At 72.7% G+C, this 54,669-nt stretch carries 55 protein-coding genes and 3 pseudogenes (2 of these 58 cut by a window edge); 33 read left to right on the forward strand and 25 right to left on the reverse strand.

Features of this window, described 5'->3' with window-relative positions:
• Together ACWC97_RS09525 and ACWC97_RS09530 are read left to right on the forward strand one after the other, a co-directional pair.
• Positions 1-506, forward strand: the 3' portion of a protein-coding gene (locus ACWC97_RS09525; RefSeq protein ID WP_352272969.1) for a 3-hydroxyacyl-CoA dehydrogenase. Its footprint begins 1,033 nt before the window's first position; the window shows 506 of its 1,539 coding nt (coding positions 1,034-1,539); its start codon lies beyond the left edge, outside the window; it ends in the stop codon at positions 504-506.
• A 60-nt stretch (positions 507-566) separates the two neighbouring features.
• Complete coding sequence (locus tag ACWC97_RS09530) at positions 567-959, forward strand: VOC family protein (protein WP_352273259.1); 393 nt, start codon at positions 567-569, stop codon at positions 957-959.
• Here the strand turns inward: ACWC97_RS09530 and ACWC97_RS09535 are convergent.
• Positions 902-1,673: pseudogene (locus ACWC97_RS09535) on the reverse strand (DUF6597 domain-containing transcriptional factor); the annotation flags it as partial. The gene ACWC97_RS09530 and the pseudogene ACWC97_RS09535 sit on opposite strands and share 58 nt — an antisense overlap.
• Positions 1,674-1,688: 15 nt before the next feature.
• Positions 1,689-2,879 carry a YhjD/YihY/BrkB family envelope integrity protein gene (locus ACWC97_RS09540; RefSeq protein ID WP_450648796.1) on the reverse strand — a complete coding sequence of 397 codons (1,191 nt, stop codon included), beginning with the start codon at positions 2,877-2,879 and terminating at the stop codon, positions 1,689-1,691.
• Between the two features lie 105 nt (positions 2,880-2,984).
• On the opposite strand from ACWC97_RS09540, the gene ACWC97_RS09545 reads away from it, so the two are divergent.
• The 14 genes from ACWC97_RS09545 (at position 2,985) to ACWC97_RS09610 (ending at position 16,584) form a co-directional block, all read left to right on the forward strand.
• Positions 2,985-4,613, forward strand: coding sequence for an acyl-CoA dehydrogenase family protein (locus ACWC97_RS09545; RefSeq protein WP_450648427.1), 1,629 nt, complete (start codon positions 2,985-2,987; stop codon positions 4,611-4,613).
• A gap of 275 nt (positions 4,614-4,888) precedes the next feature.
• Positions 4,889-6,145 carry a GAF domain-containing protein gene (locus ACWC97_RS09550; protein ID WP_352272972.1) on the forward strand — a complete coding sequence of 419 codons (1,257 nt, stop codon included), beginning with the start codon at positions 4,889-4,891 and terminating at the stop codon, positions 6,143-6,145.
• 65 nt (positions 6,146-6,210) lie between these two features.
• Positions 6,211-6,822 (forward strand): GNAT family N-acetyltransferase, encoded by a 612-nt coding sequence (locus ACWC97_RS09555; protein WP_450648429.1) that lies wholly within the window; start codon positions 6,211-6,213, stop codon positions 6,820-6,822.
• Between the two features lie 211 nt (positions 6,823-7,033).
• Complete coding sequence (locus tag ACWC97_RS09560; RefSeq protein WP_317864749.1) at positions 7,034-7,117, forward strand: putative leader peptide; 84 nt, start codon at positions 7,034-7,036, stop codon at positions 7,115-7,117.
• A 116-nt stretch (positions 7,118-7,233) separates the two neighbouring features.
• The gene (locus ACWC97_RS09565; RefSeq protein WP_352272974.1) at positions 7,234-8,931 is read left to right on the forward strand and encodes a nitrite/sulfite reductase; all 1,698 of its coding nucleotides are present in this window, start codon (positions 7,234-7,236) and stop codon (positions 8,929-8,931) included.
• On the forward strand, positions 8,928-9,107 hold the full coding sequence (locus ACWC97_RS09570) for a hypothetical protein (RefSeq protein WP_450648431.1): 180 nt from the start codon (positions 8,928-8,930) through the stop codon (positions 9,105-9,107). Before ACWC97_RS09565 ends, ACWC97_RS09570 begins: the two co-directional genes overlap by 4 nt.
• Positions 9,104-9,805: a phosphoadenylyl-sulfate reductase gene (locus ACWC97_RS09575; protein ID WP_450648433.1), complete on the forward strand. Its 702-nt coding sequence runs from the start codon at positions 9,104-9,106 to the stop codon at positions 9,803-9,805. Before ACWC97_RS09570 ends, ACWC97_RS09575 begins: the two co-directional genes overlap by 4 nt.
• Before the next feature lie 23 nt (positions 9,806-9,828).
• Positions 9,829-10,374: an adenylyl-sulfate kinase gene (gene cysC, locus ACWC97_RS09580; protein ID WP_385206094.1), complete on the forward strand. Its 546-nt coding sequence runs from the start codon at positions 9,829-9,831 to the stop codon at positions 10,372-10,374.
• Positions 10,371-11,306 (forward strand): sulfate adenylyltransferase subunit CysD, encoded by a 936-nt coding sequence (gene cysD, locus ACWC97_RS09585; RefSeq protein ID WP_352272978.1) that lies wholly within the window; start codon positions 10,371-10,373, stop codon positions 11,304-11,306. The genes cysC and cysD overlap by 4 nt, the downstream gene beginning before the upstream one ends.
• A complete protein-coding gene (locus ACWC97_RS09590) occupies positions 11,307-12,644 on the forward strand; it encodes a sulfate adenylyltransferase subunit 1 (RefSeq protein ID WP_352272979.1) in 1,338 nt (445 codons plus the stop codon). It abuts the gene before it with no gap.
• 290 nt (positions 12,645-12,934) lie between these two features.
• Positions 12,935-14,047, forward strand: coding sequence for an aliphatic sulfonate ABC transporter substrate-binding protein (locus ACWC97_RS09595; RefSeq protein WP_352272980.1), 1,113 nt, complete (start codon positions 12,935-12,937; stop codon positions 14,045-14,047).
• Between the two features lie 41 nt (positions 14,048-14,088).
• Positions 14,089-14,880 (forward strand): ABC transporter ATP-binding protein, encoded by a 792-nt coding sequence (locus tag ACWC97_RS09600; RefSeq protein WP_352272981.1) that lies wholly within the window; start codon positions 14,089-14,091, stop codon positions 14,878-14,880.
• Positions 14,867-15,757, forward strand: coding sequence for an ABC transporter permease (locus ACWC97_RS09605; protein ID WP_352272982.1), 891 nt, complete (start codon positions 14,867-14,869; stop codon positions 15,755-15,757). Before ACWC97_RS09600 ends, ACWC97_RS09605 begins: the two co-directional genes overlap by 14 nt.
• A gap of 11 nt (positions 15,758-15,768) precedes the next feature.
• Positions 15,769-16,584: a sirohydrochlorin chelatase gene (locus ACWC97_RS09610; RefSeq protein WP_352272983.1), complete on the forward strand. Its 816-nt coding sequence runs from the start codon at positions 15,769-15,771 to the stop codon at positions 16,582-16,584.
• 15 nt (positions 16,585-16,599) lie between these two features.
• On the opposite strand, the gene ACWC97_RS09615 is transcribed toward ACWC97_RS09610, so the two are convergent.
• Positions 16,600-17,217 carry a mycothiol-dependent nitroreductase Rv2466c family protein gene (locus ACWC97_RS09615; RefSeq protein WP_450648436.1) on the reverse strand — a complete coding sequence of 206 codons (618 nt, stop codon included), beginning with the start codon at positions 17,215-17,217 and terminating at the stop codon, positions 16,600-16,602.
• 118 nt (positions 17,218-17,335) lie between these two features.
• On the opposite strand from ACWC97_RS09615, the gene ACWC97_RS09620 reads away from it, so the two are divergent.
• The 5 genes and pseudogenes from ACWC97_RS09620 (at position 17,336) to ACWC97_RS09640 (ending at position 21,759) form a co-directional block, all read left to right on the forward strand.
• Entirely contained in the window at positions 17,336-18,547 is a 1,212-nt protein-coding gene (locus ACWC97_RS09620; protein ID WP_450648438.1) for a hypothetical protein, read from the forward strand.
• A gap of 196 nt (positions 18,548-18,743) precedes the next feature.
• On the forward strand, positions 18,744-20,144 hold the full coding sequence (locus tag ACWC97_RS09625; protein WP_450648439.1) for an SMI1/KNR4 family protein: 1,401 nt from the start codon (positions 18,744-18,746) through the stop codon (positions 20,142-20,144).
• A 307-nt stretch (positions 20,145-20,451) separates the two neighbouring features.
• Positions 20,452-20,601, forward strand: a pseudogene (locus tag ACWC97_RS09630) (IS5/IS1182 family transposase); the annotation flags it as partial.
• Between the two features lie 86 nt (positions 20,602-20,687).
• Positions 20,688-21,284, forward strand: a complete 597-nt coding sequence (locus tag ACWC97_RS09635; protein ID WP_352272987.1) for a hypothetical protein — start codon at positions 20,688-20,690, stop codon at positions 21,282-21,284.
• Positions 21,285-21,414: 130 nt separating this feature from the next.
• Positions 21,415-21,759 (forward strand): hypothetical protein, encoded by a 345-nt coding sequence (locus ACWC97_RS09640; RefSeq protein WP_352273277.1) that lies wholly within the window; start codon positions 21,415-21,417, stop codon positions 21,757-21,759.
• A 63-nt stretch (positions 21,760-21,822) separates the two neighbouring features.
• Here ACWC97_RS09640 and ACWC97_RS09645 read toward each other — a convergent pair.
• Together ACWC97_RS09645 and ACWC97_RS09650 are read right to left on the reverse strand one after the other, a co-directional pair.
• Positions 21,823-22,029, reverse strand: a pseudogene (locus tag ACWC97_RS09645) (transposase); the annotation flags it as partial.
• Positions 22,026-22,193 carry a hypothetical protein gene (locus ACWC97_RS09650; protein ID WP_352272988.1) on the reverse strand — a complete coding sequence of 56 codons (168 nt, stop codon included), beginning with the start codon at positions 22,191-22,193 and terminating at the stop codon, positions 22,026-22,028. The gene ACWC97_RS09650 and the pseudogene ACWC97_RS09645, both read right to left, overlap by 4 nt.
• A 316-nt stretch (positions 22,194-22,509) precedes the next feature.
• On the opposite strand from ACWC97_RS09650, the gene ACWC97_RS09655 reads away from it, so the two are divergent.
• Positions 22,510-22,782: a DUF7878 domain-containing protein gene (locus tag ACWC97_RS09655; RefSeq protein WP_450648798.1), complete on the forward strand. Its 273-nt coding sequence runs from the start codon at positions 22,510-22,512 to the stop codon at positions 22,780-22,782.
• A 155-nt stretch (positions 22,783-22,937) separates the two neighbouring features.
• Here ACWC97_RS09655 and ACWC97_RS09660 read toward each other — a convergent pair whose 3' ends face one another.
• The 4 genes from ACWC97_RS09660 to ACWC97_RS09675 form a co-directional block, all read right to left on the reverse strand.
• Positions 22,938-23,456: a hypothetical protein gene (locus ACWC97_RS09660; RefSeq protein WP_450648442.1), complete on the reverse strand. Its 519-nt coding sequence runs from the start codon at positions 23,454-23,456 to the stop codon at positions 22,938-22,940.
• Between the two features lie 9 nt (positions 23,457-23,465).
• Positions 23,466-24,293 carry an SDR family oxidoreductase gene (locus ACWC97_RS09665; protein WP_450648444.1) on the reverse strand — a complete coding sequence of 276 codons (828 nt, stop codon included), beginning with the start codon at positions 24,291-24,293 and terminating at the stop codon, positions 23,466-23,468.
• Positions 24,294-24,561: 268 nt separating this feature from the next.
• A complete protein-coding gene (locus ACWC97_RS09670; protein WP_352272992.1) occupies positions 24,562-25,131 on the reverse strand; it encodes a TetR/AcrR family transcriptional regulator in 570 nt (189 codons plus the stop codon).
• Positions 25,128-25,517: a hypothetical protein gene (locus tag ACWC97_RS09675; protein WP_352272993.1), complete on the reverse strand. Its 390-nt coding sequence runs from the start codon at positions 25,515-25,517 to the stop codon at positions 25,128-25,130. The genes ACWC97_RS09670 and ACWC97_RS09675 overlap by 4 nt, the downstream gene beginning before the upstream one ends.
• Positions 25,518-25,735: 218 nt before the next feature.
• Between ACWC97_RS09675 and ACWC97_RS09680 the strand changes: the two genes are divergently transcribed.
• Together ACWC97_RS09680 and ACWC97_RS09685 are read left to right on the forward strand one after the other, a co-directional pair.
• Entirely contained in the window at positions 25,736-26,719 is a 984-nt protein-coding gene (locus ACWC97_RS09680; RefSeq protein ID WP_450648446.1) for an intradiol ring-cleavage dioxygenase, read from the forward strand.
• A gap of 128 nt (positions 26,720-26,847) precedes the next feature.
• A complete protein-coding gene (locus ACWC97_RS09685) occupies positions 26,848-27,702 on the forward strand; it encodes a triphosphoribosyl-dephospho-CoA synthase (RefSeq protein WP_450648447.1) in 855 nt (284 codons plus the stop codon).
• An 18-nt stretch (positions 27,703-27,720) separates the two neighbouring features.
• Here the strand turns inward: ACWC97_RS09685 and ACWC97_RS09690 are convergent, their stop codons facing one another.
• The 3 genes from ACWC97_RS09690 to ACWC97_RS09700 all read right to left on the reverse strand — a co-directional run bounded on the left by ACWC97_RS09690 (position 27,721) and on the right by ACWC97_RS09700 (position 29,909).
• Entirely contained in the window at positions 27,721-28,299 is a 579-nt protein-coding gene (locus tag ACWC97_RS09690) for a TIGR03086 family metal-binding protein (protein ID WP_450648449.1), read from the reverse strand.
• Between the two features lie 70 nt (positions 28,300-28,369).
• The gene (locus ACWC97_RS09695; RefSeq protein ID WP_352272997.1) at positions 28,370-28,588 is read right to left on the reverse strand and encodes a hypothetical protein; all 219 of its coding nucleotides are present in this window, start codon (positions 28,586-28,588) and stop codon (positions 28,370-28,372) included.
• Positions 28,589-28,700: 112 nt separating this feature from the next.
• Entirely contained in the window at positions 28,701-29,909 is a 1,209-nt protein-coding gene (locus ACWC97_RS09700; protein WP_450648451.1) for a helix-turn-helix domain-containing protein, read from the reverse strand.
• Positions 29,910-30,018: 109 nt separating this feature from the next.
• On the opposite strand from ACWC97_RS09700, the gene ACWC97_RS09705 reads away from it, so the two are divergent.
• From ACWC97_RS09705 to ACWC97_RS09715, 3 genes are all read left to right on the forward strand, one after another.
• A complete protein-coding gene (locus ACWC97_RS09705) occupies positions 30,019-30,552 on the forward strand; it encodes a flavoprotein (protein ID WP_352272999.1) in 534 nt (177 codons plus the stop codon).
• A 64-nt stretch (positions 30,553-30,616) separates the two neighbouring features.
• The gene (locus tag ACWC97_RS09710) at positions 30,617-31,486 is read left to right on the forward strand and encodes an aldo/keto reductase (RefSeq protein ID WP_450648453.1); all 870 of its coding nucleotides are present in this window, start codon (positions 30,617-30,619) and stop codon (positions 31,484-31,486) included.
• A 94-nt stretch (positions 31,487-31,580) separates the two neighbouring features.
• Positions 31,581-32,372, forward strand: coding sequence for an ABC transporter ATP-binding protein (locus tag ACWC97_RS09715; RefSeq protein WP_352273260.1), 792 nt, complete (start codon positions 31,581-31,583; stop codon positions 32,370-32,372).
• 5 nt (positions 32,373-32,377) lie between these two features.
• Here the strand turns inward: ACWC97_RS09715 and ACWC97_RS09720 are convergent, their stop codons facing one another.
• Genes ACWC97_RS09720 through ACWC97_RS09730 form a run of 3 tightly spaced genes read right to left on the reverse strand, consistent with a single transcriptional unit; the run spans position 32,378 to position 34,641 of the window.
• Positions 32,378-32,779, reverse strand: a complete 402-nt coding sequence (locus ACWC97_RS09720) for a nuclear transport factor 2 family protein (protein WP_352273001.1) — start codon at positions 32,777-32,779, stop codon at positions 32,378-32,380.
• Entirely contained in the window at positions 32,776-33,351 is a 576-nt protein-coding gene (locus ACWC97_RS09725; RefSeq protein WP_450648456.1) for a DUF1697 domain-containing protein, read from the reverse strand. Before ACWC97_RS09725 ends, ACWC97_RS09720 begins: the two co-directional genes overlap by 4 nt.
• A gap of 9 nt (positions 33,352-33,360) precedes the next feature.
• A complete protein-coding gene (locus ACWC97_RS09730; protein WP_450648458.1) occupies positions 33,361-34,641 on the reverse strand; it encodes an MFS transporter in 1,281 nt (426 codons plus the stop codon).
• A 265-nt stretch (positions 34,642-34,906) separates the two neighbouring features.
• Here ACWC97_RS09730 and ACWC97_RS09735 point away from each other — a divergent pair, with 265 nt between their 5' ends.
• Positions 34,907-35,725 (forward strand): hypothetical protein, encoded by an 819-nt coding sequence (locus tag ACWC97_RS09735; RefSeq protein WP_352273004.1) that lies wholly within the window; start codon positions 34,907-34,909, stop codon positions 35,723-35,725.
• 42 nt (positions 35,726-35,767) lie between these two features.
• On the opposite strand, the gene ACWC97_RS09740 is transcribed toward ACWC97_RS09735, so the two are convergent.
• The 5 genes from ACWC97_RS09740 to ACWC97_RS09760 form a co-directional block, all read right to left on the reverse strand.
• Complete coding sequence (locus ACWC97_RS09740) at positions 35,768-36,901, reverse strand: DUF4185 domain-containing protein (protein WP_450648460.1); 1,134 nt, start codon at positions 36,899-36,901, stop codon at positions 35,768-35,770.
• A 331-nt stretch (positions 36,902-37,232) separates the two neighbouring features.
• Positions 37,233-38,435 carry a S8 family serine peptidase gene (locus tag ACWC97_RS09745; protein ID WP_450648462.1) on the reverse strand — a complete coding sequence of 401 codons (1,203 nt, stop codon included), beginning with the start codon at positions 38,433-38,435 and terminating at the stop codon, positions 37,233-37,235.
• 382 nt (positions 38,436-38,817) lie between these two features.
• Positions 38,818-40,116, reverse strand: coding sequence for an ABC transporter substrate-binding protein (locus ACWC97_RS09750; RefSeq protein WP_352273007.1), 1,299 nt, complete (start codon positions 40,114-40,116; stop codon positions 38,818-38,820).
• Positions 40,116-40,955, reverse strand: coding sequence for a carbohydrate ABC transporter permease (locus ACWC97_RS09755; protein ID WP_450648464.1), 840 nt, complete (start codon positions 40,953-40,955; stop codon positions 40,116-40,118). The genes ACWC97_RS09750 and ACWC97_RS09755 overlap by 1 nt, the downstream gene beginning before the upstream one ends.
• On the reverse strand, positions 40,952-41,899 hold the full coding sequence (locus ACWC97_RS09760) for a carbohydrate ABC transporter permease (RefSeq protein ID WP_450648466.1): 948 nt from the start codon (positions 41,897-41,899) through the stop codon (positions 40,952-40,954). Before ACWC97_RS09760 ends, ACWC97_RS09755 begins: the two co-directional genes overlap by 4 nt.
• A gap of 125 nt (positions 41,900-42,024) precedes the next feature.
• Here ACWC97_RS09760 and ACWC97_RS09765 point away from each other — a divergent pair, with 125 nt between their 5' ends.
• On the forward strand, positions 42,025-42,891 hold the full coding sequence (locus ACWC97_RS09765; protein ID WP_352273010.1) for a phosphotransferase enzyme family protein: 867 nt from the start codon (positions 42,025-42,027) through the stop codon (positions 42,889-42,891).
• 45 nt (positions 42,892-42,936) lie between these two features.
• On the opposite strand, the gene ACWC97_RS09770 is transcribed toward ACWC97_RS09765, so the two are convergent.
• Positions 42,937-43,668 carry a 3'-5' exonuclease gene (locus ACWC97_RS09770; RefSeq protein WP_352273011.1) on the reverse strand — a complete coding sequence of 244 codons (732 nt, stop codon included), beginning with the start codon at positions 43,666-43,668 and terminating at the stop codon, positions 42,937-42,939.
• Positions 43,669-43,772: 104 nt separating this feature from the next.
• The gene (locus ACWC97_RS09775) at positions 43,773-45,005 is read right to left on the reverse strand and encodes an SAV2148 family HEPN domain-containing protein (protein WP_352273012.1); all 1,233 of its coding nucleotides are present in this window, start codon (positions 45,003-45,005) and stop codon (positions 43,773-43,775) included.
• A 330-nt stretch (positions 45,006-45,335) separates the two neighbouring features.
• Here ACWC97_RS09775 and glgX point away from each other — a divergent pair, with 330 nt between their 5' ends.
• Positions 45,336-47,486, forward strand: a complete 2,151-nt coding sequence (glgX, locus tag ACWC97_RS09780) for a glycogen debranching protein GlgX (RefSeq protein WP_450648468.1) — start codon at positions 45,336-45,338, stop codon at positions 47,484-47,486.
• A 137-nt stretch (positions 47,487-47,623) separates the two neighbouring features.
• Positions 47,624-49,999: a malto-oligosyltrehalose synthase gene (treY, locus tag ACWC97_RS09785; RefSeq protein ID WP_450648470.1), complete on the forward strand. Its 2,376-nt coding sequence runs from the start codon at positions 47,624-47,626 to the stop codon at positions 49,997-49,999.
• On the opposite strand, the gene ACWC97_RS09790 is transcribed toward treY, so the two are convergent.
• Together ACWC97_RS09790 and ACWC97_RS09795 are read right to left on the reverse strand one after the other, a co-directional pair.
• Positions 49,986-50,975, reverse strand: a complete 990-nt coding sequence (locus ACWC97_RS09790; protein WP_450648472.1) for a cytochrome P450 — start codon at positions 50,973-50,975, stop codon at positions 49,986-49,988. The two genes, treY and ACWC97_RS09790, sit on opposite strands and share 14 nt — an antisense overlap.
• 223 nt (positions 50,976-51,198) lie before the next feature.
• Positions 51,199-51,768 (reverse strand): FHA domain-containing protein, encoded by a 570-nt coding sequence (locus ACWC97_RS09795; RefSeq protein ID WP_450648474.1) that lies wholly within the window; start codon positions 51,766-51,768, stop codon positions 51,199-51,201.
• Between the two features lie 197 nt (positions 51,769-51,965).
• Between ACWC97_RS09795 and ACWC97_RS09800 the strand changes: the two genes are divergently transcribed.
• The gene (locus ACWC97_RS09800) at positions 51,966-52,919 is read left to right on the forward strand and encodes a GNAT family N-acetyltransferase (RefSeq protein WP_352273017.1); all 954 of its coding nucleotides are present in this window, start codon (positions 51,966-51,968) and stop codon (positions 52,917-52,919) included.
• A gap of 157 nt (positions 52,920-53,076) precedes the next feature.
• Here the strand turns inward: ACWC97_RS09800 and ACWC97_RS09805 are convergent, their stop codons facing one another.
• Positions 53,077-54,090, reverse strand: a complete 1,014-nt coding sequence (locus ACWC97_RS09805) for an alpha-L-fucosidase (protein WP_450648476.1) — start codon at positions 54,088-54,090, stop codon at positions 53,077-53,079.
• A 260-nt stretch (positions 54,091-54,350) separates the two neighbouring features.
• Here ACWC97_RS09805 and treZ point away from each other — a divergent pair, with 260 nt between their 5' ends.
• Positions 54,351-54,669: the start of a malto-oligosyltrehalose trehalohydrolase gene (treZ, locus tag ACWC97_RS09810; protein WP_450648478.1), read on the forward strand. It continues 1,448 nt past the right edge of the window; only the first 319 of its 1,767 coding nucleotides appear in the window; the start codon lies at positions 54,351-54,353; its stop codon lies off the right edge, out of view.

The following is a 54,669-nucleotide window of genomic DNA, read 5'->3' on the forward strand; positions in this document are numbered from 1 at the left end:
GGGGGACGTCGGTGGCCTCGGCGGTGGCCGCCGACGGGCTGCCCGCCGGACGCGCCTTCGGGGTCGACCCGCTGCCCGCGGCCGGGCGGCGCCGGGTGCTGGCGGTGACCCCGGCGGCGGATCCGGCCGCCGCGCGCGACGCCCGCACGGTCCTGGCCCGGGCGGCGGAGGGCGAGGAGCCCTGGGCGGTGTCGGTGGTGCGGGACACGGCGGGCTCGGTGGCGCAGCGGCTGCTCGCCTCGGTGGTGTCGGTCGCGGCCGGGATCGCGGAGCGTTCCATCGCCGCCCCGGGCGACATCGATCTGGCGGTCACCGCGGGGCTCGGCTACCCGTACGGGCCGCTGGCCTGGGGCGAGCGGATCGGCGCGGACCGGATGCTGGCGCTGCACCGGGCGCTGCACCGGACGACGGGCGACCCGCGCCACCGCCCGAGCCGCTGGGTCACCGAGCGCGCCCAGCTCGGCCTCGCCCTGACGGACCCGGGTACCTCCCCCGCGGACTGCTGACCGGGCCGGACGTCCGTTTCGTACAAGACCCGGTGCCGGGGCCGGGCCTACGGTCGGGGCATGACTCCACGCATGGACGCGATCGGCATCGTCACCGCGGATCTTGCCGCATCGCTCGCCTTCTACCGCCGGCTCGGCCTCGACATCCCCGCCGGAGCGGAATCCGCACCCCACGTCGAAGTGACCCTCCCGGGCGGGCAGCGGCTGCTCTGGGACACCGAGGACGTGATCCGCTCGTTCGACCCCGACTGGGCCCCGCCGGCCGGGGGCGACCGCCTCTCGCTGGCCTTCCGGTGCGACGGTCCGGCGGAGGTGGACGCGGTGTACGAGGAGCTGACCGGTGCCGGGTACCGGGGGCATCTGGCGCCGTGGGACGCGGTGTGGGGGCAGCGGTACGCGACGGTCCTCGACCCGGACGGCTGCGCGGTCTCGCTCTTCGCCGCCAACGGCTGAGCGGGCCCGGGGCGCTCAGCGGCCGAGGTGCGCGGTGAGGGTGGTCCCGGTCAGGGCCCGCATCTCCCGGGCGAGGTGGGCCTGGTCGGTGCAGCCGGACCGGACCGCCGCCTCGACGTACGGCATCCCCGACCGGGCCAGGGCCAGTGCCCGCCGCAGCCGCAGCACCCGGGCCAGGGTCTTGGGCCCGTAGCCGAAGGCGGCGAGCGAGCGGCGGTGCAGCTGGCGGGCGCCGATCCCGGCCCGCCGCGCGGTCTCGGTGACGGAGAGCCCGGCGCCGAGCCGCTCCGCGACGTACCGCATCAGCGGGTCCGGGGCCGCCGTGCGGGTGGCGGCCCGCAGCGCCAGGGCCTCCAGCGCGGCGGCCGGGTCCGGGGCCCCGGCGACCCGGTCGGTGAGCGCCCGTACCCGGTCCGGGGCCCACAGGTCGGCCAGCTCGACCCGGCGGTCGCGCAGTTCGTGCGCCGGTACGCCGAGGAGCGCGGGGGCGGTGCCGGGGGCGAAGCGGAGCCCGGCGCACCGCCCGGTGGCCGGGACGGACGGGGTCATGGCCCGGGTGTCGGGGCCCGCGACGAGCAGCCGTCCGTCGATCCAGAGCAGGTCCATGCAGCCGTCGGGCAGCACCGGGCCGACCGGCCCCCCGGACAGCTCCAGCGTCCACGCGGTCGCGCCCTCGAACCGTGACGGCCGCTCCCGGTACCGTTCCTCGCCCATGGTGCTGCCGGGGCGTCAGCCGCCGAGGGCGCCGCCGCGCCCGTCCCGCTCGGGGCCGCCCGGCCCGTCGTCCTTCTCCGGGGCCGGATCGCCGTCCTTGTCCTGCTCCTTGCCCGGTTCCTTGTCCGGCTCCTTCTCGCGGTGCGGGTGGAGCCGGGACTTCACGTCGTCCGGGGGGAGGAACTTCGACCAGCGCTCGGGGAACTCGGACGGCATGTAAGGGCTGTCGGCCAGCCCGTCGTCCTCGTCGTCGTCGCCCTCGTCGTCCCAGTCGTACGCCGGTCTGCTCCTCCTCGGGCTCTCCGCCTGCGACCGGGCGACGAACTCGGCCGCCTGGGCGGCCCGCAGCCGGTCGTTCGCCGCACGGGCGGCGGCCGTCGCCATCGAGGGCCACACCCGGTCGATGGCCGCGTTGACCGCCGCGCCGACCAGCACGGCGAAGGCGGAGATGCCGATCCAGAGCAGTACGGCGATCGGGGCCGCCAGTGAGCCGTAGATCGTCGGTCCCTCGACCGTGCTGGTGAGGTAGATCCGCAGCAGGAAGCTGCCGAGCGCCCACATCGCGAGCGCGACCAGCGCCCCGGGCACGTCCTCGATCCACGGCGACCTCACGGGTACCGACACGTGGTAGAGCGTCGTCAGGAACACGATCGACAGCAGGATCACCAGCGGCCAGTACAGGACGCTCATGAGCTCGGTGCCCCACGGGACGAACTCGACGACCCGGTCCGGGCCGACGACGAGCAGCGGCAGCACGACGGACCCGAGCAGCAGCGCGACGACGTACAGGAGGAAGGAGAGCAGCCGGGTCTTGACGATGCCGCGCTGGCCGTCGAGCCCGTACATCACGGTGATCGTGTCGATGAAGACGTTGACCGCGCGGGAGCCCGACCAGAGCGCGATCGCGAAGCCGATCGAGATGACGTCGGGGCGGGCGCCGGTGGAGACGTCCGCCAGGAGCGGTTTGGCGAAGTCGTTGACGCCGCGCTCGCTGAGCACGGTCCTCGCGGCGTCGAGGATGTTGCGCTCGATGGAGGCGACGGTGGTGGTGTTGGTCCACTCGTCGACGTATCCGAGCAGACCGATCAGCGCGAGGAGCAGGGGCGGCAGGGACAGCAGGGTGAAGAACGCGGCCTCGGCGGCGAGTCCGAGAATCCGGTACTCCATGCACGAATTGACGGTGTCCTTGAGCAACTGCCAGGCCATCTGCCGCTTGGACACATTGCGGTAGAGGACTCTGGCCCGGTGAAGCCGGCCCCGTCGCCTCTCGGGTGTTTCATCTGCTGCCTGCACGTCTCTTACCGTATCGGCATGGCAGCCACCACCCACACCGTGTCCAACCAGCCTCCGCCGCTGACCGGCTACGACGTCTACGGCTCCGACCGGGCCCTCACCGAGGCGGTGGAACGCCACCTCGCGCCCGGTCTGCTGGCTGGGGCACGGGCCGAGCTCGGCGAGCTGGGCCGGGCGGCGGGCAGTGCCCAGGTGCAGGAGTGGGGGGCGCGGGTGAACGCGCATCCGCCGGTGCTGCGCACCCATGACCGGTACGGGCACCGCATCGACGAGGTCGCGTTCGACCCGGCCTGGCACCGGCTGCTCGGGCACGCGGTCGGCGCGGGCCTGACCGGTGCCTGGGGCAGGCCGGGCGGCCATGTCCGGCGCGCGTCCGGGTTCCTGGTGTGGACGCAGGCCGAGGCGGGGCACGGCTGCCCGCTGTCGATGACGCACGCGGCGGTGCCCGCGCTGCGCACCGATCCCGCGCTGGCCGCCGTCTGGGAGCCGCTGCTCACCTCGACGGTGTACGAGCGGGAGCTGCGGCCCGTCGCCTCGAAGGCCGGGGCGCTCCTCGGGATGGGGATGACGGAGAAGCAGGGCGGCACGGACGTACGGGCGAACACGACGCGCGCCGAGCCGCTGGCGGCCGAGGGCGAGTATCTGCTCACCGGTCACAAGTGGTTCTGCTCGGCGCCGATGTCCGACGGCTTCCTGGTGCTGGCGCAGGCACCCGGCGGCCCGACCTGCTTCCTGCTGCCCCGGGTGCTGCCGGACGGGACCCGCAACACCTTCCTGATCCAGCGGCTCAAGGACAAGCTGGGCAACCGGTCGAACGCCTCGGCCGAGGTGGAGTTCGACGCCACCTGGGCGCGCCGGGTCGGCGAGGAGGGGCGCGGGGTGCACACCCTCATGGGGATGGTGGCGGCGACCCGGCTGGACTGCGTGGTGGGTTCGGCGGCGCTGATGCGGCAGGCGGTGGCGCAGGCGGTCCACCACTGCGCGTACCGGGAGGTGTTCGGCGGGCCGCTGATCGACAAGCCGCTGATGCGCAACGTGCTGGCCGACCTGGCGGTGGAGTCGGAGGCGGCGACGGTGCTGGCGATGCGGCTGGCGGCGGCGTACGACGCGGACACCGAGGACGAGCGGGCCCTGCTGCGGATCGCGGTGCCCGCGGCGAAGTACTGGGTGACCAAGCGGTGCGCCCCGCTGGTGGCCGAGGCGCTGGAGTGTCTCGGCGGCAACGGTTACGTCGAGGAGTCCGGGATGCCCCGGCTGCTGCGCGAGGCGCCGCTCAACTCGATCTGGGAGGGCTCGGGGAACGTGCAGGCGCTGGACGTGCTGCGGGCGCTGCGGCGCGAGCCGATGGCGCTGGACGCGTATCTGCGGGAGGTCGGGGCGGCGCGCGGGGCCGATCACCGGCTGGACCGGGCGATCGGGGGCGTGCTGACGGAGCTGGCGGACCTGGACGGGGCCGAGGCGCGGGCCCGTCGGCTGGCCGGGCGGATGGCGCTGGTGCTCCAGGGCTCGCTGCTGGTGCGGTGGGCCCCGCCGGAGGTGGCCGACGCGTTCTGCGCCTCGCGGCTGGGCGGGGACGGGGGCGCCGACTTCGGGACGCTGCCGCACAGCCTGGACCTGGCCTCGATCGTGGAGCGGGCCCGGCCGTAGGGCGTGTCCGGGGCACGGCGACGGAGGGTGGTGCTGCGCCGACACGGCACCACCCTCCTTGCCGCACACACCGGGCGCCGGGGCACGGGCCCCGTGCGGCGGTGTTCGCCCACTCTCCACGGACCCGCCGGTTCCCGCCACGGTTGCAAAGGGTTGCAACCAATGTGCGGAGTGTCCGGTGGGCGGTCGCGCCCGGCGCCAAAATGGGGCGGTGGTGTCGAGCAGGCCCTGGCACGTGAGGGGAATTCGAAGTGGGGACAGATGCCTTCGGAGGGATGCGGACGCCCGCCTGGCAGTCCGGCCGGGCCGCCAGGGCGGTCCACCGGGCCAGGGAGGCGGTGGGCTCCGGCGACCGGCCGGTGGCCGCGCCGAGGGCCGAGATCGAGGCGTCCTGGAACCGGATGGTGCACCGCGGCCTCGATCCGGAGCAGTCGACCGAGAGCGTGCTGCTCGGGCTGGACGAGGTCGAGAAGCGGCGGCGCGGTTCCACGCTGAGCGAGGTGATGCCGTTGCTGAACGACCGGCTGGTGTCGCTGGCGGACGCCGCCCGGCAGATCGTGGTGGTCACGGACGTGGAGTGCCGGGTGCTGTGGCGCCGGGGCAACGCGGCGGTGCTGCGGCGGGCGGACGGCATCTGCCTGGCGGAGGGGGCGACCTGGGCGGAGGAGAGCACGGGCACCAACGCGATCGGTACGGCGCTGGCGACCCGGGTCCCGGTCCAGGTGCACTCCTCGGAGCACTTCGTCCGCGCCCTGCACAACTGGACGTGCGCGGCGGCGCCGGTCCGTGATCCGCGCGACGGCCGGCTGATGGGCATCGTCGACATGAGCGGTCCGCTCTCGACGTTCCATCCGACGACGCTCGCCCTGGTCAGCTCCGTGGCCGGGCTGGCGGAGAACGAGATCAGGAACCGGCATCTGCGGGCGATCGAGCGGCTGCGTTCGGTGGCGGCGCCGCTGGTGTGCCGGCTGGGCGGCCGGGCCTTGGCGGTGGACGTCAACGGCTGGCTCGCCGCGGTGACGGGGATGGAGCCGGTGGACCGGCTGCCGCTGCCGAAGGCGTTACGGCCGGGCCGGGTGTGGCTGCCGTCGCTCGGCATGTGCCGGGTGGAGCCGCTGCCCGGCGGCTGGCTGATCCAGGTCGCGGACGCGCCGTCGGACGGGGCACCGCAGCGGGTGGTGCTGGATCTGAGCCGGCCGCACGGGCTGAGGATCAACGTGGTGGGCGAGGTGGGCACCTGGACGCAGCGGCTCTCGCCGCGCCACGCGGAGCTGCTGTACGCGCTGGCCCTGCGCCGCGAGGGGCGCACCGCCTCCGAGCTGGCCGAGGACCTGTTCGGCGACCCGAGCCGGACGGTGACGGTCCGGGCGGAGATCTCCCGGGTGCGCCGCCATCTCGCCCAGGTGCTGGCGCACCGCCCGTACCGCTTCGGCGACGGCGTGGAGGTGGAGGTGATCCATCCGGACGATCCGGCCGACCTGCTGCCCCGGTCGACGGCCCCGGTGGTGGTCGGAGCGCGTCACCGCAGTTAGGAGGGAGTGTCCGTGGTTCGGGACCGGCTTTGGCGGACGCGACCGGGCGTGGTTCCCTGGCAGTCATGAACAGCCCCGCACCGCGCACCGCCGCTCCCTCCCCCGCCCGCACCACCGAGGTGACCGTCTGGTCCCTGGAGCAGACCTCCCCCGACGACCTGCGAGCGGCCTCGGTCCCGGAGGGGGATGTGCGGATCGTCCGTTCGCAGACGCCGCTGCCGGAGTTCAGCCGTTTCCTGTACACGGCGGTCGGCGGGGACATCCAGTGGACGGACCGGCTGGGGATGACGTACGCGCAGTGGCAGGAGGCCCTGGACCGGCCGGGCGCCGAGACCTGGGTCGCGTACGAGAACGGCACCCCGGCCGGGTACGTCGAGCTGGACCCGCAGGACGAGGGCGTCGTCGAGATCATGTACTTCGGGCTGATCCCGGCCTTCCGGGGGCGCCGGATCGGCGGCCACCTGCTCTCGTACGGGGTGGCCCGCGCGTGGGACCTGGCGGAGCGCTGGCCGGAGCGGACGCCGACGAAGCGGGTCTGGCTGCACACCTGCTCCAAGGACGGACCGCACGCCATGGACAACTACCTGCGGCGCGGCTTCCGGCTTTTCGACACCAAGGTGGAGCGGGAGCCCGAGGTGGCGACCCCGGGTCCCTGGCCGGGCGCCGCCCGCGACTGAACCGTCCAACAGGGCGGTCCAGCTGGGCCGTTCGGCGCAACGGCGGCGGTGCGGCAGGGCGGCGGACGCGTGGCGGGTGAGCATCATTACGGACAGACCGCTCCGGTGACCCCGAGTGATGGGCGCCACATCATCTCATCCCTCGGGATATTCTCGTCCACATAACGGATAGTGGTGGACTGGCCCAAGATGCGCATGCCACGCTTCCGCCATGCCTGGAACTGGAATTGCCTTGGTGAGTCGACGCCACGTCGACCTCGGCCGCGTGTCCAGCGCCATCTGTCCGGCGAGCTGAGAGTCCCAGCACCGCCGCCTCTTCCTTTTTCTCCGCAATGCCCTGCGCACCGCCGCGATCCGACGCGAGTGTGCAGTTCAGAGCAGCCCTCCCGCAGTCCCGAAGGACGTACTGTCATGGCCGCCACCCCGGAACAGCCTGCGCCCGCAACGCCCCGCCGCAAGGCCGGCCGCCACCGCGGCGAGGGCCAGTGGGCCCTGGGGCACTACACCCCGTTGAACGGCAATGAGCAGTTCAAGAAGGACGACGACAGTCTCAATGTGCGGACACGCATTGAGACGATCTACGCCAAGCGGGGTTTCGACTCCATCGACCCCAACGACCTCCGCGGCCGGATGCGCTGGTGGGGCCTGTACACCCAGCGACGGGAGGGCATCGACGGCGGGAAGACCGCGGTCCTGGAGCCCGAGGAGCTGGAGGACCGTTACTTCATGATGCGGGTCCGCATCGACGGCGGGCGGCTGACCACCGGGCAGCTGCGCGTCATCGGCGAGGTCTCGCAGCAGTACGCGCGCGGCACCGCGGACATCACCGACCGGCAGAACGTCCAGCTCCACTGGGTCCGGATCGAGGACGTCCCGGCCATCTGGGAGAAGCTGGAGGCCGTCGGGCTCTCCACCACCGAGGCGTGCGGCGACTGCCCGCGCGTGATCATCGGCTCCCCGGTGGCCGGTATCGCCGCCGACGAGATCGTCGACGGGACGCCCGCCGTCGACGAGATCCACGAGCGGTACATCGGCAGCAAGGAGTTCTCCAACCTGCCGCGCAAGTTCAAGACCGCGATCTCCGGTTCGCCGGTGCAGGACGTGGTCCACGAGATCAACGACGTCGCCTTCGTCGGCGTCGAGCACCCCGAGCACGGTCCGGGCTTCGACGTCTGGGTCGGCGGCGGCCTCTCCACCAACCCCCGGCTGGCCGAACGGCTCGGCACCTGGGTGCCGTTGGACGAGGTGGCGGACGTGTGGGCCGGTGTCGTCGGGATCTTCCGCGACTACGGCTACCGGCGGCTGCGCAACCGCGCCCGGCTCAAGTTCCTGATGGCCGACTGGGGCCCGGCGAAGTTCCGCCAGGTGCTGGAGGACGAGTACCTGAAGCGCCCGCTGCTGGACGGTCCGGCGCCCGCGGAGCCCAGCAGCCGCTGGCGCGACCACGTCGGCGTCCACCCGCAGCGCGACGGCCGGTTCTACGTCGGCTTCGCCCCCCGGGTCGGGCGCGTCGACGGCGCCACCCTCGCCAAGATCGCCGACCTCGCCGAGGCGCACGGCTCCGGCCGGGTCCGGACCACCGTCGAACAGAAGATGATCATCCTCGACGTGGCGGAGGACCAGGTCGAGGCGCTCACCGCCGGGCTGGAGGCGCTCGACTTCCAGGTGAAGCCCTCGCCGTTCCGGCGCGGCACGCTCGCCTGCACCGGCATCGAGTACTGCAAGCTGGCGATCGTCGAGACGAAGGCGCGCGGCGCCTCGCTCATCGACGAACTGGAGCGCCGCCTCCCCGACTTCGACGAACCGCTCACCATCAACATCAACGGCTGCCCCAACGCCTGCGCCCGCATCCAGACCGCCGACATCGGCCTCAAGGGCCAGCTGGTGCTGGACGCCGACGGCCGGCAGGTCGAGGGCTACCAGGTGCACCTGGGCGGCGCCCTGGGCCTGGAGGCCGGGTTCGGCCGCAAGGTCCGCGGTCTGAAGGTCACCGCGGCCGAACTGCCGGACTACGTCGAGCGGGTGCTGGGCCGCTTCCAGGAGGAGCGCGAGGACGGCGAGCGGTTCGCGGCCTGGGCGGCGCGGGCCGGTGCGGAGTCGCTGTCATGAGCGAACGCGCCGCCCCGTTCCACTGCCCGTACTGCGGTGACGAGGACCTGCGGCCGCACGAGGCCGGGCACGGCTCCTGGGAATGCGCCTCCTGCAACCGCGCGTTCCAGCTCCGGTTCCTGGGCCTGCTGACCCGGGGCCTGGGCCACGACGACGGTGAGGGGAACGGGACATGACGGTCACCCGGCACGACGAGGAGCTCGCGGAACTGGCCGTACGGGCCGGCCGGGAGCTGGAGGACGCCTCCGCCACGGAGATCCTCATCTGGGCCGTCGACACCTTCGGCAAGAAGTTCTGCGTCACCTCCTCCATGGAGGACGCGGTCGTCGCGCATCTCGCCTCCCGGGTCCGTCCCGGCGTCGACGTGGTGTTCCTGGACACCGGCTACCACTTCCCGGAGACCATCGGCACCCGGGACGCGGTGGCGGCCGTGATGGACGTCAACGTCATCACGCTGACGCCCCGGCGGACGGTGGCCGAGCAGGACGCCGAGCACGGGCCCCGGCTCCACGACCGCGACCCCGACCTCTGCTGCCGGCTGCGCAAGGTCGAGCCGCTGCGGGAGGGGCTGACCGGCTACACCGCCTGGGCGACCGGGCTGCGCCGCGACGAGTCGCCCACCCGGGCGAACACCCCGGTCGTCGGCTGGGACGCCAAGCGCCGCAAGGTGAAGGTGTCGCCGATCGCCCGCTGGACGCAGGACGACGTGGACGCCTACGTGGCGGAGCACGGTGTGCTGACCAACCCGCTGCTGACGGACGGCTACGCCTCCGTGGGCTGCGAGCCCTGCACGCGCAGGGTGCTGGCGGGCGAGGACGCCCGCGCCGGGCGCTGGGCCGGCCGGGGCAAGACCGAGTGCGGGCTGCACGACTGATGACGACCGATCAGGAGATTTCGATGAGCGTGACGGAGACGGGAGCCACCGTCTGGCTGACCGGTCTGCCGAGCGCGGGCAAGACCACCATCGCGTACGAGCTGGCCGGACGGCTGCGCGGCGAGGGCCACCGGGTGGAGGTCCTCGACGGGGACGAGATCCGCGAGTTCCTCTCCGCCGGGCTCGGCTTCTCCCGTGAGGACCGCCACACCAACGTCCAGCGGATCGGCTTCGTCGCCGAACTGCTGGCGGCCAACGGCGTGAAGGTGCTGGTCCCGGTCATCGCCCCGTACGCGGACAGCCGGGACGCCGTGCGCAAGCGCCACCAGACCGAGGGCACCCCGTACCTGGAGATCCATGTCGCGACCCCGGTCGAAGTGTGCTCCGCACGCGATGTGAAGGGCCTGTACGCCAAGCAGGCGGCGGGCGAGATCAGCGGGCTGACCGGCGTCGACGACCCGTACGAGGAGCCCGAGGCGCCCGATCTGCGGATCGAGTCGCACCGGCAGACCGTGCGGGAGTCCGCGGACCAGCTGTACGCGCTGCTGAGCGAGAGGGGTGCGGTGTGACCACCACGGCGACCGTGTCGGAGGGCACCGACAGTCCGTACGCGCTGAGCCATCTGGACTCCCTGGAGTCCGAGGCCGTGCACATCTTCCGCGAGGTGGCGGGCGAGTTCGAGCGGCCGGTGATCCTCTTCTCCGGCGGCAAGGACTCGATCGTGATGCTGCACCTGGCGCTCAAGGCGTTCGCGCCCGCGCCGGTGCCGTTCGCCCTGCTGCACGTGGACACCGGGCACAACTTCCCCGAGGTGCTGGAGTACCGCGACCGCACGGTCGCCCGGCACGGGCTGCGGCTCCACGTCGCCTCCGTGCAGGAGTACATCGACGCCGGGACGCTCCGCGAGCGGCCGGACGGCACCCGCAACCCGCTCCAGACCGTGCCGCTGACCGAGGCGATCCAGCGGCACCGTTTCGACGCGGTGTTCGGCGGCGGGCGGCGCGACGAGGAGAAGGCGCGCGCCAAGGAGCGGGTCTTCTCGCTGCGCGACGAGTTCTCCCAGTGGGACCCGCGCCGCCAGCGCCCCGAGCTGTGGCAGCTCTACAACGGCCGGCACGCCCCCGGGGAGCACGTCCGGGTCTTCCCGATCTCCAACTGGACCGAGCTGGACGTCTGGCAGTACATCGCCCGCGAGTCCATCGAGCTGCCGGAGATCTACTTCGCCCACGACCGCGAGGTCTTCAACCGCGGCGGCATGTGGCTGACCGCCGGGGAGTGGGGCGGCCCCGGGGACCACGAGCCCATCGAGACCCGGCAGGTCCGCTACCGCACCGTCGGCGACATGTCGTGCACCGGCGCCGTGGACTCCGACGCCACGACGCTGGACGCCGTGATCGCCGAGATCGCCGCCTCCCGGCTCACCGAGCGCGGCGCGACCCGCGCCGACGACAAGCTCTCCGAGGCCGCGATGGAAGACCGCAAGCGCGAGGGGTATTTCTAGATGACCACCACGACCGAGCAGTTGTCGGCGACCACCCTGCTGCGCTTCGCCACCGCGGGCTCCGTCGACGACGGCAAGTCCACCCTGGTGGGGCGGCTGCTGCACGACTCCAAGTCGGTCCTCGCCGACCAGCTGGAGGCCGTCGAGCACGCGTCGCGCAACCGGGGCCAGGAGGCGCCCGACCTGGCGCTGCTCACCGACGGGCTGCGCGCCGAGCGCGAGCAGGGCATCACGATCGACGTCGCCTACCGCTACTTCGCGACCCCGCGCCGCCGGTTCATCCTGGCCGACACCCCCGGGCACGTGCAGTACACCCGGAACATGGTGACGGGCGCCTCGACGGCCGAGCTGGCCGTCGTCCTGGTCGACGCGCGCAACGGGGTCGTCGAGCAGACCCGCCGGCACGCCGCCGTCGCGGCCCTGCTGCGGGTGCCGCACGTGGTGCTGGCGGTCAACAAGATGGACCTGGTCGGCTACGCGGAGCCGGTGTTCGCCGCCATCGCCGAGGAGTTCACCGCCTACGCCGACTCGCTCGGCGTCCCGGAGGTCACCGCGATCCCCATCTCCGCGCTGGCCGGCGACAACGTGGTGGAGCCGTCCGCGCACATGGACTGGTACGGCGGACCCACCGTCCTGGAGCACCTGGAGACGGTACCGGTCAGCCACGACCTGACCGCCTGCCACGCCCGCTTCCCGGTCCAGTACGTGATCCGCCCGCAGACTGCCGAGCACCCCGACTACCGGGGCTACGCGGGCCAGATAGCCGCCGGGGCCTTCCGGGTCGGCGAGTCCGTGACCGTCCTGCCGTCCGGGCGTACGTCGACGATCTCGGCGATCGACGCGCTCGGCGAGAGCGTGGACATCGCCTGGGCCCCCCAGTCGGTGACGCTCCGGCTCGCCGACGACATCGACATCTCGCGCGGCGACCTGATCGCCCCCTCGGGCGACGCCCCCGCCACCACCCAGGACGTCGAGGCGACCGTCTGCCACGTCGCCGACCAGCCGCTCCGGGTCGGCCACCGGGTCCTGCTCAAGCACACCACCCGCACGGTCAAGGCGATTGTCAAGGACATCCCCTCGCGGCTCACCCTGGACGACCTCTCCCAGCACCCGGCGCCCGGACAGCTCGTCGCCAACGACATCGGCCGGGTCGTCGTCCGCACCGCGGAGCCGCTCGCGCTGGACGCCTACGCGGCCTCCCGGCGCACCGGCTCGTTCCTGCTGATCGACCCGGCGGACGGCACCACCCTCTCGGCGGGCATGGCAGGCGCCTCCTTCGCCACCGCGGCCGCGCAGGATACCGAAGCCGCGGACGACGACGCCGAGTGGGACTTCTGATGGCCGTCGACATCTACTCCACGTTCGCGAAGGAGGGCGGCCGCGTCGGCAGCGGCGCCCTCGGCAGCGGTCAGGGCGGGGTCGCGCGATGTGTGTGATGACGTACGCGCACCGCTTGCGCGCCCACTCGCACCAACCGCACCACCTGTGCGGCCCCTTGAGCACGTTCAGCACGTTCGCCATGTCCGGGGCGTTCAGTACGCCCGGACGAAGACCTGCCGACCTCCCGGCCGCGTCCCCGTGACAAACCGCGGGACGCGAGCACCGGGCCGACGAGAGGAAAGCCTCCCGTGTCTGCCCCCCGTTCCACCGCGCGCCGCGCCCTCGCCGCCGTCGCCGCCCTGCCGCTGCTCGCCCTGGCCGTCACCGCCTGCGGCTACGGCTCCGCCGCGAAGGACGACGCCCCGAAGGCGGACGTCTCCACCGGCGGCAAGAAACTCTCCGCGGACACCGTGAAGATCGGCTACTTCCCGAACCTCACCCACGCCACCGCCCTGGTCGGCATCGAGGAGGGCATCATCGCCAAGGAGCTGGGCTCCACCGCGGTCAAGCCCTCGACGTTCAACGCCGGACCCTCCGAGATCGAGGCGCTCAACGCGGGCTCGATCGACATCGGCTTCATCGGCCCCTCCCCCGCCATCAACGGCTTCACCAAGTCCAAGGGCAAGAGCCTTCGTATCATCGGCGGTTCGGCGTCCGGCGGCGTGAAGCTGGTGGTGAACCCGGCGAAGATCAAGACCCTGGACGACATCAAGGGCAAGAAGATCGCCACCCCGCAGCTCGGCAACACCCAGGACGTCGCCTTCCTCAACTGGATATCCGAGAAGGGCTGGAAGGTCGACGCCAACAGCGGCCGGGGCGACGTCTCGGTGGTCCGTACGGACAACAAGGTGACGCCGGACGCCTACAAGTCCGGTTCCATCGACGGTGCCTGGGCCCCGGAGCCGACCGCGTCCAAGCTCGTCGCGCAGGGTGCGAAGGTGCTGCTGGACGAGTCGACGCTGTGGCCGGACAACAAGTTCGTGATCACGAACATCATCGTGTCGCAGAAGTTCCTGGCCGAGCACCCGGACGTCGTCGAGGCGGTGCTGCGCGGCACGGTCGCCACCAACGCGTGGATCAACGCCAACCCGGACAAGGCGAAGGCGTCGGCGAACGCCGCGCTCAAGAAGCTGTCCGGCAAGGAGCTCCCGGCCGAGGTCATCGACCCGGCGTGGAAGTCGGTCCAGTTCATCGACGACCCGCTGGCCGCCACGCTCGACACCGAGGCCAAGCACGCGGTGCAGGCCGGCCTCCTGGAGCAGGCGGACCTCGGCGGCATCTACGACCTGAAGCCGCTCAACAAGATCCTGAAGGCCGCGGGCAGGCCCGAGGTCGCCGACGCCGGTCTCGGCGTCAAGTAGCGCGCCCGGTACCCGAAGAGGATTCCCAGGAGGTGACGACCATGGCGACCACCACACTCACCAAGGCCGAGGACCGCACGAGGGCCGGGCACGCCGCCCGGATCGACCACGTCTCGAAGTCCTTCGACGGACCGGGGGGGCGGCAGCTCGTCCTGGACGACATCACGCTCGATGTCGCTCCCGGCGAGTTCGTCACCCTCCTGGGCGCCTCGGGATGCGGCAAGTCGACCCTGCTCAATCTGGTGGCCGGGCTCGACCGTCCGACGTCGGGGGCGATCGAGACCCCCGGCGGGCGGCCGGCCCTGATGTTCCAGGAGCACGCCCTCTTCCCGTGGCTCACCGCGGGCAAGAACATCGAACTGGCGCTGCGGCTGCGCGGTGTGCCGCGCGCCGAGCGCCGCGCCGAGGCCGAGCGGCTGCTCGAACTCGTCCGGCTCGGCGGCGCGCACGGCAAGCGGGTGCACGAACTCTCCGGCGGGATGCGGCAGCGGGTGGCGATGGCCCGCGCGCTCGCCCAGGACAGTCAACTGCTCCTGATGGACGAGCCGTTCGCCGCGCTCGACGCGATCACCCGGGACGTGCTGCACGACGAGCTGACCCGGATCTGGCGCGAGACGAACCTGTCGGTCCTCTTCGTCACGCACAACGTGCGCGAGGCGGTCCGGCTCGCCGAACGGGTCGTCCTGCTCTCCTCGCGGCCGGGCCGGGTGGCCCGGGAGTGGACGGTCGGCATCGACCACCCGCGCCGCATCGAGGACACCGCGGTGGCCGAGCTCTCCGTGGAGATCACCGAAGAACTGCGTGGGGAGATCCGCCGACATGGCCAGCACTGAGACCGCCGCCCAGGACGCCTCCCGGGACCTGGCGGGCCTGGAGGCGGGGCTCGACGCCCTCGACTCCGTACGGGTGAGCCGTACCCCCGTCCGCCAGGTGCTGGTGCGCAAGGTGCTGCCGCCGGTGGCGGCGGTGGCCCTGGTGCTCGTGGTGTGGCAGCTGCTGATCTGGGCCCAGGTCACCGAGGACTACAAGCTGCCGTCGCCGTCCCAGGTGTGGGGCGAGGTCACCGACGCCTGGGCGCGGGGCACCCTGCTCGGCTACATCTGGACCAGCGTCTCGCGCGGTCTGCTCGGCTTCCTGCTGGCGCTGGCCATCGGCACCCCGCTGGGGCTGCTGGTGTCCCGGGTCCGGCTGATCCGGGCGGCGATCGGGCCGGTGCTGTCCGGGCTCCAGTCGCTTCCCTCGGTCGCCTGGGTGCCGCCCGCGGTTATCTGGCTGGGGCTCGACGACCGGATGATGTACGCGGTGATCCTGCTGGGTGCCGTCCCGTCGATCGCCAACGGCCTGGTGGCGGGCGTCGACCAGATCCCGCCGCTGCACCTACGGGCCGGGAAGACACTCGGCGCGACCGGGCTGCGCGGCACCTGGCACATCGTGCTGCCCGCCGCGCTGCCCGGCTACCTGGCGGGGCTGAAGCAGGGCTGGGCGTTCTCGTGGCGCTCGCTGATGGCCGCCGAGATCATCGCCTCCTCGCCCGATCTGGGCGTGGGCCTGGGCCAGTTGCTGGAGCAGGGCCGGGAGACCAGCAGCATGTCGATGGTGTTCCTCGCCATCATCCTGATCCTCACCGTCGGCATCGCGATCGACCTGCTGATCTTCAGCCCGCTGGAGCGGTGGGTCCTGCGCGGCCGCGGCCTCCTGGTGAAGAGCTAGGGGTGCCGCACATGCCCGACGCCCCGGTCCTCCTCGTCGTCGCCCACGGCAGCCGCGACCCCCGGCACGCGGCGACCGTCCACGCGCTCACCGCGCGGGTCCGGTCGCTGCGCCCGGGGCTGCGGGTGGCGACCGGCTTCCTGGACTTCAACGCGCCGTCGGTGCCACGGGTCCTGGAGCGGCTGGCCGCCGAGGGAACGGAGTCGGTCGTCGCCCTTCCGCTGCTGCTGACCCGGGCCTTCCACGCCAAGTCCGACATCCCCGCGGTGCTGGACGAGGCCCGGCGCGGGCTGCCCCGGCTGCGGATCCGGCAGGCCGAGGTGCTCGGCCCGTCCCCGCTGCTCGACGCGGCGCTGCTCCGGCGCCTGCGCGAAGCGGGCGTCCACCCCGCCGACCGGGCGTCGACCGGTCTCGTCCTGGCCTCGGCGGGCTCCACAGACCCGGAGGCGATCGCAGTGATCGCTGAAATCGCGCGGGAGCTGCGGCACACCGGTTGGTGTTCCGTGCGGCCTGCGTTCGCCTCCGCCACCTCTCCCGGCGGCTTCCCCGGCACCGGGGAAGCCGTACGGGCCCTGCGGGCCGAAGGGGTACGCCGGGTGGCGGTGGCGCCGTACGTCATCGCGCCCGGCCGGCTGCCGGACCGGATCGCGGCGGGGGCGGCCGATGCGGACGTCCTGGCCGATGTCCTCGGCCCGGCACCGGAGTTGGCCCGCCTGCTGCTGACCCGGTACGACGAGGCCCGGTACGGCGGGGTCCGGTCCAGCGGGGCCCGGCACCCCGGGGCGGGCACCCCGGAGGTCCGGACGGCCGCCGTGCTCGGCGCGTAACCCCGGCGGTCCGCCTCAGCCCACGTCCAGGCCGCCGGTCCGGGTCCGCTTGAGCTCGAAGAAGTCAGCGTGCCCGGCGACGGCCCGGAAGCTGTCGAAGAACCGCCCGGCCTCCTCGCCGCGCGGCGCGGCCCGCAGCACGGGCCCGAACCAGACCGTGCCGTCGACGTGGATGGTCGGCGTTCCGACGTAGCCGCCCGCCTCCGGGTCCTTCCCGGCGTCGTGGCTGTGGCGCAGCGCGTCGTCGTACTCCCCCGAGTGCGCGGCGTCGGCAAGTGCGGCGGGCAGTCCCAGCTCGGCGAGGGACTGGGCGATCACCTCGTCGAAGTCCTCGTTCTTCTCCCGGTGGATGCGGGTGCCCATCGCGGTGTAGAGGTCGCGCAGCACGCCGTCGCCGTGCGCGGCCGCCGCCGCGACGGCGACCCGGACGGGCCCGAGCGAACGGTCGACGAGATCCCGGTACCAGTCGGGCAGTTCGTTGCCGATGTTGTGCAGGTAGAGGCTCATGACGTGGAAGCGGAGGTCGATGTCCCGGTGCTGTTCCACCTCCAGCATCCAGCGGGAGGTGATCCAGGCGAACGGGCAGGCCGGGTCGAAATAGAAGTCGACAGTGGTACGCGGTGTGGTGTCCATGGGGTGAGCGTAGGCAGGGATTGGCAGGTGGGCCCGGGCCATTCGCCGTCGATTCCACTGGTCCATTCGCAGAACCGCCTGCACGGCGGAAGCCGGGGGCAGCGGCTACCATCCGCGCATGGTCAGCATAGAGACTCTGGTGCCGGAGGCCGGGCGGTTCGACGCGGAGGGGCTGCGCGCGTTCGACGCGGACGCGCTGGCGGCGTACGTGGCCGACCCGGCGCACCCGTGGTGGCGCCGCAGACCCTGTGTGCACGCACTGGCCGGACGGGTGCCGGAGCACCGTGCCGCCGCGCTGATCGCCCGTGTCCACGACGTCCAGGACGTGGCGGAGGTGCGGATCGCACTGCTGGAGCTGCTCGCCGGCCGGACGGAGCTGCTGGACTGGCTCAGGCATCCGGACCGGAAGCAGGACACGTCGTACGGCATGCCGGAGGCGATCCTGAAGGCGCGTGGTCTGCTCGGCGACCGTACGGCGGCCGGTGAACTGGCGACGCTGGCGGCGGAGCCCTGGCAGCGCATGCGGGCGACCGGCGAGGCCGGTCTGGACGCGCTGGTCGCCCGGTACGGGGCCGAGGAGGTGCTCTCCGACGTCGGTGACGCGCGCCCGGAGGACCGGATCTTCCGGGTCCGGATGCGCCACCGGGCCGGGCAGGACGTGACCGACGCCCTCGCGGACCCGGACCGGTCGGTCGCCCATCGCGCGCAGTCGCTCCTCACCGATCCGGACCGGCTCCGCGGCTACCTCCGCACGGCGCCGACGATCGAGGCGAAGCTGTGGGCGGCGTACGCCCTGCACCGGCTGACCGGCGACGCCGCCGAGACCCGTGCGATCCGCGCCTCGCTGGGCAGCCCCCGGGTCGAGGTGGCGGGGCTGGACGAGGAGCTGCGTGCGGCGATCGTCGAGGAGTACGGCCAGTACTGCGAGGAGCGGAGCGACCCGCGCTGGCGGGTGGAGGCGATCTGCGCCGAGCCGCCCGTGCCCGTGGACGAGGAGGCACAGCTCGACCGGGCGACGGCCGCCCTCACCGCCGCCGGCCTGGCACCGCACCCGCCGGTCTCCTGCGGCGAGTACCACCAGCAGGGCGGCGGCACGTACCACGTGATCGGCCTGGGGTCCGAGGACGGCGCCGTCGACCTCAGCACCCTGGGCCCCTTCGCGACCTCCCACACCCCCGAACCCGCCGCCCGCGCCGCACTGGAGGCGGCCGGCTTCCGCTGGATCACCCCGCGGACCGGCGCCATCCGCGTCACCGGCCTCTGCGTCTACTACTTCGGCGGCCGCCGCCCGCTGGACGTCAGCACCCTGCTCTTCTACTGGCAGGACTGAGAGTTGTCCCGCGATGCCGCCCCGAACAGCTCCGGTTTCCTGCGCAGTCTGCTGCGTAGAGGGCACGGTGCAGGGCTTCCAGGTAGGCATTGAGCACTGGTGAGATCCGGGACTGTTGACAAGCCGACGACTCCCTTCCCGAACAGCGCTGCCTCCTGCGATACCGGGTGTCAGCCGCCCCGCGTACGGTCTGCGCATGGCTACTCAGAAACCACCCGGGCAATCGATACGTGACTTCGCGACCTGGCAGCCCGTGCTGGGGCTCCTGCGGGCCGCCAAGGCGGACAAGGCCGGTGCCGAGCCCCTGCGCGTGGCGGGTCGCATCGGGCAAGGCGGTTGGAGTCTGGCCCTCCCGCACCCGGCGCCACCGCGCGGTAGAGCCTTGCAGACCGAGGACATACAGGACGAGCTCGACGCGGTGGAGCGGGTGCGGACCGCGATGGTGGAGGCTGGTGTCGACGACATCTCGTTCACGGCGGAGATCGAACCGACCGGGACGACCGTGCTTCGGCTGCTCGGCCCCAGCCCGGCGGTGGAACCCGGGATCGGAACCCCTCATCCCGGTGCACTCATCCTGGTCGAAGACTCCCTTCCCGAGCCGTGGCGCCGCCTCCCCGATCCCACAGACGAAGCGAGGCCGGCCCCCTCGGCGGACCCGGAGTTGCTGGAGCGGACGCTGCGGGAACGGCTGCCCCACGCCATCGGCGCGACGGAGGCGGAGATCGCAGCCGCCGAAGCACGCCTGGGCATCCGCCTGCCCGAGGAACTCAAGGTGCTCTACCGGGTGACCCGGGCGCGATGGGAGGACTGGGGCGACGACTACGAGGCGGCGAACGGTGTCTTCGAAGCGGCGCGCTGCGAACTCTCCTCCGTGGACGACCTGTACTTGGCCGAAGCCTCGACGCGCCACTACCGCTGGGAGCACGCTGCCATGGAGGCGGTCGTCACGCACCCCGACGCCGCGGTACAGGGAGTCGTCGGGTCACCCGGGTGGCTCGTGTTCGGCGAGAACGGCGGAGGAGACCGACTGGCGGTCGACCTGACGCCCGGCCCCCGCGGCCACACCGGACAGATCATCCTGCTGAGCCACGAGGAGAGCATTGGCGCCGACTTGCTGGCCGACTCGCTCACCGACTGGGTCCTGGACCGGGAGACACCCGAGCGCCAGCACCGCAGGGAGGAGCCACCGCTCGTGGCCCACGTCAACCACGCGAGTATCAAGAGCGTCCGGGAAGCCGCACACCCCGGCCTGGAAGTCCTCTCGATCGGGGTGTGGGACGGCGCGCCGTTCAGCCTCTCACCGGTCGTCGGGCTGCCCCGCCTGCGCACCCTCGCCGCGTACGCCGGTACGCTCGCCGACCCCCTACAGGTCGCCGAACTCACCGGCCTGGAATTCCTGGAACTCGGCCCTGAGGATTGGCGTGTCCTTCTGGATGCCGGCGCCGTCCCCCGGAGCTTGCTGGCTGCGTCCATCACGGCGTACGGCGACCACGACCCCCTGCCGATCGTGGCCATCGCCAACGAAATTCTGGCTCTCTGGGACCGGCCCCAGATCATCCAGACCGTCCTGGAAGGAAACCTCGGACCCCTTGCATAGACCCGCAGAGCCAGGCTCTTCGCTCCTCCGGCCGAGGTGGTCGAGGTTGTCCATCACGCGGCCGTAGCCCGCAGCCGACTGCCGTCGACCGGTGGCCGGTGGCCGGTGGCAGTGTCCGGGGTGGCGGTCTGATTCAGGAGAAAATCACGGAGCGCGTCTGGAGACGGTCTCCGGCTCCCGCGCCGGGAGGCAGGCTGTAGTAGAAGTCGCCCTTGCAGTCGGCGTCGAGGAAGACGGTGGCGGTGGTGTGGTTCTTCGCTGCCCGGCTGGCGGAACCCGGTTCGGAGGCGGGGCCGTGCAGGTCGGCGGCCGGGTCGGCAGGGTGGTTGAGAGGATCGTGTCCTGGCTGGCCGGCTGCCGACGTCTGCACCGTCGCCACGAACGCAAGGCCGAGCACTTCCTTGCCTTTGTCGGCATAGCCGCGACCCTCATCGGGTACCGCCGACTGATCCGGTGAGCCAGTCGGTCGGGAGCAACAGCTGGCCGGCGCCGGTGGTGTCAGTGACTGCTCGTAGGGTGCGCTGGTATCCACGAGGAGGTTCCATGGGCTTTTCCGGTCATCTGGTCTTTGCGTGCAGCGAGCGCCCGCTACTGGAAGCACCCCTGTTCGGCGGCAGCGGTCCAGGGCTGGAGGACGACGTGCATGAGTGGCAGCCGCGACCGGGGGGCTGGCAGACCCTGCAATTGGAGCAAGGCGTCTGGCACGACGAGAACCTGTCCGCCTTGGTCGAATGGACCGGTGCACCGGCCTGCGTAGCTGATGTCTCCGACAGCAGCATCGCTCTCGTGACCGGCCTGAACACCGACGGGCACCGCTGGCAGGCATGGCTCAACCTGGACAATGCTGCGGCTCTCCTCGTCGAGGAACCCGAGGACGTGGACGACGTGAGCCTGTGGGTGACCACCCCGGAGTTCGAAGAGGCCATCAGGTACAAACGCGCAGAACTCGATGCGGAGGTGCAGGCCGACGCCGAAGGCGCTCTCGTGTGGGCTTCAGCAGCTGGTGTCCAGACCGCGGCGCAGCAGTCCCGGATCGAGGAACTGCTCCGCGCACGAGAGACCTTCGTGGAGGAATTGTTCGACGCGCTGCTGGATGAACTGGGCTTCCCTGAGGCCGCCCAGTCCTCACCACAGCCATAAGAAACGACGTCTTAGAAGCCGTATCTCAACCGAACGCGATCGCTTGATTTCCGCTGGGCGGGCATGGTTTAGCTCAGCGTGAGGGAGGCATGCGGCGTCTTGTTTCGGCTCCGTGATCGAAGGGTGCGCGATGGCGTCGGTGTTGGGAATGCTGGAGGAGCGGGAGACAGCGGCCCGAGTGCGGGTGGAGGGACTGCGGGAGGAAGCCGCCCGGCTGGCTGGGGTGCTGGAGGCCGCAGAGATCGAGCTGGACCTGCAAGTGATCGCGCGGGAGGAGCTGATGGAGGCCCTGGCGGCCTCGGCTGCTGAGACCACTGCCGTGACCGAGGCCGCGGCGGAATCCGCGCCCGCGCCGGTGCCGGGCTCGATCGTGCCCCCTTGGCACGAAGGACTGCCGGTGACGATGCTGGCGCCGGACCACCAGGGATTCTGGGCGTGCTGGAGGAGCGGCAGTCCGCGGGCCAGCAGCCGCTGAAGGCCAGTCCCGGGCCAGCCGACGTGAATGCATCAGCCACGCGAACGTGCGCTCTGCCACCCACCGCCTGGGCAGCACCACGAAGCCCGTCATCTCGTCGGTGCGTCTGACGATCTCCAGGGTCAGGGCGAGTTTCTCCCGTGCCCAGTCGACCATGCCACCGGTGTAGCCGCCGTCAGCCCAGACCAGGGTGCTGTCGCGGTGCAGGCGCCGCAGCCGCCTCAGCAGGCCCGTTGCGGCGTCCCCGTCGCCGATGTTCGCGGCGGTCACCGCGACGACCAGGAGCGGAGCAGGCCGAGCGTGTCGGTCCCGGACACCTTCTTCCCGCCGTCGTAGCCACGTGAGGCGGCCGGCACCGTCGCAGCGGCCCGCACCGACTGCGCGTCGATGATCCCCGTCGTGGGTGAGGCCTCACGGCCCTCGCGTTCACGCACGGCACCGGCAGCAACGGCCGGACAGCCGCCCACTCCGCGTCCGTCATGTCCGACAGATAGCGGCGCACCCGGTCCGGATGAGCGGCCGCGTTGCCGCACACGTGCGCTTGGAAGATCACCCGACCAGGAACTCTGTTCGACTTGCACGTTCCAAGATCGATTGAGATACGGCTTCTTATAGGGTCTTCCGTCTGTGGATGGCCCGGGACAGGGCCTCAGATCTCTTGGAGGCTGGGCAGTGCAGTTCGTGTGCCGAAATTTCGGCCTGTGGGATCTGCCGCGGCGTGGCCTCACCCAGCAGGAGGTTCCGCTGGAGGTGCTTCTCCTTGACATTGAGGCAGAGATGTCCATCTGGGAGGACGGGCGGCCGGTGTGGTCCGAGGAAGCTTTCCCCGTGGCCGAGCTGGCTCATCACCTGGCGCTCTGGCTCCACAGTCCGAACGTCGGCCGACAGGACTTCCAGCTCGACTATCGATCCCGCCTTCATTCCGAAGCCTTGACGGACAGTTCTGACTGGTGGGGTGATCACGCAATGACTGGTCTGATCAGGGGTCGGAACCATCCCGGACGGCGCCGTTCGCCGGGCTGAGCCCACACCAGTCTCGCAACCTGGTGACCACGTCGCGGCGTTCGGGAGCAGACGCGATGCGGCTGGGCGGGCCGTGGGGTTTGCGTGGGAGAACCCGGTGCTGCTGGTTGCGGACTCTGGGCGGACAACTTGACGATGCGACAGCGGTGGTTGCCTCAGTCGTCGGCGGCGACGATGAGCGTGATCCGCCCGGCCGCGCGGTCGACGAGCACGAACTCGTGAAAGCAGTCGTGTACGCGTCCCCAGTCATGAACCGCCTCGTCACCGAGCTCGTTCAGGTAGTAGATGCCGTCGGCCGCGGCCACGCGGGCGAACACCTCCCGCTGCAGATCTGCCTCCAGTCCGGTGGGCACGTCCCGGAGCGGCGCCGCCCATTCCCGCAGGATCTGGACGGCCTTCTCCTGGCTGATGGGCGCGTACAGATCGGGAGTGATCGACCCCAGCCAGTACGGACCGTGCCGGGGCCCGTCCGGCAGCACTCCACCGCCTGCGTAGTCGTCCCGGAACTGCTCATGCCCGATCAGTGCGGCAAGCAGCCCTTCGTCGTCCACCGGCTCCGCGGAGAAGCGCAACTGCTTGATGTCGACCCACCGGAACCCGTGCTCCTTCGGATCCTGCATGGAGCGTCGAAAGTTGATGAAGACGCTCACCCCGTGAACGAGCTCGCTGTCCATGGCACCAGCCTAAAGAGCGAGGAACTCGCGGGCGCCGCGGAGCCTGGTCCGGAGCCGTTCCTGGGTGGCACGGCTGTCGAGCCGGACGTCGAGTGCTCCGGGAAGTGCGCTGTCGGCCCGCAGGCCGGCGGGGAGCCGGGAGGCGTCGAGCCCGTCACGCCGGGCGATGAGCATGCCGAGTTCGTGACGGCTCACGGGGTCGGCTCCTGCCAGGCGGTGGACGCCGGACCGGTCGCTGGACGCGAGTTCCAGGAGGGCGGCGGCCAGGTCGGCGACGTGGACGGGGCAGCGGACGTCGTCGGTGAACAGGACGCCGGTACGGGTTCCGGCCGCGAGCTCGTGCACCGCGCGTACGTGGTCGGATCGCTGGTCGCCGATGATCAGGGAGGTCCGTGCGACGACGGCGCCCGGGTTCACGAGGCGGATGCCGGTCTCCGCCGCGGCCTTCGCGGCGCCGTAGGGGGTGAGTGGGTCGGGGAGGCGGGATTCGTCGTAGTGGACGCGGGCGCCGGAGAACACGGCGTCGCTGGATACATGGACCAGGCGGCTGGCGTGCCTCGCCGCTGCCATCGCCAGGCGGGCCGGCCCCTCGGCCGTCACCGTCCAATCGGGCCCGCCGCTCGTCGCGTTGACGACCACGCGAGGTTCCACGTCGGCCATGACCGCCTCGATGCGGTCGAGGTCGCGCAGGTCGAGGGCGTGCCACGAGACCTTTGGAGCGCTGCCGGGCCGGGTGCGGGTGGCGAAGGTCGCAGCCGTCGCATGGCCCGCTGCTGCTGCCTGGCGGACCAGCTCGGTACCCAGGAACCCACTGCCGCCGACGATCAGGATGGTCATGGTGCGACACGGTAGAGGAGGTGCCACTCCGGCACTGGTGAGACTGATCGGACTCCGCCGACGTTGTTGTCCCACGCAGGGAGAAGTGACAGCGGGCTCAGTGGCTTGCCTTCTTGTGGGCCGATACCGCCGATGTCGATGTCCACGGCCCGACGGAAGGAGGCCCGGCGGAAGGATGCCCGCCGGGCCGCGTGGAACTCGGCGAAGAATGGCCGCGACCCGTGTTCTGAGCGGCGGATTCGTCGCTGGGCGGCCCTGCGGACGGGCGCTACTCCAGCTCGTGTTTCACCAGAGCCGCCAGGCCCTCGACTAGGGGGGTGGGGTCGAGGTCCGGGTCGAGCATGCGCTGGAGCAGGAAGCCGTCCATCGCCGCGGTGATGGTCACTGCCGCGGGAAGCGGACGCGCCACCCCGCGCTCCGCGAACCAGTCGTGCAGCCACTGCCGGAGCCGGGACAGGGAAGCGGCGATCTCGGCGCGCAACTGATCGTCGCGGTTCGCCGCGACGAGCGACTCGTACAACAGCAGCAGTTCCGGATCCCGCGAGTCGCTGGAGCACAGTCCTCGGAGCATCAGCTCGACCGCCGCTGACGGGTCCTCCTGCGTCAGGGCGTCACCGATCCGGTCGAGGAAGAACGTCTGGATCCTGCCCACCGCGGCGATGCGCCTGAGTTCGCCGATGCTTCCCACGTGGTAGTGGATCACGCCGGTGTTCACACCCGCACGTTCCGCGACCCGTCGGCTGGTCACGCCGCCCCAGCCCACTTCGGGGATGAGTGAGGCCGCGGCCTCGATGATCTTCTCTCGCGTGCTCGTCCGAGGAGCAGGGGCGTCGTTCACAGTCTCATTCCCTGGATCGCGATCACGGCACCGACGCCGGCCGAGGCCAGCGCGATGGCCTCGAGAACGAGCAACTGTACCGGCAGCGGATCGGGCACGACGGGGAAGACCGCACCGAGGTCGGCCGCGAAGACCAGGACGTACACCAGGCTCAGGATCAACGCCGCCACGAACACCCAGTGCTGGTCCGCAAGGGCGAACCCGGCCACCACGAAGCTGGCGAGGCCGAGTGAGGTGAGACAGACGTTGAACCCGTTGTACTGCCAGCGGGGCAACGACGAGAAGTCCCTGGTGTCGATCAGCTTTCCCGGGACCATGGGAATCAGCAGAAGCGCCTCCCAGACCAGGAACGCCCCGGTCAGGGTCGTCAGCAGGGAATGGTTCATCACACGCTCCAGGGCCGTGGGCTTCATCCGTGCAGGGGATTTGGACGATAGTCCTGGACGGTCGTCCAAATCAAGTCTCGTCCCCGTGGCCGGGAATCGTGCATGCCCCCAGGACAGCGGCGGCTTCACAGCTCGTTCCTATGTGGGTGCGGGAGGGTGGGCCGTCCGCCGCCGGTCGCGGGACCGGCCCAGGCCCAGGCCCGAGGAGTCAGTCACCCATGCCCCTTGATGAAGCTCAGGACAGCTCGCGGGACGGTTCGTCGTCCCGGGCGCGCACCTCGCGCCGGAAGGTACTCGTCGCCGGCGGGGCGGCGGTGGCCGCGGTCGGTGCGGGCGGTGCCTTCGCCACCCACGCCTCCGCCGGGCCGACCCCGGCGAAGGCGCAGGCACAGGCACAGGCACAGGCGTCCGGTGCCGGCACCACGGAACTCTGTTACCGGCTGAGCACGGAGGCCATCGAAGGCCCGTACTACATCGACGCCGACAAGATCCGCAGGGACGTCACGGAGGACAGGGAGGGCATCCCGATGACCCTCGCCATCAAGGTCGTCGACTCCGAGACGTGCCGTCCGCTGCGGAACGCCGCGGTCGACATCTGGCACTGCGACGCGCTCGGCGTGTACTCGGGGTACGAGAGCATGAGCTCGGGCGGCTCCCCCTCCGGCCCACCCACGGGCGAACCGCCGACCGGTGAACCGCCCACGGGCGAACCGCCCGCCGGCGGCGGGGGCATGCACCAGGAGCCCACCGACGACGAGCGCTACCTGCGCGGCACCTGGCGCACCGACCACAGCGGCACGGTCCGGTTCACCACCGTCTTCCCCGGCTGGTACCAGGGCCGGGCGGTGCACATCCACACCAAGGTCCACGTGGGCGGCGCCTGGACCAAGGAGGGGTACGAGGGCGGACACACCTGCCACACCGGCCAGTTCTACTTCGAGGAGGAGGCCGTCCTGGCCGCCGCCGAGGTCGAGCCGTACGCGGCCAGCACCGTCCGGCGCACGACCCTGACCGAGGACATGATCTACGACGGGAGCGGCACCACCGGCGGTCTGCTCACCCTCCGGTACAGGAAGCACCGGATCGCGGCGGGGGTCGCCGCCTCGATCACGGTGGGCGTGGACCCGCAGGCCACGCACGACGGCGACGACGCCCCCGGGCCCGGCGGCCCGGCCTCCCCGTCGGCATCCGCCACGGGGTGACGGACGGCATCACCGGCGACCGTGCCGACCGTGCGGCCCGTCACCGACGGGCCGCACGGCGGCACAACCGGGCACGGGTCCGAAGGCCCGGAGGGGATCGGAGGGGATCGGAGGGGATCGCAGGCACCATGACCGACCACCGCGACGAACTGCTGGCCGGGGCCGCCGTGCGCGCCCTGACCGAACAACTGGCCCTGGCCCCGAAGCCCGGCCTGCCCGACCCGCGCGACCTCACCGCCCGGGTCTCGCGCCGCGACCACGCCACCCTCCGGTGGTCGGCCATCGCCCTGGCCCCCGGGATCGCGGCGATGGCCGCCGCGGCCCGCCGCAACGACGGGCCCACGCCCGGGCTGCGGGCGGAACTCGGTGCCATCGGGCGCGGCACCGAGCACACGGCCCGCCTGGCCGGCGGCGGCCACCGGGGAGCGCTGTTCGTCCTCGGCCTGCTCGTCGCCGGTGCCGTCCAGAGCCGCTCCGCCTCCGCCGACGAGGTCACCCGGGCGGCCGGACGGATCGCCGCGCACCCCGACCGGAACGCGCCGCACCGCCCCACGCCCGGCTCGGCGATGGCGGTGACCTACGGAGCCGCCGGTGCACGCGGCGAGGCCCGGGCCGGCTTCCCCCATGTCCGCAGCGCCCTGACGGCCCTCACCGCCTCCCGCGACGCCGGGGCCACCGAGGCGCAGGCGCGGCTGGACGCCCTGCTGACCGTGGTGTCGAGCCTCCGTGACACCGGGATCCTCCACGCGGCGGGCCCGGCCGGTCTGCGCCACGTCCACGCGGGGGCGCGCGCCGTCCTGAAGGCGGGCTCCGTCGCGACCGCCGCCGGGGCCGAGGCCCTGGCCGCGTTCGACGACGACCTCCGCACCCGCGGCTGGAGCCCCCGGGGAAGCGCGGGTCTGCTCGCCGGGGCCCTGTTCGTGGACGGTCTCGGCTCGTCCGCCCGCCCGGCCGCCGGTGCCTGGACGGTCACGGCCGGGTGAGTCCCCGCCGCGGGCGGATCACACCCACTTCGGGTCGCGTCCGCTGTGGGCCAGGGCCCGTTCGAAGTCCGGGGCGCCCTCGGCGACCTCCACCTCGTCGGCGAAGCCGTCGTACTGCCGGTACAGCTCGGCGGTGCCGTCGACGACCTCCCGGACGTAGGCGGCCGCCGCGTCGGAGAGCCGGAACTCCTCGCCGATGGTCCGGGCCACGTCCCAGCCGTGCAGGGCGGTCTCCTCGATGAGCATCGCGGCGACGTCACGGCCCGGGGACGTGGAGTTGCCCAGGTCGATCTCGCCGTCCCAGACCGCCGGGTCCGCCCAGGCCGCGACCGCGCGGTCCAACTGCTCCGCGTACCGCTCCGCCCAGTCGGCGTCGGCGGTGAAGTCCCGCCCGACGAGCTCCTCCGGAAGCTCCTTGCCCAGGGCCCGGTGCTCCAGACCGTGGGACGTGTACAGCACCCAGTGGTTGACGAGACCCCGCAGGTCCCAGTCACCGCAGGGCGTTCGGGTCGCGCCGAGCTGATCGGCGCGGACGGTACGGGCGATACGAGCCGCCTCGGCGGCGACCTCGGTCATATGAGCGTGCTCGGTCTTCATGCCGGAACCCTACGAGCGGGGCCCGGCCGGGCGATTGAAGAAAGGCGACACGTTCCGCCGGGCCGCCCGGTCAGCAGGCGAGCCCGGCCTCGCGGGCGGCGCAGGCGGCGGCGTCCGAGCAGGCCCGGGGGAACCAGCTGTAGGCGGCACCGGCGGCCGGGCGGGTCCGCTGCTCGCCGAGATCGGTGTCGGTGCCGATGGTCAGGGCGGCCCGGCACCAGACGCAGGACCATCCGCGCTGCTGCTGCTCCGTCAGTTCGCTGGCCGACGGAAGGTTCCTCACGTTCATGACGCCCCCGGCTCCTCGCTGGTCTGGTGGGAAGAGGATCCCCGGCCCCGGGGGCCGGAACGCTCACACTTCTGTGAGCGGGCCGGGAGGTTTCCGGCGGACCGGACCGGCTTCAAAGGCCGATCCAGGACGTCATGTTGACCAGATGGTCCGAGGTGCGGCGGCTCGTGTGGAGGAGCCCGGCCACGGTCTCCCGGGTGCGCGGGTGGTAGCGGGTCTGCTCCGGGGCGGCCCGGCGGGCCGCGAGAAGATGGCGCAGGGAGGCGTCCAGGTGACCGGTCTCCATCTCGACGACGGCACGGTCCACCAGGAACCGGGCCCGGCGCGAAGTCAGCGTCGACGGGGGGAGTTTCACGGCGCGGGCCTGGCGCAGCGCGGCGTCGAAATCGCGCATGGTGATGGCCGCGCCGATCTCGTGCAGGTTGACGTTCATCCGGCCGAAGCTCAGCCAGTGGACCTCGCCCGCCTCGCCGCCGACCCGGTCGGCCAGCTCCCGGGCGGCCTGGATGTGCTGCGCCACGGCCCGTCCGTCCCCGGCCCGGGCCGCCATCTCCGAGGCTCCGAGGTGCAGTTGGCCCGCCACGACGAGCCCTTCGCGCGAGCTCTGGCCGACGACGAGCGCCTGCCCGGCCTCGACCAGGCGCCGCCCGAGATCCGGCTCGGCATCGACGTGGCTCAGGGCCCGCCGGTACTGGCGGATCGCGGCGAGGCAGGGGTCGGAGGCGTGCGCGGCGGCCCAGCCCATGCGGTCGAGTGCGGTGATGGCGAGGTCCGCGAAGCCGAGTTTGGCGGCGATGTCGTGGGCGGTGCGGTACGCCGAGGCCAGGGCGCGCCAGACCTCGGTGCTCGGTGCCGTGTGCACGGTGAGGGTGAGGTCGTCGATGACGCCGGGGAGCGCGAGGGCGGCCTTCCTGAGGTATGTCGCCCGGACCTCCTGGCAGAGGCGGTCGGTGTCGCGGACCAGCTCCCGCGCGGTGCGGGTGGGGTGGTGGCCGTCGGGTCCGAGGTCGTACAGGGCGAGGGACTCCCGGATCGGGCGGACCAGCGCGGAGAGCCTGCTCTGTTGTGTCTCGGTCGCCCTCGGGGGTCCGGTGAGGAGGGCGATGTCGATGCCGAGGCCGCGGGCGACGGCGGCGGTGAACTCGGCCGTCGCCACCCGGGCCCCGCACTCGACCTGGTTGAGCAGGCTGTAGGAGTAGGGGATGCGGGCGGCGAGCTGGCGCTGGCTGAGCCGGGCGAGCTTCCGCTGTTCCTTGATCCGTTCGCCCGTGCTGGTGTCGTCCGGTACGGGCCTGCCGGCCCCCTCGCGTTCCTCGTTCATCGCCGGGAACCGTACCCACGCGGTCCGTCGCGGGATTCGCAAAGCGGCCCCATGCCAACCGGATTGAGGAAAATTGGCCGGTCCCGCCCCGGCGCGATGGGATGGCGGTATGACGACTCTCTACCTGCTCGGTTCCGCCGCTCCGCCCGTACTCGACATCGCTTCGGTCATCGAGAAGGCCCAGGCCCGCGGCTACGACGTGTGTCTGGGGCTCACCCCGTCGGCGGCCCGCTGGCTGGAGCCGGGGGCGGCCGGGCTGGAGCGGCTGACCGGGCACCCGGTGCGGTCCGGGTACAAGGCGCCGGGTGCCCGGGACGTCTGGCCCCCGGCGGACGTGGTGCTGTTCGCGCCCGCCACGTTCAACTCGGTCAACTCCTGGGCGCTGGGTCTCACTTCGAGCTTCGTGGTGGGTTTCGCGGCCGAGGCGATCGGCAAGGGGATCCCGCTCGTCGCGATGCCCTGCGTCAACTCCGCGTACGCCCGGCACCGGGCGTTCGGGCGGAGCGTCGCCGAGCTGAGGGAGATGGGGGTCACGGTGCTCTACGGCCCCGGCGGGTTCGAGCCGAACCTTCCGGGCGAGCGCCGCCCGGGCGGATTCCCCTGGGAGCTCGCGCTCGACGCGGTCGACGCACTGGCTCCGTAGGCTCCGGGCGCGGGCGCCGTGGACGCTTCCGGGGGGCGTGGATCCGGGAACATAGGATCGTGGGATGACTTCGTTCTCCTGTTCCCCCGGTGAGACCTTTCTGCTCGGCGGCGAGCTGCCCTTGCGGCGGCTCGGTTACGGCACGGCCCAGCTGACCGGGCCCGGCTACTGGGGGCCGCGCGGCGACCGCGGCGCCGCCGTGGCGGTGCTGCGGGCCGCCGTGGAGCAGGGGGTCACCCTGATCGACACGGCGGACAACTACGGCCCCGGGCTGGCCGAGGAGCTGGTCGCCGAGGCCCTGCGTCCGTACCGCGACGACCTGGTGATCGCGACCAAGGGCGGTGTGGTCCGCACCAGCGACAGCGCCTGGCACATCGAGGGCCGGCCGGAGCGGCTGCGGGCGATGTGCGAGGCCAGCCTCGGGCGGCTGCGGACGGACCGGATCGACCTCTACCAGCTGCACCGGCTGGACCCGGACGTGCCGATGGCGGAGCAGTTGGGCGCCCTGGACGAGCTGCGGCACGAGGGTAAGATCCGGTACATCGGCCTGGACACCCTGACCGCCGAGCAGCTGGAGCAGGCGCTCTCCCTGACCGGGATCGCCTCGGTGCAGAACCGCTTCAATCTCCTGGACCGCTCGTCGGAGGCGGTGCTGAAGACGTGCGAAGCCCATGGCCTCGCCTTTCTGCCCTGGTTCCCGCTGGGCAACGGCGCGCTGACCGGTGACGCCGCCGCAGCGCTCTCCGGCATCGCCGACCGACACGGCGCCACCCGCGGGCAGATCGCCCTCGCCTGGCTGCTGCACCGCTCCCCCGTGCTCTGCCCGACCCCGGGCACCGGCTCGGCCGCCCATCTGGAGGAGAACCTGGGGGCGCGCGAGATCCGGCTGTCGGACGAGGACCTGGGCGCCCTGGAGGCGCTCGTACCCGTATGAGAAGAAGGAGCACCCGGCTGTGACCACGCCCGGTACCACCACCCCACCGACCACCGTCCCCGTCCCCGTACCGGCCGCCGAGGACGCCGGGGCGGTGCCGGTGATCCGGGCCGACGGCGTCCAGCTGGTCCGGGACGGCAAGGTGCTGCTCGACTCGGTCTCGCTGACGGTGCGCGCCGGCGAGCACTGGGCGCTGCTCGGCGCCAACGGGGCCGGGAAGAGCACGCTGCTGGGGCTGCTCGGCGCGGTGAAGCACCCCACCCGGGGTTCGGTGGAGGTGCTGGGGCGCCGGCTCGGCCGGGTCGACATGCGGGAGCTGCGTTCGCTGCTCGGCCATGTCGATCCGCGTCATCCGCTGCGCTCCCCGCTGTCGGTGCGCGAGGTGGTGCTGACCGGGCTGACGAACTCGGTCGAGCCGGTGCCGCGCCGTTCGGTGGACCAGGAGCAGCGGGACCGGGCGGAGCGGCTGCTGGAGATGCTCGGGATGGGCGGCAAGTCGGGGTCGCGCTGGCCGGCGCTGTCGCAGGGCGAGCGGGGCCGTACGCTCATCGCCCGCGCGCTGATGCCCCGGCCGAGGCTGCTGCTGCTCGACGAGCCGGCCACCGGTCTCGACCTCGCCGCGCGCGAGCAGTTGCTCGACAGTCTGGACATGCTGCGTCAGGAGCATCCGGAGCTGGCGACGGTGCTGGTCACCCATCATCTGGAGGAGCTGCCCGCCTCCACCACGCACGCGATGCTGCTGCGGGGCGGCCGGTGCGTGGCCTCGGGCCCGGTGGACGGGGTGCTGACCACGGAGCGGGTCAGCGACTGCTTCGGGCACCCGGTGCGGATCTCCCGTACGGACGGCCGGTGGGCGGCGCGGGCGCAGCGGGTGACGCGCCGCTGAGCCGGTCAGCCGTCGTCGGTGCCGCCGTCCGGGGCGGGGTCGAGGGCGTTGGACGGGGTGGCCTGGTTGTAGTAGAGCACCCAGCCCGTGCCGGTCAGCCGCCACACCGAGCTGCGGTGGTAGACGCGGCCCTTCGTCTCGGTGTCGTAGGTGAGGTGGACGATGTCCTCGGCGAGCTGGACGCCCTGCATCCGGGTGGCGGTGAGCGGGCCGGGGCGCGGGGCGTCCGCCGCGGTGAGCGCGGCGATCATGGAGTCGCGGTCCCAGATCCGTCCGGTGTGGTCGATCTCCCGGTAGTCGGGGTGCAGCAGCGCGGCGAGCAGTTCGGCGGAGGCGCGGACGACCGGGTCCAGGAGGCGCAGTTCGCCCTCGACCGCCGCGGCCACGCCGGGGGACGGTTCGGTCATGCGGGGGCTCCGTCGTGCGCGGGCGTGCCGGGTGCGGTCATCCCGACCAGTGTGGCCACGGTGTTCCAGTTGCGCGAGGTGGCGACGATGCCCTTGGTGACGGAGGTGCGGGAGAGGGCCTCGGCGAGTTTCGAGCGGCCCAGCCCGTCGGGGGCGTAGAGGTAGAGCGCCCGGTCACCGAGGGCGAACGCCTCGGGCAGGTGGGCCGCCGGGTCGATCCCGGCGAAGCGGGCGGCGTCGACCGGCCGGTCGTAGTACGTGACGTGGAGCTGCTTCCCCTCCAGCTCGGCGGCCGGGAACGGGCAGGCCGCCGCGACCGCCGCCAGGTAGGCGCCGTCGCGGACCAGGCAGGGGACGTCGAAGCCGAAGCGCCGGGCGATGGCCCGCTCCAGCTCGGCGGCGAGGGCCTCCTCGTCGTCGGACGCGCTGCTGAAGACGGCGTTGCCGCTCTGCAGGTGGGTGCGGACGTCCGCGTGTCCCAGCTCGGTGAGCAGGGCCCGGAGGTCGGCCATCGGGATCCGTTTGTGGCCGCTGACATTGATCCCGCGCAACAGCGCCGCGTACGTCGTCATGGCCACACCCTAGGGTGTGGAGCCGTACGGGGCGGCGGGCCGTGTCACCCCGTGCCGTCGTACGGACGGGAGGGCCAGCACCACCGCGACCGCGGCCAGCTGCCAGAGCGCGCCGGCCGCGAGGAGCCGGTCGGCCCCCACCACCCCCGAGACCGGCCCGGCCAGTGCCAGTCCGAGCGGTCCCAGGGCGAAGGCGCCCAGGCTGTCGAACGCGCTGATGCGTCCGCGGACCTCGGCGGGGACGTCGCGCTGGATGACGGTGGTCGAGAGGGCGCTGCACACCGCAGCCCCGGCCCCCGCCAGGAGCGCGGCCCCGGCCACCCAGCCCAGCGGCAGCCGTGCGGCCAGCGCCGCCGCCGGGAACGCCCAGCAGGCGGATGCGGTCATCGACCAGGCGAGTGGCCTGCGGGGGCTCCGGCCGAGGAGCGCCAGCCCGCTGAGGATCGAGCCGGTGCCGTACAGGGCCAGGACCAGCCCCCAGGCCCTCGCGCCGCCCAGCCGCTGCTGGGCGAGGGCCGGTCCGAGCACCAGGAACGGGGCCCAGAGGACGAAGTTGAAGAGGCTGATGTGCAGGGTCGTCACCCACAGCCAGGTGCGGGAGGTGAACTCCTTCCAGCCGCGCCCCAGGTCGGCGAAGAGCCCGTGCCGGGGTTCGTCCGAGCGGGACAGGGGCAGCCCGGCCAGGGCCAGGGCGCTCACCCCGTAGCTGAGCGCGTCGACGGCGACCACCGTGCCCGCGTCGAGGACCGCGATGAGCAGTCCGGCCAGGCCCGGCCCCAGGACCGAGGCCACGGCCTGGGACATCTGGAGCACCGCGTTGGCGTCCGACAGCTCGTCCTCGGGGACGAGGCCCGGCACGAGGGCCGTGAGGCTCGGGCTGAACGCGCCCTCGCCGATCCCGAGGAGCACGGCCAGGGCGACCACTTCCCACATCCGCGCGCTGTGGGTCAGCAGGAGGACGGCCAGCACGCCCTGGGAGGCGAACCGGAGCAGATCGGCCGTCAGCATGACCGTACGGGCCCCGATCCGGTCGGTCAGCACTCCGCCGAGCAGCAGCACCGCCAGCACGGCCAGGATGCGGACCGCCATCACCACGCCGACGGCGTCGACCCCGCCGCCGGGCAGCCGCAGTACGGCGAAGGTCATGGCGATGGTGTTCATCCCGGAGCCGAGCAGCGAGGAGCCCTGGCCGATCAGGAACCGGCGGAATCGGGCGTGCCGCAGGGTGCGCAGGCGGCGGGGGGCCGCTCCGGTCCCGGTCGCGGCGGGAAGGCGGGTACGAAGCGTCATGGCTCCGCAGCCTCCCGCTGCCGACGCACCCTCCGCAAGTATTTCCGCGAAAGAAAATTGAGTCTTTCACCAGCAATTTCACTTTCCCTGGAATTCCCGCAGTAAATAGGCTTCATTTACTGCAACATCCCTGGTGGTAGGGTCGGTTGAGGAGAAGCGAGGGAGCGTCGATGAGGTCCATTTACTGCGGGTGGCGGGAATGAGAATCGGCCCGGAAAAGGACACGGAAACTTTGCGTGCGACGCCGGTGGAATACGGTGCCGCCGTGGACCGCTACCTCGCGGCGGCCGGTCTCGGCGACGCCTCCCGCCGCGTCTACCGGGTCTCGCTGCGGGGGTGGGCCTGGCCGTTGGTCGACCGGCGGTCCCCGACCGGCCGGGAGCGCCGGGGTGCCCGTCCGCCCGTCGTGCCGCTCGCCCTGCTGGACGATCCGCGGACCCCGGAGCGGCTGCGCCGGGGACTGGCCGACCGCGCCGCGTCCGCCCTGCCCCGTACGGTGGTCCGCGAGCTGGCCTGTCTGCGCGCGGCAACGGCGTGGTGGCTGGCGCGGGGCTGGATCGTCACGGATCCGACGGCCGGGCTGGAGCCGCCCGGACCGCACCCCGGACCGGCCGCCGCCCCCTCGGCCGCTCCCCCGGCGTCCGCCACCACCCCGGACCGGGCCCGCGCCGCCCTCGCCTCGCGGGCGCCGCTGAGGGAGCTGGCCCTGTGGCATCTCCTGCACGAGTCACGGGCCCCCGTCGAGCGGGTACTCGCCCTCGACATCGACCACCTCGACCTGCCCGGCCGGCGGGCCCGGTCCCACGCGGCGGCCCCCCTGACCTGGGGGCCGGGCACCGCCCGCCTGCTGCCGATGCTGCTCGCCGGGCGCACGGCGGGGCCGGTCTTCGTCACGGGCCGCCGGGCGCCCGCCGGAACACCGGCCGCCGACCGCTGTCCGGTCACCGGCCGGGGGCGGCTCTCCTACCGCCGGGCCGCGGAGCTCTTCACCGCCGCGACCCGGCCGCTGGACCCGGCGGGCCGAGGCTGGACCCTGCTCGTCCTGCGCGAACGGCCGGGCCGCACCGGCCCGGCCTCCGCCTGACGCCGGGCGCCGCCGGGGACGGCGCCCGGTACCGCGCCCCGCTCAGGACAGCATGTTGACCTTGTACTGCATGATCCGGTAGTTCCACTCGTCGTACCACTGGCTGACGACGATGTGGAAGTTGCCGAACGTCGAGCCGGGTACGACGAACCCGCCGTACGGGCTGGCCACGAGGTTGGCCACCTCCTGCCCGGGCGCACAGGGCAGGATCATCGTCTGCTCCAGCGTCCTGGTCAGGTCCGAGGTCGGGAGCGGGAAGACCATCGCCCGGATCGACAGCGGGTCCATGTTGAGCCAGGTGAGGACGTACTTGCCGTCCATGGCGCGGAAGCAGATCTCGCCCCACTTGCGGACGTCGAACACGGTCGTCGGCGCCGGGGCGTTCCACCGCCAGCCGCCGTCGACGTAGCCCCACGGCTCGTAGGCGCCCGGGTCGCCGAGGCGCTCCTTGCGCACCCGGTGGAGCAGCATCCCGGACGCCACCTCGCGGTTGAAGACCGAGGACAGGACGTAGCAGTAGCCGTCGTCGGCGACGGCGTACGTCTTCTGCTGGAACTGGCCGCCGTGCAGGTCGCCCGGCCACTGGCAGAGGTACTCCCAGGACTCCCCGTTGTCGGTGGAGCGCCAGAAGTCCGTGTGGTGGGTGTCGTAGATGACACCGCGCATCAGATGCATGTACATGACGCCGTCGACGACGAACACGTCGGACGGGATCGCCGTCGTGGCCTTGTCCCCGACGGGATTGTGCGGCTCGTCGACGAGGCTGTTGGCGTGGCCGCCACCGACGCTTCCGTCGATGCGCAGGTTGTTGACGTCCCCGTTGCTGGAGCGCAGGCCGACCGGGGCACGCCAGTCGCTCGGTTCGCCGGGGCGTGGCACGTGGTCGCCGTCGAAGGTGTCGCCGCCGACGAAGAGCATGGTGCCGTCCGGACAGCGCACGGGGATGCCGAGGTCGGTCCACGGCGCGGTGAACGGGCCGGTCTCGGCGGGGCCGCTGAGGTTCTTCACCTTGACAGCGAGGGTGGGGCTGGACGGGTCGCCCGGCCCGCCGGCCATGGCCGTTCCGGCGGCCGGGCCGACCATGCCCACCCCCGCGACGACGCCGATGCCGATCTTGAGGAGCCCGCGGCGGGAGTACCCGCCGGCCGCGTCTTTCCCGTTCGATGCTGCTGTCATCCGTCGGTGCCTTTCGGAGTCGGTTCTGAACGGACCGGAGGATGCCCCGGTGCCGGACCGGAACGGCCGGCGCGGTGCATCACCGGCCCAACGCCCGGACGCGGAGGCAGGATGCGGCCGGACCGGGAGTCGGGCCGAGGTCGGCCGAAAGGCGTGGCACACCGGGTGCCGGTGGCGGAATCAATCCGGTCGCCATCCACAACTCCCTTGCAGCACAGTGGAGTTCACGCACGAAGCGGCCGCCGTGCCCCGTGGGGGAGGGCACGGCGGCCGCGTTCTCCGTTGCGCCGGGCGGTTCGGCCGCCCGGTCACCGGCCCGGGGGCCGGGCGGCTATTCGACGATCTTCAGCAGCTTGTTCGGGGTACCCGCGGTGGCGTTGGAGATCGCGTCGGGGGTGGCCCCGTCGGTGAGGGCGGTGGCGACCTCCTCCGGGGTGGCGTCCTGGTGCCCGGCGAGGTAGACGGCGGCGGCGCCGACGACGTGCGGGGTCGCCATGGACGTACCGGAGATGGTGTTGGACGCGTCGTCGCTATCGTTCCACGACGAGGTGATGTCCGAACCCGGGGCGTAGATGTCCACGATCGAGCCGTAGTTGGAGAAGTACGACTGCTCGTCGTCCACGGTGGACGAGGCGACCGTGATGGCCTCGGGGACGCGGGCCGGGGAGGTCTGGCTCGCGTCGGAGGAGTCGTTCCCGGCGGCGACCGCGAAGGTGACGCCGGAGGCGATGGCCTTCTGGACCGCGGTGTCGAGCGCCTCGTCCGCGCCGCCGCCGAGGCTCATGTTGGCGACGGAGGGGCCCTCGTGGTTCTCGGTCACCCAGTCGATGCCGGCGACGACCTGCTCGGTGGTGCCCGAGCCCGAGTCGTCGAGGACCCGGACGGCGACGATCTTGGCCTTCTTGGCGACCCCGTAGGTCGCACCGGCGATGGTGCCCGCCACATGGGTGCCGTGGCCGTTGCCGTCGTCCGCGTCGTCGTCGTTGTCGACGGCGTCGTAGCCGGAGCTGGCGCGGCCCTCGAACTCCTCGTGCGTGGTGCGCACACCGGTGTCGATGACGTACGCGGTCACGCCCTCGCCCGCGCTGTCGGGGTAGGTGTACGCGCCATCACCGGCGGTCTCGGTCTGGTCGATCCGGTCCAGCCCCCAGGACGGCGGGTTGGTCTGGGTCCCGTCGATGTGGAACTTCTTGTTCTGGACCACCTTGGAGACGGCCGGGTCGGCCGCCAGCCGCTTGGCCTCGGTGAGCGTGAGGCCGGAGGCGGAGAAGCCGTTGATGGCGGAGGTGTAGTTCCGCTTGAGCGTGCCGCCGTACTCCTTGGCGAGCTCCGACTTGTCGGCCTTCTGGTTGAGCATGACGATGTAGCTGCCGGAGACGGCGTCCGCGGCGTTCGCGCCGTAGACGACGCCCATCGCGGGGGCGGGCTCGGCGCCCGCCAGCGAGGTGTTGAGCAGGGTGACTCCGGCCGCCGCGGCCACCGCGGTTATCGCCGCGGTGAGCTTGAACCGGCGGGCGCGCTTGTGAATAGCCATGAAGAGGGGTCTCCTCGTCATTCTTTGTGGGGGGATTCGCCCCCGGCCGGAAGATCTCCGGGGGCTGGCTCGAAACCCTCGCCGATTGACGCGCGCAGATCAAGACCTTCAAGCGGCTGTGACTTACTCAACAAACTTTCGTAATAAGAAACCGGCCAGAGACACTCAAGTCGACCGCGTCCACCAGGACTTATGCGGCCCACCCCGAGGTCACGGCACGACCGGCGGTCTTCCCGGGTGGCGCGGAGGACCCCGCCCGGCGGTGCGCACGGGCGGGGTCGCGGCCTGATTCCGACCCTGCTTTCACCGACCTCTCACCTGGCGGCCACATTGCGGCGGTGCGGAACGTTCCGGTGTCCCAAAGACCCCGCCGGAAGCCGGATCAGCGCTGGTAGCGGGCCAGGACCCGGTTCCCGTCGTCGACCAGACGCCGGGTCAGCTCGTCCGGCCCGATGGCCCCGCTGTAGTACTCCTGGAGGGCGGGGGTGGCGACCTTGTCCTTCCACTCCGGGTAACCGCGCACCGACTGGGCGGGCGCCGGACGGAGCGCCTTCGCGACGGCGACACCGGTCGCCCAGCCGTTCTCGGCGGTGTGCAGGGTGGGGTCGGCGAGGGCCTCGGTACCGGTCGGGAGCATCCAGTCGCCCTTGGCCAGCCGCACCATGTTCGGCGGCCGGAGCAGGAAGTCGATGAACCGCGCGGCCTCCTTCTTGTGCGGGCTGGCCTCCGCGACGGACAGGGTCTGCGGGCTGACCCCCTGGGCGAGCCCCGCGCCGCCCGCCGGCGGCGGGAGCACCGTCCACTCGAACCCCTCGGGGGCCTGCTCGACGATCTGCTGGCGGTAGGAGAAGCCGAGCGGCACCATCGCGTACTTGCCGCCGAAGAAGCCGGGGAGGGTGTCGGAGCCGCCCATGCCGAGGGTGGTGCGCGCGGCGCTGCGGTCGGTGTTGACCTGGTCGTGGATGGTGCCGGGAACGATCCGGTCGCCCGGCTCCGCGCGGAGGGTGACCCTGCCGTCGGCGCCCCGGTGGAAGAGCCGGCCGCCGGCGGAGAGGCCGAGGTTGAGGGTGACGGAGACCGGCTCCCTGAGCGGCCAGGCGACCCCGTGCCTCCCCTCGCCGGTCAGCTTCTTGGTGACGCGCCGGAACTCCTCCCAGCTCCAGGGGTGGTCGGGAGTGGGGATCCGGACCCCGGACCGCTGGAGGATCCCGGTGTTGGCGATCAGGACGCGGGGTTCCTGGAGGAAGGGCACGCCGTAGACGCCGTCGCCGAAGGTGGTGGTGGACCAGCTCTGTCGCGGGATGTCGGCGGTCAGCCGGTCGGGGAGGAGTCCGCGCAGATCGGCGAGGAAGCCGCCGTACGCGAAGTCGGCCAGGTCGTCGGAGGCGTCGTGGACGATGTCCGGGGCCTCGCCGCCCTCGAAGGAGGTGAGCAACTGGTCGTGGACGGTGTCCCAGCTTCCGGGGACGTAGGTGACATGGACGTCCGGATGGGTCTCGTTCCACTCCTCCACCAGCCGCTTGTTGACGTCGACGGACTCCTTCTGCCAGGCCAGCGACTGGAACCTCAGCTCGATCCGGCCGTCGTGCCGCCCGCCGTCGTCCTGCCCCGCGCAGCCGGAGAGGAGCAGGGCGAGCGCGGTGGCCACGGCGGCCGTCGCCCTGCGCGTCGTCGTCCGCATCAGCTCTTCACCGCCCCGGCCAGCATGGAACCGGTGATCCGCCGCTGGATGACCGCGAAGATCACCAGCGAGGGCAGGGTGGCGAGGAAGGCTGCGGCGGCGAGCGGGCCGAGGTCGGCCGCCCCCTCCGCGCCGATGAAGTGGGTGAGGACGACCGGCAAGGTCTGCTTCTCCGGTGACTTGAGCAGGACGAGCGCGAAGAACAGCTCGTTCCAGGCGGTGATGAAGGCGAAGAGCGCGGTGGCGACGATGCCGGGGGCCAGCAGCGGGGCGGTCACCGACACCAGGGTCCGCAGCCGGCCCGCGCCGTCGACCGCGGCGGCCTCCTCCAGCTCGACCGGGACGGCCCGTACGTATCCGACCAGCATCCAGAGGGCGAAGGGCAGCGCCCAGACGGTGTACACCATGACCAGCCCCGTCAGGGTGTTGATCAGATGGAGGCTCTTCAGGATCAGGAAGAGCGGGATGATCAGCAGGACCAGCGGGAACGCCTGGCTGACCACCACCCATCCGGTGGCCGCCGTCGAGAGCCGGGAGCGGCGGCGGGCCAGCACGTACGCCAGCGGGGTGGCGACGACCACCGCGAGGGCGGCGGCGCAGAGCGCGGCGGTCAGCGAGTTGGCCCCGGCCCGGAGCAGCGGCTGCTCGTCGAAGGCCTGGCGGAAGTTGTCGAGCGTCGGGTGCTCGGGGATCCAGGTGGGGTGGAGCGAGCCCAGTTCGCGGGCCGGTTTGAAGGCGGTGGAGATCAGCCACAGGAACGGGAACGCCAGGAAGGCGAGGTAGCCGAGGAGCGCGGCGTACTGTCCGGTGCGGACGAGCGGGCTGGTGCGGGTGTTCACCGGTCCTCGCCTCCCTTGAGCCGGGCGGCGAGGTGGACGGCGAGGATGACGGAGATCACCGCGACCATCACGCAGCCCATCGCCGCGGCGTAGCCGAACTGCCCGTAGTGGAACGCCTCCTCGTACGCGAAGAGCATCGGCAGCCGGGTGCGGCCGCCGGGGCCGCCGTTGGTCAGGACGTAGACCAGGGCGAAGGAGTTGAAGTTCCAGATGAAGTTGAGTGCGGTGATGGCGAACGCGACCGGTCTGAGCACCGGCCAGGTGACGGTGCGGAAGCGGCGCCAGGCTCCGGCGCCGTCGAGGGCCGCCGCCTCGTGGAGTTCCCGCGGGGCGTTCTGGACCCCGGCGAGAAGGGCGACGGTGGTCTGCGGCATGCCCGCCCACACCCCGACGACCATCACCGCGGGCAGGGCGGTGGCGAGGCCGGTGAGCCAGTCCCGTCCGTCGCCGAGGGAGAGGTCGCGCAGGGTCTCGTTGAGGACGCCCGCGTCCGGGTTGTAGACCAGCCGCCACATGATGCCCACGACCACCTCGGGCATCGCCCAGGGGATGATCGCCAGCGCGCGGGCCAGCCAGCGCAGCCGGAGCCGCTGGTCGAGCAGGAGGGCGAGGCCCAGGGAGAGGACGAACTGCGGGACGGTGACGCCGAACGCCCAGACCAGGCCGATCCGGAAGGAGTCCCAGAAGAGGGTGTCGTGGAGCAGGTCCTGGAAGTTGAGCCCGCCGACCCACTGGGTGGCACGGGTGCGGCCGGACTGGGCGTCGGTGAAGGCGAGCGCGATGCCGTAGAGCAGGGGGCCGACGCTGAGGACGAGGATCGGGATCAGCGCGGGCAGTACCAGGAACCAGGCGCCGGCGCTCCGGCCCGTCGGCCGGGGCGGGGTGCTCCGGCCGGCCGGCGGGCCGGGTCTCTCGGAACGTACGGTCGCACTCGCTAATGCCATGAATACTCCCCCTTGTGGCGTTTGACCCAGTTCATACCGTTCTGGCCGGTTGGATGGCCCACGTCATCGTGCTGACGGGTCGTCGGTTCGTCAAGGACGCCTGCGCGGGTGCGAAAATCGCAGACATGAACGAAATGCTTGCGCGCGAGGTGCTCGCCGCCGCCGGTCTGTCCGGGGGCGCGGAGCTGCTCGCGCTGGGGGAGAACGCGGTGTTCGCCGTCGGCGACCTGGTGGTCAAGGTCGGCCGGGACGCCGTGCACCACCCGGAACTGCGGGAACGTGCGGAGCGCGAGGTGGCCGTCGCCCACTGGCTGGCCGACGCGGGCGTCCCGGCCGTACGGGCGGCGGAGCCCGCGGCCCGGCTGGTCGAGGGGCACCCGGTGACCCTCTGGCACCGGCTGCCCGAGGCGGTGCGCCCCACCGAGCCGAAGGACCTGGCCCCCCTGCTGGCCCAGGTGCACGCGCTGCCCGCCCCGGACGGCTTCACCCTGCCGCGCCGCGAACTGCTGGGCGGGGTCGAGCGGTGGCTGCGGCTGGCGGGCGACGCGATCGACCCGGCCGACGCCGACTATCTGCGCGAGCGCCGGGACGGCTTCGCCGCGGCGGCCGCCGCGCTGGTCCCGCACCTGCCGCCGGGACCGATCCACGGCGACGCGCTCACCCGCAATGCGCACGTCGGCCCGGACGGCCCGGTCCTGATCGATCTGGAGACCTTCTCCGCGGATCTGCGCGAGCACGACCTGGTCGTCCTGGCGCTGTCCCGGGACCGGTACGGGCTGGCGCCCGAGGCGTACGACGCGTTCACCGCCGCGTACGGCTGGGACGTGCGCGCGTGGGAGGGGTGCCCGGTGCTGCGCGGGGCCAGGGAGACCGCCAGCTGCGCCTGGGTGTCCCAGCACGCGCCGGCCAACCCGAAGGCCCTCGTGGAGTTCCGCCGCCGGGTGGCCTCGCTGCGCGACGACGACCCGACCGTGCGCTGGTACCCCTTCTGATCCGGGGATACGGATTCTGATCCGGGGATCCGGACCGGGAGGGCGTCAGCCGGCCGGGACCTCGGCCGGGCGGCGCAGCGGCCAGTCGCCGTCCACCACCGCGTCCGCCGTGCCCTTGCGGCGCAGGAAGCTCTGGAAGTCCGCCGCCCACCGGGCGTACCACTCCACCTGGCGCTCGTGCAGCTCGGCGGCGGACATCCGGGCCACCGAGCCGTGCCGCCCGGCTATCGCGTGGGCCACCCGGACCGCGGCCAGCGCGTCCGCCCCCGCGTCGTGGGCGCCGCCGTGGACCACCCCGTACTCCACGCAGACCGCCTCCAGGGTGCGCTTGCCCTTCCGGTAGCGGTCCACCGCGCGGTCGATGGTGTACGGGTCGATGACGGGGCCGATGCCCGCCCCGCCCAGCCGGTCGCTCAGCGAGGGCAGTCCGTGGCGCCGCAGCTCGGCGGTGAGCAGCGTCAGGTCGAAGGCCGCGTTGTACGCGACGACCGGGACGCCCCGGCGCCAGTGGCCGGCCAGCGTCTCGGCGACCTCGTCGGCGACCTCGCGGACCGGGCGGCCCTCCGCCGCCGCGCGCTCGCTGCTGATGCCGTGGATCGCCGAGGCCTGGGCCGGGATCAGGACCCCCGGATCGGCCAGCCAGGTGCGCTCCTGCGCGGGCTCCGCGCCGCTGCTGCCGACGCTCACGACGGCGGCCGTCACGATGCGCGCCTCCAGCGGCTCCGTGCCCGTCGTCTCCAGGTCGAAACCGACCAGCGGCTCACGGTCCCAGCTCATCGGGTACCTCCTTCGTTGCTCCCCCATGTGGTGACCACCCTCGCACGCACCACTGACAGAGCCCCCGGGCCCCCTCGCCGAACGCGCCCGGGGAGGACGGCCCGTCAGGAGACGGGCCGGGAGTCGGCCCAGACCGACTCGAACTCCTCGCGGTACGTCTCGAACAGCCCGTGCTCGTTCTCCTGCCCGGCGCGGAACACCGCCCGCCCGCCGCCGCGCAGCACCAGGACCGGTGCCTCCATGCCGCGTGCGCGGCGCAGATAGGTCTGGACGACCCCGACCGCGTCCGTGCCGTCGCCGTCCACCAGGTAGGCCGTGAAGCGCGGGGTCTCGTCGAAGACATGGATCTCGAAGGCGCCCGGGTCACGGAGCTTGGAGCGGACCCGGCGCATGTGGAGGATGTTCATCTCCACCGACCGGCTCAGTTCGCCCTTCTTCAGCCCCAGCTCCCGCTCCCGCCGCTTGACCGCGCTGCTGGCCGGGTTGATGAAGAGCAGCCGGACGCGGCAGCCCGACTCGGCGAGCCGGACGAGCCGGCGGCCCGAGAAGTTCTGCACCAGCAGGTTGAGCCCTATGCCGATGGCGTCGAGCCGCCGCGCGTTGCCGAAGAGGTCCTCGGCGGGGAGCTGGCGCTGGAGCCGCACCCGGTCGGAGTGGACGGAGACCACGTCCGCGTACCGGTCGCCGACCAGCTCCTCCACGGCGTCGACCGGCAGCCGGTCGGCCGACGGGACGGCGGCGCCGCTGCCGAGGATCTCCAGGAGCCGGGCGGAGGCGCGCTCGGCCTGGGCGAGGACCGGCTCGTTCAGGGCGCGGTTGCGGGAGACCACGTTGCGGGCGACCTCCAGCTCGTCGAGGGCCAGCTCCACCTCGCGCCGGTCGTCGAAGTACGCCTCGAAGCAGGGCCAGTGCTGGACCATCAGCTCGCGGAGCTGGGGCAGGGTGAGGAAGCTGAGGACGTTGTCGTCGGCGGGGTCCAGCAGATAGCCCTTGCGGCGGGAGACCTCCCGCACGGCGACGGCGCGCTGCACCCATTCCTGTCCGGCGGGACCGGCGGCGGCCACCACCCAGTCCTCGCCGTGCACCGGCTCGTAGATCGGCCGGAGCACCGCGGCGACCACGGCGCGCAGCCGCTGCTCCACGAGATTCAGCCAGATGTAGGCCCGGCCGGCCCGCTGGGCGCGCATCCGGACCTCGCTCCAGGCGTCCGCGCCCCAGTCCAGCTCCGCGCCGATCTCCACGGGTTGCACAAGCGATACCGCCCCTGGGGGGACATCGGTGGATTCCCCCTCGTGACCTGGGTCACCTGGGGGCAGCTCGAAGCCTCCCGAGCTCACCCGCGCACCGCCTTCCACTCCCCCACCAACGATCAAGGAAGGGTACTCCGGGAGCGGGATCCGGTGCAGCAGGATGCGCATGCTGCTTCGTCAACTCGGCAGTGACGCAGGCTTGTTCTCCATGCCGGGATCGGCCGGAGTGAGGGGATTCATAGTGATTAAGCACCCCATCCCGCCCCGGGGGCGGGGCGGGGGCTCCGCCCGGGGGTCCGGATCACGGTTCCGGGCGACACGAAGAGGCCCGATGTTGACCGGACCGGGTGACGTCCTAGGTCGGCGCACTTCTTTCGGGAAGGATCTGCCCTGATCAGAGGTGGAGGAGTCGAGCCCATGCAGGTATGGCCGGGACAGGCGTACCCCCTCGGCGCCACGTACGACGGCGCCGGGACCAATTTCGCGGTCTTCTCGGAGGCCGCCAGACGGATCGAGCTGTGTCTGCTCCACGAGGACGGTTCCGAGACGGCGGTCGAGCTCAGGGAGACCGACGCCTTCGTCCGCCACGCCTATCTGCCCGGGGTGATGCCCGGTCAGCGGTACGGGTTCCGGGTCCACGGGCCGTACGAGCCGGAGCGCGGGGTGCGATGCAATTCGGCCAAGCTGCTGCTCGACCCGTACGCCCGCGCGGTGGCCGGGCAGATCCGGTGGGGCGAGGCGGTGTACGGCTACCCGTTCGGCCGGCCCGACGCGCGCAACGACCTCGACTCGGCGCCGCACACCATGACGTCGGTGGTGGTGAACCCGTACTTCGACTGGGGCGACGACCGCCGGCCCCGGACGGACTACCACCGCACGGTGATCTACGAGGCCCACGTCAAGGGGCTGACGATGCTCCACCCGGCGCTGCCGAAGGAGCTGCGCGGCACCTACGCGGGGCTGGCCCATCCGGAGGTGATCGCCCATCTGACGGAACTGGGGGTCACCGCGATCGAACTGATGCCCGTCCACCAGTTCGTCCAGGACCACCGGCTGGCCGACGCGGGGCTCGCCAACTACTGGGGCTACAACACCATCGGCTTCTTCGCCCCGCACAACGCGTACGCGTCCTGGGGCGACCGGGGCGAACAGGTGCTGGAGTTCAAGCAGGCCGTGCGGGCCCTGCACCAGGCGGGCATCGAGGTGATCCTCGACGTGGTCTACAACCACACCGCGGAGGGCAACCACCTGGGGCCGACGCTCTCCTTCCGGGGGCTGGACAACGCCTCGTACTACCGGCTCGCGGACGATCCCCGGTACTACATGGACACCACCGGGACCGGGAACTCGCTGCTGATGCGGTCGCCGCACGTACTCCAGCTGATCATGGACTCGCTGCGGTACTGGGTGACCGAGATGCACGTGGACGGCTTCCGCTTCGATCTGGCGGCGACCCTGGCCCGGCAGTTCCACGAGGTGGACCGGCTGTCGTCCTTCTTCGACCTGGTACAGCAGGATCCGGTGGTCAGCCAGGTGAAGCTGATCGCGGAGCCGTGGGACGTCGGCGAGGGCGGCTACCAGGTGGGGAACTTCCCGCCGCTGTGGACCGAGTGGAACGGCAAGTACCGGGACACCGTGCGGGACCTGTGGCGCGGCGAGCCCCGGACCCTGGCGGAGTTCGCCGGCCGGCTGACCGGCTCCTCGGACCTGTACCAGGACGACGGGCGCCGCCCGCTCGCCTCGATCAACTTCACCACCTGCCACGACGGCTTCACCCTGCACGACCTGGTCGCGTACAACGACAAGCACAACGAGGCCAACGGCGAGGGCAACCGGGACGGCGAGAGCCACAACCGGTCCTGGAACTGCGGGGTCGAGGGCGAGACGGACCGGCCGGAGGTGCTGGACCTGCGGGCCCGGCAGATGCGGAACTTCATCGCCACGCTGATGCTCTCGCAGGGCGTGCCGATGCTGAGTCACGGCGACGAGTTCGCCCGTACCCAGCGGGGCAACAACAACGCGTACTGCCAGGACAGCGAGTTGTCCTGGGTGCACTGGCCGGATCCGGCCGCCGTCGGGGGCGCCGAGGAGGACGGCGGACCGGCGGCGGGCGGCAGCCTGCTGGAGTTCACCCGGGCGATGGTCTGGCTCCGCCGCGACCATCCGGTCTTCCGGCGCCGCCGGTTCTTCCACGGGCGCCCGGTGCAGGGCACCCATGACGAGCTGTCGGACATCGCGTGGTTCACCCCGGAAGGCGGGGAGATGACGCAGCGGGACTGGGAGGCCGCCCACGCCAAGGCGCTCACGGTCTTCCTCAACGGGAACGCGATCTCCGAGCCGGGGCCGCGCGGCGAGCGGATCCACGACGACTCGTTCCTGCTGATGTTCAACGCGAGCGACCGGACGCTGGAGTTCCGGGTGCCGGTGGACCACGGGCGGCAGTGGCTGCTGGTGGTGGACACGGCGCGCCCGGTCGGGGTCATGCCCGGTTCGGGGCCGAAGGTGGCGGCGGGCGAGCGGGTGACGCTGGTCGGGCGCAGCATGGCGGTGCTCCAGCGGCCTGCGTAGGAGGTGTCCGACGCATGCGTGCGCGACGGCCGCGGGCATGTGTCGGACATCCCCTGGGGCGGTCGGGGACACCGCCGGTCGGGCCCTTTGCGGCGTTCTCTGTCACAGATGGCGCCGGGCCGGGTACGGACGACCGCATGACGCCCACCGCGACCTACCGGCTCCAGCTCCAGCCCGACTTCCCGTTCGCGGCCGCCGCGCGCGCCGTGCCCTACCTCGCCGAGCTCGGCGTCTCGCATCTGCATCTGTCCCCGGTGCTGGAGGCCGTCCCCGGCTCCCGGCACGGCTACGACGTCGTCGACCCCGGCCGGGTACGCGGGGAGCTCGGCGGCGAGGCGGGGCTGCGGGACCTGGCCCGCACGGCGCGGGCGCACGGGCTCGGGCTGGTCGTGGACATCGTGCCGAACCACATGGCCGCCGACCCGCGCCACAACCGCGCGCTGCGGGAGGTGCTGCGCGAGGGCCCTTCCTCGCCGTACGCCCGCTGGTTCGACATCGACTGGGCTGCGGGCGGCGGGAAGGTGCTGCTGCCGGTGCTCGGCCGCCGGATCGGCGAGGAGCTGGACCGGTTCCGGGTGGACGGGGAGGTGCTGCGCCTGGACGGCCAGGAGTTCCCGCTGCGGGCGGGCACGGCCGGTCTGCCGCTGCCGGAGCTGCTGGACGCCCAGCACTACCGGCTCTGCTGGTGGCGGCTGGCCCGTACCGAGCTGAACTACCGGCGGTTCTTCACGGTCTCGGGGCTGATCGGGGTGCGGGTGGAGGACCCGGAGGTGTTCGCCGCGACCCACGCCACGATCCTGGGGCTGGTCCGGGACGGGGTCGTCGACGGGCTGCGCGTCGACCATCCGGACGGGCTGGCCGACCCGGCGGCCTATCTGGAGCGGCTGTCGGCGGCCACCGGGGGCCGGTGGACGGTGGTGGAGAAGATCCTCACCGGCGAGGAGCGCCTGCCCGCCGGATGGGCCGTCGCGGGCACCACCGGGTACGACGCGCTGCACCACGTCGACGGCCTGTTCGTCGATCCGGCGGGCGCGGCCGAGCTGGTCGGCCGCTACCGGGAGTTCGCGGGCCCGGCCGCCGACCGGGGCGGCGACTGGACGGCGACCGTCCGCCGGGCCGCGTACGAGGTGGTGACGGACGAGCTGGCCGCCGAGACCGCGCTGCTGACCCGGATGGCGGTACGGATCTGCGCGGCCGATCCCGCGCTGCGGGACCACGCGCCGTGGGCGCTGCGCACGGCGGTCCGGGAACTGCTGGTCCGGGTGCCGGTCTACCGCCCGTACCCGGATTCCCCGTCCTCCCCGTCGCCGGAGGAGGCGTTGCCGGAGGCGGCGGTGCGGGACGCGAAGGCGGCCTTCCCGGTCGCGGAGGAGGCGGCGGCGGTCGAGGTGGTCCGGGAGCTGGCGCTGGGGCGGCCGGGCGGGGGGCCGGAACGGACGGCGTTCCGCGACCGGTTCGCCCAGACGGCCTCGGCGCTGCGGGCCAAGTCGGTCGAGGACACCGCGTACTACCGGTACACGCCGCTGGTGTCGGCGAACGAGGTGGGCGGCGATCCGGGGCGGCCCGCGGTGGTGCCGGAGGACTTCCACGCGTTCTGCGCCCGGCTGGCCCGCGACTGGCCGTCCACCGGCACGGTGCTGACCACCCACGACACCAAGCGGAGCGCCGACGTACGGGCCCGGATCGCGGTGCTGACCGAGTGCCCGCGGGCGTGGTCGGAGCTGCTGACCGAGCTGGAACGGGCGGTGCCGGTCGCCGCCCCGGACGCGCAGTTCGCCTGGTCGGCCTGGCAGACGGCGGTGGGCTGTACGGGGCTGCCGGACCATGAGCTGGCCGGGCGGATGGAGCCGACGCTGCTGAAGGCGGCCCGCGAGGCGGGGCTCTTCACCAGCTGGACCGGGTCGGACCGGGGCTACGAGCGGGCCGTGACGGACTTCGTCGCGGCGGGTCCGGCCGGTGCGGGCGGGCCGGTGCGGGAGGCGCTGGAGCGGTTCGCGCGCGCGCTCGCCCCGTACGTCCGGGCCAATGTGCTGGGCGCGGCGCTGGTGCAGCTGACGATGCCCGGGGTGCCGGACGTGTACCAGGGCACCGAGCGGGAGTACCTCGCGCTGGTCGACCCGGACAACCGGCGGCCGTTCCGCGAGCCGGACGGGGAGGGCGGTGGCGGCGGTCTCGGGGCGGAGAAGGCGCGGCTCACCTCGGTGGCGCTGCGGCTGCGGCGCGAACGGCCGGAGGTGTTCGGCGCGTCCGGTACGTACGCCCCGCTGGAAGCCCGGGGTCCGGCGGCCGCGCACTGTCTGGCGTTCTGCCGTTCCGGCGAGGTGGTCACGGCGGTGACCCGGCTGTCGTCGCGGCTGGCGGAGTCGGGCGGCTGGCGCGGTACGGAGCTGGTGCTGCCGGACGACGGGGCGTGGGTCGATCTGCTGGCCCCGGACCGGAAGTTCTCCGGGGGCCCGGTCGCGTCGGCCGAGCTCTTCGCCGAGCGCCCGGTGGCGTTGCTCAGCCGCTGCTGACGAGCAGGGTCCGCGGGCCCCGGGTGAGCAGCCCGGTGCGGGCCGGGCGGAAGCCGTCGGCCCAGCGGAGCCGGGGCATCGCGTCGAGCAGGGCGCACAGCCCCAGCCGGGCCTCGGTCCGGCCGAGCCGGACGGCCGGGCAGGACTCGGGGCCGGTGAGGACGCGGTCCTGGTCGGTGCGGAACGGGTTGAAGAGGTCGGGGGCGGCGAACCGGTCCGGGTCGCGCCCGGCCGAGCCGGTCAGGCAGGCGACGTGCGCCCCGGCGGGCAGGGTGCCGCCGCCGAGCGTGACCTCGGTGGCGGTGCGGCGGAGCACCACCTGGACCGGTGGGACCCGGCGCAGCGACTCCGCCCAGGCCGGGTCGGCGAGGGCGGGCTCGGTGCGCAGGGCGGCGAGCAGGTCGGGGGCGTCCAGCACGTGGGCGAGGAAGGAGGCGAGCGCGGTGGTGCGCAGCGCGGTGTGGCGGGTGCAGGGGCTGTGGCCGAGCCGGTCGGGGCAGCGGCGGGGGCCGGTTCCGGTGGCCGCGCCGAGGGGCAGCCAGCGGCAGAACTCCTCGACCAGATCGGCCTGTCGGCGGGCGGCGATCCGGCGGGCCAGTACGTAGGCGGTGCGCTCGATCCGGTCGGCGGTGCGGGGGTCCGGGGGCGTGGCGCGGGGGTCCGGGGCGGTGCCGGGCGGGCGGGGGTCGGCGCACTGCGGGCCGCCGTGGCAGAGGCCGAGGGGCGCGGGGCCGCCGCGGGGTGCGGCGTCGTGCGGGAGGCCGGTGAACCGGGGGTCGGTGAGGGCGGTGACCACATCCGCGTACCGGCTGACCAGCCAGACGCCCAGGGGCGCGTCGTAGCTGAGCGGGTGCCTCTCGCGCAGGAGCCGGTAGAGGCGGTACGGGTCGCGGGCGGTGGAGGGGGCGAGGAGGCTGGGGCCGGGGCGTGGTCGGGTGGCCGGTGCGGATATGCCTCCCGGCGCGTCGGCCTGCATCCGTGCTCCCTGGACCGTCTCCGTTCGGACCGTGCCGGGGGCTCGCGGACCCCGGCACTCGCCGGACCCCGCTGACCGGCCCGGTCCCGCCCGGTCCTGGAGACGTCCCGGGCCCGGGGCGCCGGGATGCGACGCGGTTCACCCAGGGGACCACTGTCCGGGCCGTGGCGCAGTCGGCGTACGGCCGTCCGGGTGAGCGGCGGGCCGGGGCGTGTCCGGTCGGTCAGCCCGGGGGCGTGGGGGCGGGGGCGGCGAGGCAGAAGCTCATCCGGCCGAAGCTCACCTGGTCACCGGCGCCGACCGGGACCGTGCCGGTGACCCGGCGGCCGTTGACGCAGGTGCCGTTGGTCGAGCCGAGGTCGCGCAGCAGCCAGCCGCCGCCGGGCGCCGCGATGAGCTGCGCGTGCATCCGGGAGACGGTCTCGTGGTTGAGCCGCAGCCCGTTCCCCGGATCGCGGCCGATCTGCAGGGGGTGCGGGCTCGGGGCGGGGAGCAGGAGTTTGGGGAGCCGTTCGTTCCGCCAGACCCGGCGTATCCGGCCGGGGAAACCGGAGACCCCGCCGACGACCCGGAGTACCCGCTGTGAGAAGCCTCTCTCGCCCTCCAGGTCGGCGGTGAGCGCCGCCAGTTCCTCGGGGCGGCGGGCGGTGAGCGCCAGCTCCATGCGCCGCATGAAGGTGTCGTGGGACAACTTGCCCTGCGCGGCGCCGTCTCTGAGCACGCCGAGCACGCGGTCGCGCTGGGCGTCGGACAGGCGCACGGCGTGCGTGTGGGACTCGAAGGAGGACGTCACGCGGTCAATTGTCGGTCCGACCTCCCCGCAGTGTCCAGAAACGGTGCGGTAGGCCGGGCTCCGGCCGGCTCGCGCCCGGCCATGGGCCCGCGCCCGGTAAATCCCCGCGCGCGGGCCCGGGCGCGTTGCTACTGTCTGCCGCCGCAGACCGCCCGGCGCACACCGGGCGGCTGTTCCGGCCCGCTCGAGGAGCATGCATGACACCTGCGCCGCAGGAACTGACCATCCGTCCGCTCACCGACCCGCAGGAACTCGCCCTGTTCCGGCGGTTGTCGTACGCGTTCGACCACGAGTTCGACGACGATCTCGCCTCGGGACGGCGGCGTCCCGAGTGGATGTGGGTGGCGCTGAGCGGCGAGCGCCTGGTGGCCCGGCTCGCCTGGTGGAGCAACACCGGCGAGACACCCCTCCTCCTGGACGTCTTCGACCTGGACGACACGGTGCCCGAGCCGGAGCGCGGGGAGGCGGGGCTGCGGCTGCTGGAGACGGCGACGGCGGCGGTCGTTCCGGCCGGTGCGCCGAGGCCCGAGTACGGGCGCCACGTCCCGGCGGACTGGCGGGAGGACCCGGCCGCCCGGGAGATCGTGGAGGCCCGGATCCGGGTCATGGAACGCTCCGGCGCACGGATGCTGGTCGAGCGGCTGCGGCTGGAGTGGCGGGCCGGGACGCCGGTCCCCGAGGACGGCGGGCGGCTCCGGTTCCGTCCGGTCGCCGACCGCGAGGACCTCCTCGCGCTGATGACCCCGGTGATGGAGGGCACCCTCGACGCGCACGGCCGGGCCGACCTGGCCTCCGGACTGACCGCCCGCGAGGCCGCCGAGAAGCACTACGACGAGGAGCTGGCGCACTACCGCACCCCGCGCGCGTGGTGGCGGATCGCCGAACTCCCCGACGGCGAGCCGGTCGGCTTCGTGATACCGGCCCGCAACAACTACAACCCGATCATCGCCTACATCGGGGTGCTCCCCGGACAGCGCGGCCACGGATACATCGACGACCTCCTCGCCGAGGGCACCCGGATCCTCGCCGCCCAGGACGACGTGGTGCGCATCCGGGCCTCCACCGACCTCGGCAACGTCCCGATGGCCCGGTCCTTCGCCCGCCTCGGGTACGTGAACTTCGAGCGCTCCTTCGACATGGTCTGGGACTGACCCCGCCCGGAGCGGACGCACGCGCGGCCGGCGCCCTCGGCACCGCGCCCTTCTTACGAGAAGCACGGCGGAGCAGCGGGCGTCCGGTGCCCCGCCAACGGGGTCCGTGCGGGCGGCCGGAGCGCCGAGATCCTCACCCCGGACAACTCCATCCGCCTCAACCGCTCGTAGCTCCCGGCCCGGTGCCCCGGGCCGCCTCTTCCAGTCGTCGCAGTTGCCGGCCGGGGATGGTCGCGTCCTCACCGCGCGGCCCCACGGCCAGGAGCCGCCCGCCGCCCCCGTCCGGCCCCGCCCGCACCGGGTCCGGTCCGGACGGGGGGGAGTCGCGGTGGTGGCAGGCGCCGCTGCCGTCGCCGGGGGTGAGGCCGTACGGGGGCCCGGCGCCGGGGAGCCGCAGGGACCGGTACGGGGTGAGCGGCCGGTTCATGACACCGCGCGGGACGGCGAAGCGGTAGTACTCGGTGAGCCCTCGTACGTCGGTGTCCGTGCCGGGCCAGACGGTGTCGTTCCAGAGCAGGTCGGGACGGTAACGGCGGATCAGCTCGCGCAGCTGCGCACCGGCGTACGCGGGGTAGTCGCCGCGCGGGACGGCCGCGCGGGCGTGCGCGGCGGTGCCTATGGGGCGGGCGTCGAAGGTCCAGTCGAGCCCGGCGGAGTAGCAGATCCCCAGCCGCATCCCCTCGGCGCGGACCGCCTCGGCGAACTCGCCGAGCACATCGCGCCGGGTGTGCCAGCGGGCCCGGTGCGGGTTGGTGATCGCGGAGGGCCAGAGGCAGAAGCCGTCGTGGTGCTTGGCGACCAGGACGGCGTAGCCGGCGCCCGCCGCGCGGAAGGCGCGGGCCCAGCCCGCCGGGTCCCAGCCGGTCAGTGCGTCCTGGAAGTCGCCTCCGAAGGCGGCGTACGGGCGGCTGCCGTAGGTCGCGCGGTGGTGGGCGGCCACGGGGCTGCCGGGGAACCGGAGCCCGTTCTCGTACCACTCGGCGTGCGGCGTCCAGGCCAGTGGCGCGCGGCGGGCCGCCGCCGGGAGCCGGTCGGCCTGGACGCGTGGCGGGGCCCAGCCCGGCACGGAGGCGGGCGTCCAGTGCACGAAGATCCCGAGTGCCGCCCGGGACCACCACCACGCGTCGGCCGTGCTCAGCACCCCGCGCCGCCGCTCTTCCGCGCGCGGCACCAGTCGTACGGGGCCATGGGGGTGCGGCCGCGGTGGCCCGGGGGGAAGCCGGGCGGGAACGACGGCACGGTCATCTCGGCCTCCACAGCCGTACGAGGAAGTGCGGACGGATCGGAAAGTGCGTATTGATCAGAACCTGAGGGGGCAGTGATCAGAAGCAGACCTTAATCGCCGGTAACAGCGTGGATCCAGTGCCGTGGGCGGGTGATCGTCGCTGTGCGGCGGAGGGGTACGGGGGCGAGGAGAAGAGGAGCGTCGGCATGCTGTTCGAGGTATGGGCCCCGAAGGCCGGTTCGGTGGAGCTGCGGCTGCGGGGCGGGTCCCGGGCCATGGAGCGGGTCCCCGGGCGGGACGGCTGGTGGGAGGTGGCGGCCGACGCCTCGGACGGGGACCGCTACGGGTTCGTCCTCGACGGCGGGGAGGTCGGTTCCGACGGCGTACGGGTGCTGCCCGATCCGCGCTCGCGCCGCCAGCCGGACGGGCCGGACGGGGAGAGCGCCGTCGTGGACCACGGCCGCTTCGCGTGGCGCGCCGAGCGGCCGGGGCATGGGCTCCAGGACGCCGTCCTGTACGAGCTGC

The sequence above is a fragment of the Streptomyces sp. NPDC001108 genome (assembly GCF_053598535.1).

Excerpts from the sequence above, each read along its gene's own strand:
- ACWC97_RS09540 (WP_450648796.1), bottom strand. The coding sequence starts at position 2,879 with ATGGCCTGGCAGTTGCTCAAGGACACCGTCAATTCGTGCATGGAGTAC.
- glgX (WP_450648468.1), top strand. The coding sequence starts at position 45,336 with ATGCAGGTATGGCCGGGACAGGCGTACCCCCTCGGCGCCACGTACGAC.
- ACWC97_RS09675 (WP_352272993.1), bottom strand. The coding sequence starts at position 25,517 with ATGAACCATTCCCTGCTGACGACCCTGACCGGGGCGTTCCTGGTCTGG.
- ACWC97_RS09635 (WP_352272987.1), top strand. The coding sequence starts at position 20,688 with ATGGGCTTTTCCGGTCATCTGGTCTTTGCGTGCAGCGAGCGCCCGCTA.
- ACWC97_RS09695 (WP_352272997.1), bottom strand. The coding sequence starts at position 28,588 with ATGAACGTGAGGAACCTTCCGTCGGCCAGCGAACTGACGGAGCAGCAG.
- ACWC97_RS09690 (WP_450648449.1), bottom strand. The coding sequence starts at position 28,299 with ATGAAGACCGAGCACGCTCATATGACCGAGGTCGCCGCCGAGGCGGCT.
- ACWC97_RS09750 (WP_352273007.1), bottom strand. The coding sequence starts at position 40,116 with ATGCGGACGACGACGCGCAGGGCGACGGCCGCCGTGGCCACCGCGCTC.
- ACWC97_RS09740 (WP_450648460.1), bottom strand. The coding sequence starts at position 36,901 with ATGACAGCAGCATCGAACGGGAAAGACGCGGCCGGCGGGTACTCCCGC.
- ACWC97_RS09660 (WP_450648442.1), bottom strand. The coding sequence starts at position 23,456 with ATGGACAGCGAGCTCGTTCACGGGGTGAGCGTCTTCATCAACTTTCGA.
- treY (WP_450648470.1), top strand. The coding sequence starts at position 47,624 with ATGACGCCCACCGCGACCTACCGGCTCCAGCTCCAGCCCGACTTCCCG.
- ACWC97_RS09530 (WP_352273259.1), top strand. The coding sequence starts at position 567 with ATGACTCCACGCATGGACGCGATCGGCATCGTCACCGCGGATCTTGCC.
- cysC (WP_385206094.1), top strand. The coding sequence starts at position 9,829 with ATGAGCGTGACGGAGACGGGAGCCACCGTCTGGCTGACCGGTCTGCCG.
- ACWC97_RS09545 (WP_450648427.1), top strand. The coding sequence starts at position 2,985 with ATGGCAGCCACCACCCACACCGTGTCCAACCAGCCTCCGCCGCTGACC.
- ACWC97_RS09790 (WP_450648472.1), bottom strand. The coding sequence starts at position 50,975 with ATGCAGGCCGACGCGCCGGGAGGCATATCCGCACCGGCCACCCGACCA.
- ACWC97_RS09725 (WP_450648456.1), bottom strand. The coding sequence starts at position 33,351 with ATGACGACGTACGCGGCGCTGTTGCGCGGGATCAATGTCAGCGGCCAC.
- ACWC97_RS09705 (WP_352272999.1), top strand. The coding sequence starts at position 30,019 with ATGACGACTCTCTACCTGCTCGGTTCCGCCGCTCCGCCCGTACTCGAC.
- ACWC97_RS09570 (WP_450648431.1), top strand. The coding sequence starts at position 8,928 with ATGAGCGAACGCGCCGCCCCGTTCCACTGCCCGTACTGCGGTGACGAG.
- ACWC97_RS09640 (WP_352273277.1), top strand. The coding sequence starts at position 21,415 with ATGGCGTCGGTGTTGGGAATGCTGGAGGAGCGGGAGACAGCGGCCCGA.
- ACWC97_RS09615 (WP_450648436.1), bottom strand. The coding sequence starts at position 17,217 with ATGGACACCACACCGCGTACCACTGTCGACTTCTATTTCGACCCGGCC.
- ACWC97_RS09590 (WP_352272979.1), top strand. The coding sequence starts at position 11,307 with ATGACCACCACGACCGAGCAGTTGTCGGCGACCACCCTGCTGCGCTTC.
- ACWC97_RS09765 (WP_352273010.1), top strand. The coding sequence starts at position 42,025 with ATGAACGAAATGCTTGCGCGCGAGGTGCTCGCCGCCGCCGGTCTGTCC.
- ACWC97_RS09575 (WP_450648433.1), top strand. The coding sequence starts at position 9,104 with ATGACGGTCACCCGGCACGACGAGGAGCTCGCGGAACTGGCCGTACGG.
- ACWC97_RS09605 (WP_352272982.1), top strand. The coding sequence starts at position 14,867 with ATGGCCAGCACTGAGACCGCCGCCCAGGACGCCTCCCGGGACCTGGCG.
- ACWC97_RS09685 (WP_450648447.1), top strand. The coding sequence starts at position 26,848 with ATGACCGACCACCGCGACGAACTGCTGGCCGGGGCCGCCGTGCGCGCC.
- ACWC97_RS09800 (WP_352273017.1), top strand. The coding sequence starts at position 51,966 with ATGACACCTGCGCCGCAGGAACTGACCATCCGTCCGCTCACCGACCCG.
- ACWC97_RS09710 (WP_450648453.1), top strand. The coding sequence starts at position 30,617 with ATGACTTCGTTCTCCTGTTCCCCCGGTGAGACCTTTCTGCTCGGCGGC.
- ACWC97_RS09560 (WP_317864749.1), top strand. The coding sequence starts at position 7,034 with ATGCCTGGAACTGGAATTGCCTTGGTGAGTCGACGCCACGTCGACCTC.
- ACWC97_RS09745 (WP_450648462.1), bottom strand. The coding sequence starts at position 38,435 with ATGGCTATTCACAAGCGCGCCCGCCGGTTCAAGCTCACCGCGGCGATA.
- ACWC97_RS09550 (WP_352272972.1), top strand. The coding sequence starts at position 4,889 with ATGCGGACGCCCGCCTGGCAGTCCGGCCGGGCCGCCAGGGCGGTCCAC.
- ACWC97_RS09730 (WP_450648458.1), bottom strand. The coding sequence starts at position 34,641 with ATGACGCTTCGTACCCGCCTTCCCGCCGCGACCGGGACCGGAGCGGCC.
- ACWC97_RS09700 (WP_450648451.1), bottom strand. The coding sequence starts at position 29,909 with ATGAACGAGGAACGCGAGGGGGCCGGCAGGCCCGTACCGGACGACACC.
- ACWC97_RS09620 (WP_450648438.1), top strand. The coding sequence starts at position 17,336 with ATGGTCAGCATAGAGACTCTGGTGCCGGAGGCCGGGCGGTTCGACGCG.
- ACWC97_RS09680 (WP_450648446.1), top strand. The coding sequence starts at position 25,736 with ATGCCCCTTGATGAAGCTCAGGACAGCTCGCGGGACGGTTCGTCGTCC.
- ACWC97_RS09770 (WP_352273011.1), bottom strand. The coding sequence starts at position 43,668 with ATGAGCTGGGACCGTGAGCCGCTGGTCGGTTTCGACCTGGAGACGACG.
- ACWC97_RS09600 (WP_352272981.1), top strand. The coding sequence starts at position 14,089 with ATGGCGACCACCACACTCACCAAGGCCGAGGACCGCACGAGGGCCGGG.
- ACWC97_RS09665 (WP_450648444.1), bottom strand. The coding sequence starts at position 24,293 with ATGACCATCCTGATCGTCGGCGGCAGTGGGTTCCTGGGTACCGAGCTG.
- ACWC97_RS09760 (WP_450648466.1), bottom strand. The coding sequence starts at position 41,899 with ATGGCATTAGCGAGTGCGACCGTACGTTCCGAGAGACCCGGCCCGCCG.
- ACWC97_RS09720 (WP_352273001.1), bottom strand. The coding sequence starts at position 32,779 with ATGACCGAACCGTCCCCCGGCGTGGCCGCGGCGGTCGAGGGCGAACTG.
- ACWC97_RS09625 (WP_450648439.1), top strand. The coding sequence starts at position 18,744 with ATGGCTACTCAGAAACCACCCGGGCAATCGATACGTGACTTCGCGACC.
- ACWC97_RS09610 (WP_352272983.1), top strand. The coding sequence starts at position 15,769 with ATGCCCGACGCCCCGGTCCTCCTCGTCGTCGCCCACGGCAGCCGCGAC.
- ACWC97_RS09565 (WP_352272974.1), top strand. The coding sequence starts at position 7,234 with ATGGCCGCCACCCCGGAACAGCCTGCGCCCGCAACGCCCCGCCGCAAG.
- ACWC97_RS09555 (WP_450648429.1), top strand. The coding sequence starts at position 6,211 with ATGAACAGCCCCGCACCGCGCACCGCCGCTCCCTCCCCCGCCCGCACC.